Raw genomic sequence first — 47,343 nt, forward strand, 5'->3', positions numbered from 1 at the left:
TCGTTCTTTGAGGAGGGATGACTCCCGGCGAAAGGCACCCTATTGGGGCATCTTGGCTAAAATCTATCGCAATCTATGGGCGCTCAACCAAGCCGACAAATACTATCGGCTTTACCTAAAGCTCTCTATGCAGGAGAATAACGTTCTGCAAGTAGGTTACGGCCATATGGGTCTGGGTCTGAATTACTATCAGCAGGGCGATCAGGAAAAAGCCCTTGACTCTACTGAAAAAGCCCTGTCGATCTTTGAGTCCATGGGGAACGAATCGCTACGGTTCGCTGCCAAGCTCAACATTGCCTGTATCTATAACGCGATGAGCCGTCACGATCTATCCCTGAAGGTCCTGCAGTCAGTCCTAGCTGGGAATCTTCCGGTTGACTCTGCGATCTTGTGTAAGACCTATCAGGAGCTGGCCAAAACTCATTTACGCTTGGGGGCCATCGATGGGTTTTTCCAGGCCCGCGAAAGGGCTGGTGACTATGCTGTCCAATCAAAGAGTCTCGTGGAAATGGGCAGGGTGACCATGCTTGATGCGGAGTGGTTTTGGTCGCAGGGGCAGAACAAGAAAGCCATCCAGAGTCTGCGGAAGGCAATCATGATCTTCCGCAACCATGGGGCGGCTGTCGAACTTCGGCCAGCAGAAAAGCTGCTAATGACTTGGGTGAAAGGAGGGGACAGCGAATGAAGAGCATCCTCAAGAGGCTGGGAGCCGTCTTGGTCCTGGTCGTCTTGGTGTTGACCCTGGTCGCGACCCCTGTTCTCGCCGATCCTGCGAGTGAACCGTGGCCCCCGCGCTGCAACGTTGTCCTCCCGGGCAAGTAGACCAAGGCTAGCTAGCGGTTGAAGCATCAAGCAAGATGGAACGGGACAGCAAAGGAGCGCCACAGAGCGCTCCTTGTTGTTTCCATTACCAGGGCGGCCGGCCCGGGGCGTTCCCCGATGGCCCTCCCCCTACCCCTGCCTGACTTCCTCCATCATCCGCTGGCGCCGGCCGTCCCTCTCGGCCCGGCCATTCCCGCCGCCATTGCCCAGGGCTTCCCGGCCTTCCCCGTTCCCCTGCCCAGCCTTCCACCCTTGCTTCCTGGCCAGGGCGGCCCGGATGAAGTCCCGGAACAGCGGGTGCGGACGATTGGGCCGGGACTTGAACTCCATGTGGAACTGGGTCCCGATGAACCACGGGTGGTCCTTGAGTTCGATAATCTCGACCAGCCGGTCGTCGGGCGAGACTCCGGAGAGGATGAGGCCGGCGTCGCTGAGCGGCCCGCGGTAGTCGTTGTTGAACTCGAAGCGGTGGCGGTGCCGCTCGTTGATCATCAGCTCGCCGTAAGCTTCGTAGGTCTTCGTGCCCGGCTTGATCAGGCACGGGTATTGTCCAAGCCGCATCGTCCCGCCCTTATCGGAGATGTCCTTCTGCTCGGGCATGATATCGATCACCGGGTGCGGGGTGGCCAGGTCGAACTCGGTGCTGTTGGCTCCGTCGAGGCCGGCCACGTGGCGGGCCAACTCGATGACCGCGCACTGCATCCCGAGGCAGATTCCGAGGAAAGGCACCTTGTTCTCGCGGGCGTAGCGAGCCGCGGTGATCTTGCCCTCGATCCCCCGGCCGCCAAAGCCGCCGGGGACCAGGATGCCATCGGCCTCGGCCAGCAACGTCAGGCCGTCGCGCTCGACGGGTCGGCCGCGCTCGCCGTTCCGGGCCCGATCCCCGTTCCGTCCGCGCTCCCCGTCTTGGCCTTGCTCCCCCTCTGGCTCTGGCTCGAGGCTCTCCGAGTCGACCCAGGTGATCTTGACCCGGCAGTCACTGGTAATGCCGGCATGATAGAGGGCTTCGGCCACACTGAGATAGGCGTCGTGGAGGGCGACGTACTTCCCGACGAGGGCGATGCTGACCTCGTGGGTCGGATTCTCGATCTTGGCGACAAGCTGTCGCCACTCGGTCATGTCAGAGTCTTTGGCGTTGAGGCCGAGGCGCCTCACGACCAGATCGTCCAGGCCTTCCTCTTCGAGGAGGAGGGGCACGGAGTAGATCGACGGGGCGTCGACGTTCTCGACGACGGCATCGGCGGCGGTGTCGCAGAAGAGGGCGATCTTTTCCTTGAGATCCTTGGAGAGGGGATGGGACGTCCGGGCGACGATGACGTCTGGCTGGATACCGATGCTCCGGAGCTCCTTCACCGAATGCTGGGTGGGTTTGGTCTTCTGCTCGCCGGAGGCATCAATGAAGGGGACCAAGGTCACGTGGATGTACATGACCCGGTCCCGGCCGATGTTGGTCCTCATCTGGCGGATGGCTTCGAGGTATGGCAGGCTTTCGATGTCGCCGACGGTCCCGCCGATCTCGACGATGACCACGTCGACCTCGGGTTCTCGCCCGACCCTTTGGATCCGGTCCTTGATCTCGTTGGTGATGTGGGGGATGACCTGAACCGTCCCACCAAGAAAATCGCCCCGTCGTTCTTTAGCGATGACGGAGCCGTAGATCTGTCCAGTCGTTATGTTGTTGGACTTGGCGAGGCTGACGTCGATGAACCGTTCATAGTGACCGAGGTCGAGGTCTGTCTCAGCGCCGTCGTCGGTGACGAAGACCTCCCCGTGCTGGAGGGGGCTCATCGTGCCGGGGTCGACGTTGATGTACGGGTCGACTTTCAGGACGCTGACTCTGAGGCCTCGGTTCTTCAGCAGCCTGCCCAGGCTCGCTGCGGTAATGCCCTTGCCGAGGCCGGAGACCACGCCTCCGGTCACAAAGATGAACTTAGTCATCGACAATCCCCCTTCGCCCATCTCATTGTACCGGGTGGCTTAAAAGCGTGTCAAGGGGACAGGCTGTACGTTTCCGGCTCTATTAGGCTGGATGGGTGGCTTCGGCCTCGGCGTTAGGGGGAGGCTCGTCGAGGCGCCGGTCACCGCTCTCCGCCTCAGGCGTAGGCGAGGACGGTGATCTCGGTCTTCAGCGGCAGGTTGCCCGGCAGGACCTCGGTGCTCGGGCCGAGCTTGCGATGAAGCAATCTGGCCGCCTTCAGGAAATCGTCGACGGGGGCCAGCGGGATAGCCAGGACGTCAGTCTTGAAGTGCATCGGGATTACCAGTTTCGGATTCAACTGGTGGACAACCTCGACGGCCTCGGCCCCATCGATGGTGTAGGTCCCGCCGACCGGGATGAGGAGGATGTCAACTCGCCCGATTTCCTCGACCTGTTTTTCCGTCAGGAGGTGGCCGAGATCCCCGAGGTGGACCAGGCGTAGGCCGTCGATCTCGAAGAGGAAGATGAGGTTGGGGCCACGCTTTGCGCCCATCGAAGAGTCGTGAAAGCTTTCGATGCCGGTCACCTTGTGCTTGCCGGTCTTGTGCTCACCGGCGGTCTTGACGATCTTGGGCTTGCCGTCGATGGAACGGACGGAATTGTGGTCGAAATGGTCGTGGCTGACCGTGATGTAATCGGCCGAGACGGTCGGAGGCAGGTAACCGACGGTCTCATTGAAGGGATCGGTGACGATCTTCGTCCCGTCGTCGGCCGTCAGAAGGAAACAGGAATGTCCTAACCAGCGGATCTTCATCTGGTCTCACCTCCACCTTGATTGGCCGAAGCGGCCAGGAGCTCAGACACGGTGACCAGTCGGTAGCCGGCGGCCCGGAGGCCGTCGACAATCGCCGGAAGGGCGGCGATGGTGGCGGCGGGGGCATTGTGGAGCAGGATGATACCCCCGGGCTTGGCCCCCTTGAGAACGCCGCGGATGATGGTCTCCGGCTTCTTGCCGGGTTCATAATCCCCGACGCTGACCGACCAGAGGATTAACTTCTGCCCCGACCCGGCGATTGCCTTCTTACCATCGCGGGTTAGGATCCCGCCGGGGGGCCGGAAGAGCTCGCTGCTCTGACCGGTGACGGCGAAGACCGCCCGGCGGGTCCCCAGGATCTGGGCCCTGACTTCATCGATGTCGCCGATCTGGTTCAGCAGGGTGTGGTCGTAGGTATGGTTCCCGAATTCGAAGCCGTCGGCCACCACCCGCCTGGCCATCGCCGACTGCCAGGCCAGGCTGCGGCCGGTGACGAAGAATGTGGCCGGGGCTTTCTTCTCCTCAAGTATATCCAGAAGCTGCTGGGTTTCCGGGACCAACTCGTCATCGAAGGTCAGGGCGACGAGCTTGTCTTTGATGGCAACGGACTTGAACTCCTCGGGCCGGTCTCCGCCCCTGACCACGAGCACGGGCGCGCCGCTGTTAATCAGGTAGCGGCCGAGGCCGATCGTTGTGAAGCTGACCCCTTTCCGCGAGCAGGCCTGCCCGACCGGGACATAGATGGCACCGCTGCTGTTGTAAGCCTGGATGGGCTGTCCGTCAAAGAGGACCTCCCCCTGCGGCCCCCGGCCGTGAGTGGCCCCGAGGGCCGGGGCGAGGACCCGGATGGACGACAGGACCCGAGGGGTCGGGGTCAGGGCCGACCCGCCGGCCTCGCCGGCCTGCCCGACTCCGGCCGGGAGCTCAACGGACTTCTCGGTCAGCAGGGCGCCGTCCATGTAAACCTGGGTCGGCCGGGCCTCTCTGGGAACGAGCGGCAGCAGAGGGTGCCCGCTGTAGGCGCGGACTTCGCGACGGTCGTGGGTCACTTTGTAGGTCAGCTTGAGCTGCCTGGCCAGGGTCACCAGGTCGGTCATGGCCTGGCCGCCGACGTAACGCACAGCCACCGCCCGGCCGCCGATGCTGACCCGGCCGGAAGCCACGTCCCATTGGGCATAGATCCCGGCCGCCTCGGACAGCGGCCGCAGGGGTACCCGGTAGCGACCAAGGGCCGAGTGGGACTGGCCGATGACGATGTCGTCCACGTACAGGGTGTACGGGCCGAACCCAGGTAGCCGGTGGGTGACCGCCGCCCAGACCCCCAGAGCCAGGGCAACAATGAGAACAAGGCCGTATACTGCCGGCCTCGTTCGTCTCAGGACGATTCTCTTTCTGGCCGGAGAGGTGCGGCGTCTAGGCCTCCCCCTCCGGCTCCTGATCCCACCCATTGTCCTCTTCGCCCTCAATTCTCAGGGCATCGATCTCATCGTGTGGTTCATCGCCGGCCTCGTCGCGGTGATAGGCGTCGTCGCGGCGGGGCCGCAGGCTGGTGATAAGGGGGGTGGCCTTGGTCGGGACTTGTTTCGGAGCCCAGCGGCGCAGTCCCCAAAGACCCTTGCCGAGGTGCTGAAAACGGTTGTCCATGTTGATCTCGGTGTGGATCTCCGCCATCAGCCGGGTCGGGTTCAGACCCCTGGCGGCAAAGGCCGGCGACAGGGTCTTGACCTTGACGACCTCGTCGATGAGGTCCTTGTAGTACATGGGCTGGCCGCTTTGGAGGAGGATGCGGTAAGCCAGTTCTACCGGGCTGGTCTCTGGGTCCAACTCCTTACCCTGTGCGATGGCCATTTAGTTCACCTCTGTGTCCAGGTAAACAAGCCTCCGGGGAAAAAACTCGCTTTCCTATTCGCTTCCCTCCCACTTTTTCCCTTCCTGCCGAACGGGAGTTGTCGAAAGAAATCGATACCCAGCGAGGGGTCGGTTCATTCATCCCCGGACCGGCCGCTTCATTCCACGTCCGACCGGCCTATTCCTTCCTGGCGAGGCCGCGTTTGACGATTTCCTGGGCCAGGTACGAGGCGACCATCGGGGGTAGGGTCCCGGGCCCGAAGCCGGCGTCGTAGCCGAGCTCGACGGCCAGTTCGTGGGTGATCCGGGGGCCTCCGCAGACCAGGATGACCCGGTCGCGCAGGTCCTCCGCCTCGAGGAGTTCGACCAGTTCGGTCAGGTTCTTGACGTGGATGTTCTTCTGGGTCACCGTCTGGGAGACGAGGATGGCGTCGGCCCCCAGCTCGATGGCCTTGGCCACCAGCGTCTCGTTGGGGACCTGGCTGCCCATGTTGACCGCGGCGATCTCCGGGTAACGCTCGAGCCCGTAACTCCCGGCGTAACCCTTCATGTTCATGATCGCGTCCAGGCCCAGCGTGTGGGCATCGGTTCCGGTCGAGGCTCCGACGACGATGACCTTGCGTCCTATCTTGTCCCGGATGAACGAGTTTATCTGGTCGAAATCCATCGTCTCGACCTGGACCTTGGGGACGTCGATCCGCTTCGCGTCGATTCCTAAGGGGAGCTTGCCATAGACTATGAAGAAGGTGAAGCCGTTGGTCAGGTTTTCGGAGTGGACGACCTGAGGTTCTTCGAGGCTCATCCGGCGGGCGATGGCCTTGGCCGCCTCGACGGCCACCTCGCCGGCTTCCAGGGGGAGGGTGAAGCTGACCTGCACGGCCCCGTCGTTCATGGCGTCGCCGTAGGGGCGGAGGTCGGTCAGGTCGACCTTGGCCACCTCGGTCCGGTCGGAGCGGGTCTTCGAGAGGATCGCGGTCATTCGGCCTCACCCCCTTGGAACTGGTCCTGGAGTTCGGCCGGCAGCATCAACCTGGGGAAGGGGTTGAAGTAGTCGGGGCTCTTAGGGACCACTCCGTCGGCCCCTTTCCCGCCGGTCTGCGGCCGCTTGACCCGAGCGAACAGGCCGCGCTCCAAGGCCGTCATCAGGCCGATCTGCTGGATCTCTTCGAGCATGGTCGTGGCCCGCCAGAGGATGTCGGCCGTGTACCGTTGGACCCGGCCGTCCTTCTTGTAATTGATCTCCTCGCCCAGGTGCCGGGCAAAGTTGAAGACGTACTTGGCGTTGTCGATGGCCAGGAATCGGTCGTGGAGGAAGGGGGTGTGGATGGCCTCGGTGAGCATCCCGAGGAGCTGGATGCCCTGGCCGGTGGCCACCGAGACCAGATTAAACATCACGTGCTCGGCGTAGCTCTTGAAGATGTTGCCGGTGATGTGCTTGGTCGGCGGCATGTACTTGAGGAGGCAGTCGGGGAAGATCTGCCGGGTCATCTGGGCCTGGGCCAGCGAATAGAGGAGACCGTCCTCGACCTCCGGGAAGATGGCGAAGACGTGGCCGAGCCCGATCTGCTTCGGCGGCAGCCCAGCCCTCAGGGCGAACTGCTCGTTGATGAACTGAGAGGCCAGGACGGTGTGGGCGGCCTCGACCGGGTCGTCGGTGGTCAGATAGTTGTCCTCGCCGGTGTTGATGACGATGCCGGCAAAGGCGTTGATCATCCGGGAGAAGGACTGATCGATGAAGGTCCGCTTCATGTTGATGTCGCGGAAGAGGATCCCGTACATCGAGTCGTTGAGCATCATGTCCAGCCGCTCGAGGGCCCCCATGGCGGCGATCTCCGGCATGCACAGGCCGGAGGCATAGTTGACCAGCCGCGGGTAACGGTGGACCTCCTCGGCCACCTCGTCGAGGGCCTTCCGCATGATCCGGAAGTTCTCTTGGGTGGCGTAGGTGCCGCCGAAACCGCCGCTGGTCGCATGGTAGGGGACATAGTCGAGGAGGCTCTGGGCGGTGTGCCGGATGACGGCGATGATGTCCGCCCCCTGGCGGACGGCCGCCGTGGCCTGAACGACATCCTCGTAGATGTTCCCGGAGGCGACGATGACGTAGAGGTAGGGCTCGCGGCCCATGCCCAGCCGGTCGACGCAGGCCTCGCGCTCGGCCCGCCGGGCGGCGATCCGGGCTGCGGCCTCTCTGGCCAAGTCCTCAGCCACCTTACGGGCCTCGTCCTCGGCCTTGACCGGCACCTTGCACAGATCGATGGACCCACGGGCCACGGCTTCGGACACTTGTTGGACGTCATAGCCGAAGTAGTGGACCGCGTTTCCAAGCCAGAAGGCGGCACCGCGCCCAAGGCCGCCGTCTTTCTGGATGTTCTCCACGACGACATTGGGGAGGGGGACATCGTCCTCGTCCACCCCGTCGATCCCGAACAGCCGGGCGACGGTCCGTTCGGTGGTCGTCGTCGTGTGGACGGCAATGAATTTTTGGATGTCCGCGGTGATCCGCCGGGCCGCCTTCCGGGCCCTCAGGATGAGGTCTTCATCCAGTTCAAGGAGTACCTCTCCCATCTTGCTCTTGTCCCCTTTCTCTCTAATCTGCCAGGCGCTAAGCAACGACCTCCCACTTCGGGCGTGATGGCCATTCTCCGTCGAGGCCGAGGGCAGGGAAGCCAGCTAGATGCTACCCGGCCGGACGTTGACAGCCTCGCCCAAGACCAAATCGTAGGTTGGCAAGGGAGCGACCGCGGCCCCGACTCGATCGAGGAACTCGCGGGGCTGGTACGAGGGGCCGACGGGGGAATACGGGTTGACCGTGACCGCCAGGAGGTTGATCGGGCTGAGCACCCGGACGCGGCCTCCGGCGGCGACGAACTTCTTCCACCCCCCGTGCTCGACGAAGACCTTGGTCCCGTCGGACACGATCAGCTCGACCTTCGTCAGGAGCTTGGGCCGGTCGGTCAGCTCCTTGACGAGGCTGCCGGGGAGGGCCCCTCCGAAGGCCACCGCCTTGGCCTCTTCGCCGATGGACGCGAGGATGGCCCCGGATTGGTCGAGGGCGGTTTTGATGTCGAGGAACTGTGGTTCGTAACGGTCGTTGATGACCGCGTACTTCCGGGCGTTGATGACTTCCTTGGCCACCTGCTCCAGGCGGGCGTCCCGGGTCCGCTTCAAGTTGAACAGTTCGACGGTGGTCCGGGTGCGGGCGACCGTCTGGGCCATCGACGGGCCGAGGGCGGCCCCGGTGGCCAGAATGGCCGCCTGGGTGATGGCCGGGGCGGCGGTGGCCACCCGGTCGAAGGCCCCGTCCACCAGGACCAACTGGGCCCCGTGACGGCGCATGGTCTGGCAGACCTCATGGAGCTGGTGGGCCGTGTCCGGGCCGACCAGGAGGACGTTGCCTGGTTTGAGGACCCGGAGGATGAGGACCCGGCCGAGCTGGGTCACGAACGGGGTGCCTTCGGCCAGCTCCAGGTCGGCCTGGCTCTGTTCTATCGCGCTGTCGACGGTGGCCACCAGGTTGCCCTGGCCGGCCTTGATGGCCGGCTTGGGCAGGCGGGTGATCTCGTCGACCCGCTCGCCGTCCCGTCCTGATGAGGTCATACCGAGGAAGACCCCGCGCGCGTTGGCCTCGTCGACGAGGCGGTTGAGGGTCACCGTCTTGCCGACGTTCTTGGCCATGCCGACGACGGAGACGGACTGGTAATTCCCCTTGCGGATCAGGTCGATAAGGGTCATTTTCGCTCAGTCCTGCCTTTGGGGCTCTGCTTCTTGGGCCTTCGCTTGAACCGTTCGAGACCCTTGGGCTCAATGCTGAGGGTCTTCATCTGGCCGGTCATCAGGGCGGCCACGCCGGTGGTCCTTTCGTGCTTGGTGTGGCAGAGCGGGCAGATCTCGGCGTGGTCGACCCGGGGTTCGGGCTCGGGGTAGACCGAGATGACCCCTTCGTAGTTGCGGAGGACTACGGCTCCCTCACCTTGGGAGATGAGGTACTGCGGGCCGACGGGGATCTTGCCGCCGCCGCCCGGCGCGTCGACGACGTAGGTCGGGACGGCCAGGCCGCTGGTGTGGCCGCGGAGGGCCTCGATGATCTCGATGCCCTTGGCCACCGGGGTGCGGAAGTGCTCGAGTCCCCAGGAGAGGTCGCACTGGTAGACGTAGTACGGGCGGACCCGCATCCTGACCAGTTCGTGGACGAGCCGCTTCATGACCTCCGGGCAGTCGTTCACCCCACGCAGTAGGACGCTCTGGTTGCCGACGGGGACGCCGGCGTCGACCAACCGCTCGCAGGCGGCGCGGGATTCCGGGGTGACCTCCCGGGGGGTGTTGAAGTGGGTGTTCAACCAGACTGGGTGGTACTTGCGGAGCATCTGGGCGAGGGGCTCGGTGATCCGCATCGGCAGGACCACGGGGGTCCGTGAACCGATCCGGATAATCTCCACGTGTGGGACGGAGCGCAGTTCCTTCAGAATGTATTCGAGCTTGTCTTCCTCATAGACCAGGGCATCCCCGCCGGAAAGGAGGACGTCGCGGACGACCGGGGTCCGGCGGATGTAGGCCAGGCCCGCATCGATCTCCCGCTTGGTCCGGGGTCGGTCGTTGACCCCGGCGAAGCGCCGCCGGGTGCAGTGGCGGCAGTACATCGAGCACTGGTCGGTGATGAGGAAGAGGACCCGATCGGGGTAACGGTGGGTGAGGCCGGGCACCGGGGCGTCGGCGTCCTCGCTCAGCGGGTCCGGGCTCTCCCAGGCGGTGTGCTTCAGCTCGAGAGAGGTTGGGACGGCCTGGCGGCGGATCGGGTCGTCCGGGTCGTTCGGGTCGATCAGGGAGGCGTAGTAGGGGGTGATCGCCATCCGCAGGCTGGCGAGGCAGCTGTGGGCCCCCTCTTCCTCCTCCGGGGTCAGCCTGACGACCTTCTTCAACTGGTCGACCGTGGTGAGGCGATTCCTGATCTGCCAGTGCCAGTCGTTCCAGTCGTCTTTCGAGACTCGGCTCCACAGGGGGATGTCGTGGTAGTCCCGCCTATGGTAAACCTGCGTCGGCCGGGCCGTCGGCAGGGTCCTGTCTTTCCTGGGTTCCTCGGCCATGGGTCCCACTCCTAGCTCCTAGTTGACGAACATCTTCTCGAACATCGCCCGCAGCTTGGGCGACTCCCGCATCAGCTCGAGGGCGATCTCGGCGTGGCCGGCGGTGTAGCCGTTGCCGATGATCATGTTGACGTCCTTGCCGACCCCTTCGGCCCCTAGGGCCGCGGCGGTGAAGCTGGTGGCCATGGAGAAGAAGTAGACCAGCCCGTTGTCGCGGGTGGGCAGGATGGACGACATCTCCGTGCCGGGGATATTGACGCAGTTGATGGTCAGGTCGGCCAGACGCCCGCCGGTGGCCTCGGCGACTTTCTGGAGGATTTCCACGGGCTTGGTGGCGTCCCCGATAAGGGGGACGTCGACGAAGCCGGACTCGACCATCCGATCGTAGCTTGCCTGGCTATGCCCAAGGCCGATGACCTTGCCGGTGACGCCGGCCCGCTTCTTGGCCTCATATAGACAGAGTAGGCCGGACTTGCCCCCCGCGCCGATGACGAAGACGACGTCGCCCGGACGGACCAGCTTGGCCGTTTGGGCCGGGGCCCCGGCCACGTCGAGAACGGCCAGGGACAGCCGGTCCGGGAGGTCCTTGGGGAGCTTGGCGTAGATGCCGCTCTCGAAGAGGATGGCCCTACCCTCAATATCGACCTGATCGGTGTCAAGATTGATCCGCTTGATCCGCTTGATCGTCAGCGGGGTCAGGGACAGAGAGACCAGGGTGGCCAGACGGTCGCCGGGGGCCAGGGCCGGGGCCTTGGTGCCGTCGGCGAACTTGGCCGCCAGGGCCGGCCCGACCTCGGCCACCGTTCCCAACAGCATCCCGCCGGACCCGGTGACCGGGTTCTGCATCTTGCCGCGGTCGGCGACGATCTCCACGATCATCTGGCCCATCTTCTTCTCGTCTCCGCCGCAGGCCTTCTTGATCTGGGTGAAGCTGGCGGCGTCGATGTTGAGGGTCTGGACGTCGATGAGGACCTCGTTGGCCCGGGGCTTTGGCGTGCCGTCGATCTTCTTGGCCGCCTGGGGAAGGGAGCCGGGGGGGTCGATCACTCGGTAGCAGCCAAAGGGGTCAAGGGTAGTGGGCATGTCGTTCCCTCCCTCTGGTCTCGTCGTCTGGTGTGACTTTAGGCCTACATCCGTTCGGGCGCGCTTACCCCCACGAGTCCCAGGGCGTTCCGGAGGACGATCCGGGTGGCGTCGACCAGGACCAGGCGGGCATCGCGGACCTCCGGCTCGGCCCCCAGGACCCGGCAGGAATCATAGAACTTGTGGAACAGGGCGGCCAGGTCCAGCACGTAGCGGGTGAGCCGGTGCGGCTCGCGGGCCAGGGCCGCCCCGGCGATTTCCTCGGGCAGGAAGGCCAGTTTCCGCAGGAGTTCGGACTCACTCGGATCCTGCAGCCTGGTCAGGTCGACCGAGGCGTCGGCCCGCGGGGCGAGCCCCTCCTGAGCGGCCTGCCGGAGCAGGCTGGAGATGCGGGCATGGGCGTATTGGACGTAGAAGACCGGGTTATCGGCCGTCTTCAGCTTGGCCAGGTCAAGGTCGAAGTCCAGGTGGCTGGAGGCCGCCCGCATCAGGAAGAAGAAGCGCGCGGCGTCCGTGCCGACCTCGTCGAGGAGCTCCTCCATGGTCACGAATTCGCCGGCCCGCTTGGACATCTTGACCAGTTGCCCGCCGGAGAGGAGCCGCACCCATTGGACGATCAGGATCTCCAGGGAGCCGGCCGGGTAGCCGAGGGCTTCGATCATGGCCATCATCCGGGCGACGTGGCTCATGTGGTCGGGGCCCCAGAGGTTGATGACCTTGTCGAAGCCCCGCTCGAACTTGTTCTGGTGGTAGGCGATGTCGAGGGCGAAGTAGGTCGGCTCGCCATTGGAACGGACCAGGACCCGATCCTTGTCGTCGCCGAAGGTGGTCGAGCGGAACCAGACCGCCCCATCCTGCTCGTAGGTGTGGCCCCGCCGCCGGAGGGTCTCAATGGCCTTGTCGGTGGCCCCCGTCTCGACCAGACTCTTCTGGGAGAACCAGACGTCGTAGCCCACGCCGTATCGGTCGAGCTGGTCCTTGTGGGTGACGACGATCCGCTCGACGGCGTAGGCGGCCAGTTCCCGCTGGCGAGCCAGTTCATCAGGGTTGGCGAGGAGGCGGTGAGCCTCGGCCTCGCCCCGCCGGCCGAGGAACTCCCTGGCGATGTCGATCACGTACGCGCCGGGATAGCAGCCCTCCGGGAACTCTATGGTCTCTCCGAGGAGTTCCCTCAGCCTGAGCTCAAAGGACTTGCCCAGGGTGTCGACCTGGGTGCCCATGTTGTCGACGTAGTACTCACGCTGGACCTCGTGGCCGGACCGGTCGAGGCAGGCGGCCAGGGCGTCGCCGAAGGCGGCGGCCCGGGCGTTGACCACCACCAGCGGCCCGGTGGGGTTGGCGCTGACGAATTCGACCTGCACCTTGTGGCCGGCCCCGGCCTGGCTGCGCCCGTAGTCCCGGTCCAGCCGGACGATCTCGCGCAGGGCCTCGAAGATCCAATCGGGCCGAAGGTGGAAATTGATGAAGCCGGGGCCGGCGATCTCGGCCCGGTCGATCAGACTGTCCTTGAGATCAATTGCTTCAAGCAAGAAGGTTGCCAACTGGCGCGGGTTCTGCTTGGCCGCCCTGGCCAAGAGCATGGCGGCGTTGGTGGCGTAGTCGCCGTGCTGACGGTCCTTCGGCACTTCGAGGTAGACCGGCGGGATTTCGGCGGCTCCCGCCAGTTTTTCGGCCACGACTCGCTTGGCGGCCGCCTCCAGGCGGGCGACGATGTCGCTCTTGATCCTTTCAGTGAGGGGTGCTCCGGCCGGGTTGGACATCTCTACGATAGCCTCCTCTGTTAGCGACGAAAAGGGCGGGCCGATGGCCCGCCCGCCCGCTTCATCCGGCGACCATGCCGGGCTAACGCCCCAGACAGATGATCGCTTCCCTGATCAGCTTGGCCGCCAGGATGGCCGTCCGCTCGCTCGGGTCGACGGCCGGCGCCACTTCCACGAGGTCCAGGCCGACCACACGGACCTCTCCCCGGCGATGGCTCTCGCGCAAGGCGTAGAAGCTGTCAAAGACCTCCCGCGGGGAGAAACCTCCCGGCTCAGGCGTACCTGTGCCGGGGGCGTAAGCCGGGTCGAAGGCGTCGATGTCGAAGGTCACGTAGAGAGGCCGACCCCGGAACTCACGCAGGGCCGCTTTGACCGACGGCAGGAGACTCTCCCGAAACAGGAGGGTATTCGCCTTGGCGTAGACCAACTCCTCTTTGATCCCGGACCGGATGCCGAACTGAGCGATGGACTTGGGCCGGAGGCGTTCGGCGACCCGTCTCATGACGGTGGCGTGGGACAGGCGCTCGCCGCAGTAGGCTTCGCGCAGGTCGGCGTGGGCGTCGAAATGCAGAACGGCCAGGTCCTGGTACTTGGTGACGACGGCTTCCACGGCCGGCAGGGTGACCAGGTGCTCCCCGCCCAGCATCAGGGGGATGTGGCCGTCCTCGACGAGCCTGACAGCGATCTGTCTGATGACGTCGAGGCAGGCGGTCAGGTTGCCAAGGGGCAGATGGGCGTCGCCGAGGTCGAAAAAGGGGACCTCCGAAAGGTCATGCTCTAGTTCCCAGCTGTAGTCCTCGATCCCCGTCGAGGCCTCGCGGATGCGCCTCGGGCCGAGGTACGCCCCCGGCCGGTAACTCGTGGTGATATCGAGGGGCGCACCGAAGATGACCACCGCCGACCGACGGTAGTCTTCACCGGCCCCCAGGAAACCGTGGGCCCGTTCAATCAGTCCGTTGTAGGCTTCGGTAGTGGTGCCATTGCGATTGGTCATCGATACCACCGCCCAAAGGTGGAGATATTCTGCGTCAAGGGGCCCCCGGTTATGCCTTTCGCGTCAATACCAGAGGGCCACCCCGGCGAAGGCGCAGCCGCAGCGTTCCACCTTGTGCTCGGCGGCTCGGATGATCACTCGGGCCAAGGGCATCTGTCGGACCTGGAAGGCCTCTTCAACCATGGCCTTGACGGCGGCCTCGGCGGCCTCTTTGTGGCAATGGCCGGAGAACTCCATGATCGCGCCGAAGGTGTCGGCCGACAGGCCGACGCCGATGGCGGCGGAGATCACTTCCCCGGGCTTCTCCGAGGCGATCGTCCCGAACGCCGTGGGGACCAGCGAACCGGGGGCGATCGTGAGGCTCTCGACCTCGCGAGCCCCGGGGGGCAGGATGCTGGACACCCTGAGCAGGTTGAGGTTACCGATACCAGCCTTCAGGATGGCGTTATCAAAGGCGTTCAACTCGGTGCCGCCCTCGGAGGAAGCGGCAACGACAGTGAATTTAACGGGGGTTGGCAGCAAGCTCTTCTCCGGCCTCCTTGTGGTCATGGGTCCGGGGTCTAGACCCATGGGTCTGGGCTGTGGCAATTATACCAGACCCATCCGGAATTGTGAACCATCTCGAGCCTGGGAAGGCCAGAACAAGGCCGGTGCGAGGGCCGCACCGGCCAGAGCGGACGACGAGTCCCGGCGGCCCTAGAGATTGGCGTAGTAGAGGGTGACCGACAGGATCATCGTCACGACCAGGATACCGACGACGATGGCGGCCAGGAGACGGCGATGCCGGAACATGCTTTCCCTCCGAGACTGGCCCGGCGCGGGCCGGAGTAACGACGGCTTCATCTTACCACGGCCGGCCCGGCAAGGAAAGCGCATATCAGCTCCCGGAGGCGCAGATGACTAGCTAGAGCCCCGGGCCAAGATATCTTCATCTCAACTGATAGATTTTCTGTCAGACAGCGGGAGGTGTTCTATTGACAATTTCCCAAGGCTTTTCTATAATTCAAGCTGGATACCACCCGATGGAGAGTGATCCCCGGTGAGACTGCACGGACCGAATGAGCCGGTCTACACCATCGGCGTCGCCGCCAAGCTGCTCAATGTGAATCCTCAGGTGTTGAGGATGATCGAGCGGGCGGGGCTGGTGGAGCCGGCCCGGACGGATAAGAAGACCCGACTCTACTCGGAGAACGACCTTCTGCTCCTGCAGAGGATTTGCTACCTCACCCGGGTGGAACGGGTCAACCTGGCCGGGGTACGAACCATCCTGCGGATGGAGACCCAGACCACGATCGTCCGGCGGATCATCCCGCTCGGTCCGGGCAGCGAGGATGAAGATGAGTAAGAGGCGCCGAAGTTCGAACAAAGACTAGGCACGAGGAGGTAGACAATGGGTAAGGTTGTGGGAATCGACCTGGGGACGACCAACTCGGTCATCGCCGTCATGGAAGGCGGCCAACCCAAGGTGATCATCAATTCCGAAGGCAGTCGGCTGACGCCGTCGGTCGTCGGCTTCACCAAGACCGGTGAGCGTCTCGTCGGGCAGTTGGCCCGTCGTCAGGCCGCGGTCAACCCGGAGAACACCGTGTTCTCGATCAAGCGCTTCATGGGCCGCCGTTTCGACGAGGTCACCGAGGAGCGTCGGCGCGTCCCCTATACGGTCAAGGCCGGTCACGCGAGCGAGGTCCGGGTGGCCGTCCCGGTGGCCGGGAAGGAACTCACCCCGGAAGAGATCTCGGCGATGATCCTGACCAAGATGAAGGAAGACGCCGAGAAGTACCTCGGTGAGAAGATCACCCAGGCGGTCATCACCGTCCCCGCCTACTTCAACGACTCGCAGCGCCAGGCGACCAAGGACGCCGGCCGCATCGCCGGCCTTGAGGTGCTCCGAATCATCAACGAGCCCACCGCCGCGGCTCTGGCCTACGGGATGGAGAAGAAGGCCAACGAGACCATCCTCGTCTGGGACCTCGGCGGCGGCACCTTCGACGTCTCGGTCCTCGAGGTCGGGGAGGGGGTCTTCGAGGTCAAGTCGACCTCCGGCGATACCCACCTGGGCGGCGACGACTATGACGAGCGGATCGTCAACTACGTGGCCGAGAACTTCCAGAAAGAGAACGGCATCGACCTGCGCAAGGACCGTCAGGCCCTGCAGCGGCTGATCGAGTCGGCCGAGAAGGCCAAGATCGAGCTGTCCCAGGTCTTTGAGACCACCATCAGCCTGCCCTTCATCACCGCCGACCAGAACGGCCCGAAGCACCTCGAGCAGAAGATCACCCGGGCCAAGTTCGAGGAGGTCACCGCCGACCTCACCGAGCGGACGATCAAACCCTTCCGTCAGGCCATTCAGGACGCCAAGCTGAGTGAGTCGGACCTCGACGAGATCATCCTCGTCGGCGGGGCCACCCGCATGCCGGTCATCCAAGAGTTGGTCCGCAAGCTGACCGGCAAGGAGCCGCACCGCGGGGTGAACCCGGACGAGGTCGTCGGCGTCGGCGCCGCCATCCAGGCCGGCGTGCTGGCCGGCGAGGTCAAGGACATCGTCCTCCTCGACGTCACCCCCCTGACCCTGGGCATCGAGACCCTCGGCGGGGTGATGACCAAGCTCATCGAGAGGAACACGACCATCCCCACCCGGAAGAGCGAGATCTTCACCACCGCGGCCGACGGCCAGACCAGCGTGGAGATCCACGTCCTGCAGGGCGAGCGGGAGTTCGCCCGGGACAACCGGACCCTTGGCCGCTTCCACCTGGCCGGCATCCCGCCGGCTCCGCGGGGGATCCCCCAGATCGAAGTGGCCTTCGACATCGACGCCAATGGTATCCTCAACGTCACCGCCAAGGACCTCGGCACTCAGAAGGAGCAGAAGATCACCATCACCGCCTCGACCCAGCTGTCCAAGGACGAGGTCAACAAGATGGTCGACGAGGCCAAGAAGTACGCCGGCGAGGATGCCAAGCGGAAGGAAGAGGTCGAACTCAAGAACCGCGCCGACAGCCTGATCTACGCCACCGAGAAGAATCTGAAGGACATCGGGGACCGCCTCTCACCCACCGACAAGCAGGCCATCGAATCGGCCCTCAATGAGCTCAAGGAAGCGGTCAAGGACGGCGGCACCGAGCGCATCAAGTCGGCCCAGGACCGGTTGCAGCAGGCGTCCCACAAGATGGCCGAGGAGCTTTACAAGAAGACCTCAACGACCGGCACAGGCGGGCCCGGTGGCCCGAGCGGCGCCGGCGCCCCGGGGGCCGAGCCGAACGACAAGGCCGCCGGACCGCAGGGCGACGTGATCGACGCCGAGTTCAAGACGAAGGAAGATAAGGGCTGAGGGTCGAGCAAAGACCCATCCGGGGTCTATCGAGACTCCACCGAGGGCGAGGGGCGCGTTCGTTCCTCGCCTTCCGTCTGGAGCGGAGGTGCTTATAGTTGGCTTCTCAAGAAGAGAAGGCGGACCGGCCGGAGGCCGGGCCGGACCTCGAAGCTGAGCTGAAGAAGGCCCAAGCAGAGGCGACCGAGAATTACGACCGCTTCCTGCGGGCCCGGGCCGAACTGGACAACTACCAGAAGCGGGTGCAGCGTGACCTGGCGGCGACCATCCGCCGCGGCAAGAAGGATCTGCTCCTGAACGTCCTGGACGTGATCGACAACCTCGACCGGGCCCTGGAGACCTGGCGTGAAGAGGGCACGGCGGCCGCTGACCCGCACTTGGCGGGGATCGAGATGATCCACCGCCAGCTCATGTCGGCCCTGTCGGCGGAAGGGGTCGCCCCCATCGAGGCCAAGGGGGTTCCCTTCGACCCGACCGTCCACGACGCCGTAGCCGCCTGGGAGAAGGACGGCATCAACACGGAGATCGTCACCGACGAGATTCGGCGAGGGTACACCTACGAAGGCGAGGTCCTCCGGCCGGCCAGGGTCCGGGTGGCCAAGCCGAGGGCCTGACGGGCGAATAATGGGCCGGGGATAGGCCGCGGCCGGAGGTCGGCTCATGGAATACAAGGATTACTACGCCATCTTGGGCGTCGACAGGAAGGCCGCGGACAAGGAGATCAAGTCGGCCTACCGCCGGCTGGCCCGCAAATTCCACCCGGACGTCAACCCGAACGACCGGGAAGCGACCGAGAAGTTCAAGGAGATCAACGAGGCCTATCAGGTCCTCTCGGACCCGGCCAAGCGGTCGCGCTACGACCAGCTCGGGCCGGACTGGGAGAAGACCTTTCGGGCCGGGGGTTTCGGTCAGGGGGCCGGACCTGGGAGGCCTGGCGGTCCGGGTGGCTTCGGCCCCGGCTTCCCCGGGGGCTTCCGCAACGTGCGGGTCGAGTGGGCCAACGCCGGCGAGTCCGGGGACTTCTCGGACTTCTTCCGAACCGTCTTCGGCGATATCGGCGGGGTCTCAGACCTGGGCGGCCTGGGGGACCTCCTGGGCGGAGGGGCGCGGGCGGCCGGGCGCAAGGCGCGGCGCCCGCGGGCGACCTGGCGCGGTCCGGGGCCTGCCGGCGAGCAGCCCGGCTTCGCCGCCAACGATGTCGAGCATCCCCTGGAGATATCCCTCGAGGAGGCCTTCTTCGGCGGTCAGCGGGCGCTCCAGATCGAGACCGGCGAGGGTGGGACCCCCCGCCGCCTGGAGGTGAAGATCCCGGCCGGCATCCGCGAAGGCCAGAGACTTCGCGTGGCCGGACAGGGGGTCGGCGGTGGCGACCTGTATCTGACCATCCGCTACCAACCGCATCCCATCTTCCAGGCCAAGGGCGACAACCTCGAGACCGAGGCCGCGGTCGACCTTTATCAGGCGCTTCTCGGCGCCGACGTGGAGGTCCTGACCATGCGGGGCAAGGCGAGCATGAAGATACCCCCGGAAACCCAACCCGGACAGGTTTTTCGCCTGCGCGGCCAGGGCCTGCCGGCCTCCGGCGCGCACCCGGTCGGGGACGAACTCGTCCGCGTGCGGGTTGTCCTGCCGACCGGGCTCGAGGACAAGGCCAAAGACCTCGTCAAAGAGATGGCCCAGGTTCATCCATATACACCGAGGTGATCAGGCGTGCGTCTGGATCGATTCACGGTCAAGTCCCAAGAGGCCCTACAGGCGGCCCAGCAGTTGGTCTCCGAGACCAACCAGCAGGAGATCACGCCTGAGCATATCCTCCTTGTCCTGCTCGGCCAGGAGGAGGGGGCCGTCCGTCCGATCCTGCAGAAGTTGGGGGTCAACCTGCCGGCCCTGGAGCGCCAGCTGAAAGCCGAGCTCGAGAAGACCCCCAAGATTTACGGGGCCGGCCAAGGGCAGGCCTACCTGTCGCCGAAGGCCATCCAGGTCCTCGATGCGGCCACCAAGGAAGCCGAGCGGCTGAAGGACGAGTATGTCAGCACCGAGCACATCCTCCTGGGCATCGCCGCCGAAGGGTCGGGCGACGCGTCGCGCGCCCTCAAGGCGGCGGGCGCCGACCGCGGCGCCATCTACCGGGCGATGGTCGACGTGCGGGGGACCCAGCGGGTCACCGACCAGGACCCCGAGCAGAAGTATCAGGCCCTGGCCAAATACAGCCGCGACCTGACCGACCTGGCCCGCAAGCAGAAGCTCGACCCGGTCATCGGCCGGGACGATGAGATTCGGCGGGTGATCCAGGTCCTCTCGAGACGGACCAAGAACAACCCGGTCCTAATCGGCGAGCCGGGGGTCGGCAAGACGGCCATCGTCGAAGGCCTGGCCCAGCGGATCATCGCCGGCGACGTGCCGGAGACGCTCAAGGGCAAGCGGGTCGTGGCCCTCGACCTCGGCGCCCTGGTCGCCGGGTCGAAGTATCGCGGCGAATTCGAGGACCGGCTGAAAGCCGTCCTCAAGGAGATCGAGGCCGCCCAGGGAGAGATCGTCCTGTTCATCGACGAACTCCATACCCTGGTCGGCGCCGGCGCGGCGGAAGGGGCCATCGACGCCTCGAACATGTTGAAGCCGGCCCTGGCCCGCGGCGAGCTGCGGGCGGTTGGGGCGACGACCCTTGACGAATACCGCAAGCACATCGAGAAGGACGCCGCCCTCGAGCGGCGCTTCCAGCCGATCTACGTCGGCGAGCCGTCAGTCGAGGACACCATCGCCATCCTCCGGGGGATCAAAGACCGCTATGAGGTCCACCACGGGGTGAAAATCAAGGACTCGGCCCTCGTAGCCGCGGCGGGGCTATCGAACCGCTATATCAGCGACCGCTTCCTTCCCGACAAGGCCGTCGACCTGATCGACGAGGCGGCTTCGCGCCTCCGCATCGAGATCGAGTCGATGCCCAGCGAGGTCGATGAAGTCCAGCGGCACCTGACTCAGCTCGAGATCGAGCGCCAGGCCTTGGCCAAGGAGCCCGAGTCGGACAGGTCGGCCCGCGACCGTCTGGCCAAGATCGAAAAGGAGATGGCCGACCTCCGCGAACGGCTCAGCGGCCTCCGGGCCCAATGGGAGAACGAGCGGGGGGCCATCGAGAAGCTGCGCGACCTGAAGAAGCGGATCGAAGAGGCCAAGGGTCAGGAGCAGGAGGCCGAGCGCCGAGGCGATCTGGGCAAGGCGGCCGAGCTTCGCTACGGGACGATTCTTCAGCTTCAGAAGGACCTTGACCAGGCCAGTGCCGAGCTTGGCCAGGGGGCGACCGGGGCGGCCGGCGGCAAGAAGCGGCGGATGCTCAAGGAAGAGGTCGATGAGGAAGACGTGGCCGAGGTCGTCGCTAAGTGGACCGGGATCCCGGTCGCCCGGATGATGGAGGGCGAGGTCCAGAAGCTGGTCAAGATGGAGGAGCGCTTGGGGCGCCGGGTGGTCGGACAGGATCAGGCCCTCAAGGCCGTGGCCAACGCCGTCCGCCGGGCCCGGGCCGGGCTTTCCGACCCGAACCGGCCGATTGGGTCATTCCTCTTCCTCGGCCCGACCGGTGTCGGCAAGACCGAGCTGGCCCGGGCCCTGGCCGAATTCCTCTTCGACGACGAGCGGGCGATGATTCGCATCGACATGAGCGAGTACCAGGAGCGGCACACGGTGGCCCGCCTGATCGGGGCTCCCCCCGGATACGTCGGCTACGACGAGGGTGGGCAGTTGACCGAGGCGGTCCGGCGACGGCCATACTCAGTGGTCCTCTTCGACGAGATCGAGAAGGCCCACTCGGAGGTATTCAACCTCCTCCTGCAATTGCTGGACGACGGGCGACTGACCGACGGCCACGGCCGGACCGTGGATTTCAAGAACGTCGTCGTCATCATGACCTCGAACCTGGGCGGGCAGTCCATCAGCGAGCTCGCCGGGACGAACGAGGACGAGATGCGTCGGCGGGTGATGGAAGTCCTGCGGCAGGCCTTCCGCCCCGAGTTCCTCAACCGCATCGACGAGGTCGTCGTCTTCAACACCCTCGGTCGGGAGCAGATCAAGAGAATCGTCGACATCCAGGTCGCCCACCTGCAGAGGCGCCTGGCCGACAAGGGTATCGGGATCGAGCTGACCGACAAGGCCCGCGAGCACCTGGCGTTGATCGGGTTCGATCCGGTCTACGGGGCCAGGCCGTTGAAACGGGCCATCCGGCGCGAGGTCCAGGATGCCCTGGCCCTGCAGATGCTGGAAGGAAAGTTCGGCGAGGGGGCCAAGGTCGTCGTCGATTTCGACGCGGCCGCAAGCGAGTTGACTTTCAAGAAAGCCTGAAGCCCATCGGCGCATCCGGGGCCGACTGCCCCATCCGGGGTTGACGTAGCCCCAAGACTGGGCTATAATCCGCGTTGTAGTGGTGAAGCCTGGCCCCTTCGGGGCCAAGGCTTCCGTCTTTTTGTGGGGGCAATTTTGAAAATAGTCCACCAAGCCCCAACTGAGGCAACTGCCGTCCAGGGGGCCTCGGCCCAAGCAACTTAAGCTGCGGTCCAGGGAATAATAGAGGCCACATCCTATCACTACTAGAACGGCCCTCTTGTCTCGGTCTTGGACGTTCACCGACGAAAGCGAGGCAACCCGGTTGAATTCCTCCCAAGTCATTTACCTTGTCGCCGTAGGCATTTACTTCGTCTTCTTCCTCCTCTTCGCGAGGTTCTTTTTTTGGAAGAGGTACGCCGACAACCACTACTGGCGCCGCCGCCCCTCCTTGAGTCAGGATAGCATCGCCGCCCTCGCCCACAAGCAGGGGACCCAGGTCCCCTTCATTTCCGTTTTCGTTCCCGCTCGGAGCGAGGCCGATGTCATCGCCAAGACCTTCGACCACATGGTCAGCCTGGACTACCCGAAGGACAAGTACGAAGTGGTCATCGTGACCGATGAGAAAGAGACGATGGCCCGTGAGAAGAAGCGCCCGGCCGTCGCCGAGCACGCGGCCGAAATCCTAAGCCGCCCGCGGACCTCGGGCAAGACCGTCGGTCCCGAGGCCACCCGGGTGATCATCTCCGTGCTCACCCACTTCGCCCTGGCCGACCAGCGGCGGTTGCCCGGCCCCTATGTCGAACTGCTCGACTCAGCCGGCCTCACGGAGCTCCCACGGGAGGGCCAGGAAGCCATCCTGCGCGAGGTCGCCGAGCTCCTCTATGGCGGGAAAGGCCGGACCGACCTGGGTCGCCTCTATCGGATCTTGCGTCGCAACGTGGCCGAGCTCAGCGACACCGACGTGCGCCGGGTCTACCCCTATTACTTGGCCCTGGCCATCCCGGTGGTGGCCGCCCTGTGCCGGATGCGCGGGGACGGCAACGGTCGGATCGTCCAGGTGATGATCGCCCGGACCGCTCATGCCCACCACAAGGTCACCCGGAAGATCCTGACCTCGATGACGGCCATGGTCAGCGCCCGAGTCCTGACCGGGCTGGAGACGGCCAAGCGCCGCGGCCAGTTGGCGTCCCTTCTCCTCCGGCACTACGACCTCTGCTATCCGACCACCCAGGACATCGTCGAAGCCAGGCAGCGCCGCTACCAACAGGCCGGCAACGTCCCGGCCATCAAGCACGTGGTCGTCCCCTACGACTTCGACGGGATCATGTTTGGCCAGTGCACCGGTCATCCGGTGCCCTCGACCAAGGGCCGGGCCCTCAACTACGCCCTGCCGCTGGTCGACAAGCGGGCGACGATGTGCGGCTTCTACGACGCTGAGAGCCGGCCCGACAGGCTGGTCCTGCTCTACGTGGCCTGGCGGCGCCTGCACTCTGGTGCCGAGCTCAAGATCCTCCAGGGTCCGGTGTTCCAGGTCCGCAACTTCTATGACATGAGCCCGTTCTGCAAGATCGCCGCGCTCTATCAAGCCATCGCGCACGACTGGTACATGCCGTCGCTCTTCCGACGGCTGCCATTCGTCGGCGGGACCAACCTCTTCGTCGACCGGCTGATGCTCGAGCGGATGGGCGGGTACGACAAGACGTCCCTCACCGAGGACCTGGAACTCGGAGCCCGGGCCTACCTGCAATCGGGGGCTTGGCCTGAGTACCTGCCCTACTCCTCAAGCGAGCAAACCCCGCCGACGGTGAGGGGTTTCTTCCGCCAGCGCCTGCGCTGGGGCACCGGGCACCTGCAGGTGATGGACAAGATCCGCGAGGACAAACGCTACCCGGCCGACCGGAAGCGGGTCATTCTCAAGGAGCTCTTCATCAAGGGACAGGTCGAGTGGACGATCTACCAAGCGGCCACCTTCGTCCCGCCGGTCGTCCTAATCCTCTGGTGGACCGGGCACGTCGACCCAAACATCCTGCCCGAGTTCGTCCGGTGGATCCTCAACGCCCTGAGCCTCATGTACATCACCTTCACCATCTACGCCTACTACCGCTACTCGCCATACCTCGACATGACCTCCCGGCCGATCTCGACCCTCGGCCGGTGGGGAGTCATCTCGCAGCTCTTCGTCCTTCCCTTGGCCGCCTTCCTCTTCCCCGTTCCCTACAGCAGCGCCCTCGTCCTCAAGGGTCTCAACATGCAACCGAAGAACTGGGTGAAGACGCCGCGAACGCGGGAATAGAAGCGCCGGTGCGCCCACGGCCCCAGCCGATTACAGTACAAGGGCCCCGGGAGGGCCACTCCCGGGGTCCATCCATGTTGGCGGAAGGTCAGGCGGGTCTCGCCACGCGGGTCGGGGCGGTCTCAATACCACAGAATGGCGGCGGCGAAGACTGAGGCGTGGTCCTGGACCTGGCAGTCGATGGCCCGAGAGCGGACCTCGGCCAGCTCGAGACCACGGGCGGCGAAGGCTTCGTCGACCATCCCCCGGACCATGCCTTCGGCTTTCTCCCGGCTGCAATAACCGGAGTACTCCATGATCATCCCGATGGATGAGCGGGTGAAGCCGACCCCGACGGCCGCGGCGATGAGCATGCCGGGCTGATCGCTGACGACCGACCCATAGGCCACCGGGGTCAGGCTCCCCGGCGGGAGGTCGAGGTCATCGACGACCTTGGCTCCAGGCGGCAGGATGCTGCTGACCCGGAGCAGGTTGAGGTTGCCGACGCCGGCGGCGATGAGGGCCTTATCGAAGGCGGTCAGGTCGGTCCGGCCGATGCCCGAGCCGGCGACCAGCGTTACTTTGGTCGGAGTGGGAAGCAACCGGTGGTCACCCCCAAAATGGGCGGCCGCCCGGCCGCCTCGTCATCGGGGCGCCGCACACCGTGCTGCTCCCACCGTGCTCCCCGCCGCCCGTTACTCAGTATCCGACGGCGAGAGCGTGGCTATGCGCGTCAGGGGGTCAGGCGCGTCCGGTCACGGGGAAAGAGGGCCGCCTCGCGGAGGTTGGAAAGCCCCAGGAGTCTGGCCGTCAGACGCTCGAGCCCGATGGCCAACCCACCGTGGGGCGGCATCCCGAGGCGGAAGGTTTCCAAGTAGGAGGCGAAGCCCTCGGGGTTGAGCCCGAAACGGGTGAGGCTCTCAACAAGTTGTGGGTAAAGGTGGATGCGCTGGCCGCCGGTGGTCACCTCGAGTCCCCGGAAGAGAAGGTCAAAGCTGCGGGTCAGGGTCGGATCGTCCGGATCGGGATAGGCGTAAGCGGGCCGCTTGTTGGCCGGCCAGGTGGTGACGAAGACCAGCTCCCCCCGCCCGTGGACGGCCATGTACTCGCAGATGAGCCGCTCGCCCTCGGGGTCGAGCCCCTCGGCCGGGCTCTCCTTGCCGTACTCCCGAGCCAGGATGCCCTGGACCTCGGCCAGGGGTAGGCGCGCCGGCTTGACCGCCGGCGGCAGCTTGGCTTCCAGCAACTCGAGCTCAGGCGCGCATCGCCAACCGACCCGCTCAAAGACGTGGGCCAGGAGTTCGTCCTCCAGGTCCATCAGGTCTTCGTCGCTGTCGATGAAGCCCATCTCCAGGTCGAGGCTGGTGAACTCATTGATGTGGCGCGAAGTGTTGTGCTCCTCGGCCCGATAGACATGACCGACTTCGAAGACCCGTTCGTAGCCCGCGCCGACCAGCATCTGCTTGTAGAACTGCGGGCTTTGGGCCAAATAGGCCGGGCGGTCGAAGTAGTTCAGGGCGAACAGTTCAGAGCCGCCTTCGGTCCCTGTGGCCACGATCTTCGGCGTGGAGATCTCGGTGAAGCCGCGGCCGCTCAGGAAATCGCGGAAGCCGGCCATGATCTCCGATTGGACGGAGAAGATGGCGTGGACCTTCGGGTGCCGTAGGCTCAGGACCCGGTGGTCGAGGACGAGGTCGAGCCCGGCCAGGAGGTCCTTCTTGTTCACCTCGAAGGGCAGGGACTGCTCGGCCAAAGCCACGATCTCCAGCTCGGACAGCCTGATCTCGGCCCCCGAAGGGGCCCGTTCGTCGAGGGCCACCTTCCCGGTGACCCGGACGACGCTTTCGATGGTCAGGGCGGAGACCTGGTCGTCGTGACCCTCGGCGACCACCTGGAACAGACCGTCGCGGTCGCGGATGACGATGAAGGTCAGGTTCCCGAGGGCCCTGATGACGTGGACCCAGCCGGCCGCCACCACCGTCCGGCCGGCGTGGGATTTCAGGTGCCTGGACGTGACGCGTTCCATTAGTTATCTTCCTCCGCTCTCCCGGGTTCCGGGAAGTCGTTTGTGATCGGCACGGGAATACAAAAAGCCCCTCGTCCGACAAGGGACGAGAGGCTGCTCGTGGTGCCACCCTAGTTGACGCCCGGCCCTTCGGCCTTGGGCGCGTCTTTCCGACCCGGTAACGGGGGTCGGCTACCGTTCGGTCTCCGGGTCGTCTTTCGCCTCGCGCGCCGGGCCGGGTTCTCAGCTTGACCCCGACTCTCTGTACCTCGCCTGTGAGCTACTCTTCCCGTCATCGACCGCTGGCCTGATTTAACTGCCATTATAGCCCTGCCCATCCGGCCGTGTCAAGACTTTGTCCCGTTTCGTTGTCCCGTTTCGTGTCCCGTTTCGGCCCCGTTTCGCGTTTCTGTCCGTCGGCTACGGAGGCCCGAGGCGCCGCCGGGTCATATAAAGCACAGGCCTCACCAATACTAGCTGTACCGCCCCGCTCCAGCACTTACTTCGGGAATCGGGCGGTGGTGAAGGCCTTGGAGAGAAGACACGAACGGAAGACGGTCGAGCCAGAGAAGGCCACGGCGACCCGCGGCGGACGCGGCCCTGATAAGCCGGGCGACCGGGTCCTGCGGGTGGCCGTCCCCGTGCTCATCGCTCTGGCGGCCGGCGTGGTCATCGTCTTCGCGGCCCTCATCTTCCTGGTCCGCCTGCCGACCCCCCAGACGTCCTTGGCCACCAGGATCCTCGACGTCAACGGCAACCTGGTCGGCCGGGTGGCCGTCGAGAACCGCACCGAGGTGCCCCAGTCCGACCTGCCGATGAACCTGCAGAACGCTACGGTGGCCGTCGAGGACGACCGCTTCTTCTCCCACCACGGGGTCGACCCTCGAGGGATCATCCGGGCCGCCTACCGCAACCTGCTGGCCGGTCGGGTGGTCGAGGGCGCCAGCACGATCACTCAGCAATTGGTGAGGAACCTGTACCTCACCCAGACAAGGACCTTCAGCCGCAAGATCCAGGAAGCCCTCCTGGCGATCAAGTTCGAGTCGGTTTACACCAAGCGAGAAATCCTGGCGATGTATCTGAACACGATCTTCTTCGGCCAGAGCTCGTACGGGGCCGAGGTGGCCTCGGAGACGTACTTCGGCAAGCCGGTCCACTCGCTGGACCTCGCCCAAAGTACCATGCTCGCCGGGATCATCAGAAGCCCGGAGAACTACAACCCCTTCACCAACCTCTCGGCCGCGACCGGCCGTCGTAGCCTGGTCCTGGACAAGATGGTCGTCCAGGGCTACATCACGGCCAAGCAGGCCACCGAGACCAAGAGTGAGCCGGTAGTCCTCAACCCGACTCGGGCCGCACCGCGGGCCGCACCGTACTTTATTGACTACGTCACCAAGCAGATCGCCGAGCGCCACCCGGACATCGCCAAAGACCTGGCCGTCGGCGGCTACACCGTGGAGACGACCCTTGACCTGAAGATGCAGGCGGCCGGCGAGACGGCCTTCAAGGCCGGGATGCCGGCGGGAAGCAAGGACAGTGCGGGGATCACTCAGCCCCAAGGGGCGCTGGTGGCCATCGACCCGACCAACGGCTACATCAAGGCGATGATCGGCGGCCGCAATTTCGGCGAGAGCCAGTTCAACCGGGCCTACCAAGCCAAGCGTCAGCCGGGCTCATCCTTCAAACCCTTCCTGTACACGGCCGTCCTCGACCATGGCTACACGGTGGTTGACCGGCAGGTCTGCGAGCCGGTGAGTTTCCCAGGGGTCGGCAGGGTCCCCTATGAGCCCCAGGACTATGGCAACGAACCATATCACTATCAGGCTATGACCCTCCGGCGGGCGGTGAAGATCTCCGACAACGTCATCGCCGTCCGCTGGGCCAACACGATCGGGCCGGCCCAGGTGGTCAAATACGCCCATCTGATGGGCATCCAGAGCTATCTGGAGCCGAACCTGTCCATCGCCCTCGGCAGCTATGAGGTGTCTCCCCTGGAGATGGCCGTCGGCTACTCGACCCTGGCCGGTGGAGGCAACCTCACCACCCCCCTGGCCATCCTCCGGCTGCGGGACCGCAACGGGAAGATCATTGAGGAGAACCGCCCGTCCGTCAGCCAGGTCGTCGACCCGCGAGTGGCCTACGTCATGACCAACGTCATGCAGAGTGTCTTCGAACCCGGCGGGACTGGCTCCAACCTGACCCCAATCATCAACCGGCCGGCCGCCGGGAAAACCGGGACGACCGAGGACTACCGCGACGCCTGGTTCGCCGGGTTCACCCCGGACCTCGTGGCCGCGGTCTACGTCGGCAACGACGACCCGAGGGCGCCGGTGACCGCCCCCGGCGGGCGTCTGGCCGGCCCGATCTGGGCCAACTTCATCCGCTTGTCCCTGGCGGATGTCCCGCCCCATGACTTCATTCGCCCCCCTGGGGTCATCGACGTCCAGGTCTGCGCCGACTCCGGACTGCTGCCGGGGTACGATTGCCCGGTGGTGACCGAGATCTTCGTCGCCGGGACCGAGCCGACCCAGGTCGATGTCGGTCAGGGTTACAGCCCCGGGGCGAGGGGGCTCACCGGCGGCGGCGCGCCGGCACCGGGGGGGACCACGACCCCCTCCACGCCGCCGGCCATCACGCCTCGGCAGAATCGACCCGGTCGCCGGTTCACCTGGCCGTGGTGACCTTAGGGGCAGGCCGGCTGGTTGCGCCGGTGGGCGGTCGGTAGGGGCGGGTGAATGATCAGGGCACAGATAAGCCCGGCCAGATGGCCGGGCCTTCTTTGTCTCGGGGACTGTCGGCCTACTCTGCTTACGACTTTACCAGCAGCTCGCCCGCATTGCAGATGCAGTTGGAGCCGCGGGACTTGGCGAGGTACATCGCCTGGTCGGCGACCCGCACCAGATCGCCGGGGGCCGGCGTGTCGGTGGGGTAAGTACACATGCCGATGCTGACCGCGACCGGGAGTTCGGCCCCATCGACCGTGACCCTCGACTCGACGACGACGTCTCTGATTCGCTCGGCGATCCGCTCGGCTAGCTCGGCATCGGTGCGGGGGAGCATCACGACGAACTCATCGCCGCCGTAGCGGACGATCTTGTCGGTGTTCCTGGTGTAGCCCTGCAGGACCCGGGCTACCGTCTGGAGGGCGAGGTCGCCGGCGTGGTGGCCGTAAGTATCGTTGAAGGCCTTGAGGTCGTTGATGTCGACGAAGAGGATGGTCACCGGCTCGCCCTTGTCGGTCAGGGCCGGAAAGCGGTTCTCCAGCCAGTCGGCAAAGTAGCGGTAGTTGTAGACGTGGGTCAGCCGGTCGGTGATCGCCTGGAGGCGGACCTCGTCCATCTCGTTCATGATTCGGAAGAACTGATTCAACCCGACCAGGCAAACCGAGACGATGAGGGCGCCGTAAGGACCTCGGTCAAGGTAGAGGATGGCCATCACCACGGCCAGCACATGGTAGAGAAGGGTGGCGCTCCTTCGCTCGAGGAGGGTGCGGTACAAGACGGGGACCCACCGCTGGTGCTCGACGAAGGCCATCCGCGCGCCGATCAGGCCCAGGTTAATCAGATCGTAGGTGACGGTCGCCAGGAACAACGGGATGAAGCCGAAAGGCAGGATGAGTTGCCCGTAGCCACCGGCCACCGCTCGGAAGACGGCGGCCGCCGCCCCGATGCTCAGGGCGAAGTGGCCGACGTTGAAGAACGTCCGGAGGGGATGGAACTTCTGGGTGAAGGTCCAGAGGAGGACCGCCGGCAGGGTGGACCACATGGCCACCGCCGGGCCGTGAGCGGCGATGGCGGCGACGACGATGGGAAAGGCGGCGGTTATCTTGAGCCCTGACGGCAGGGTGACCAGGCGTTGACTGAAGAGCACGTAGAGCAAGGTGAGAAAGAGAAGCGACAGGACCGAGCCGGGCGGGATGGATGGCGTGAGGTAGAGCATGAGCAGCCCGCCGACGGTCCCGATGGCGGCCTGGTAGAATCGGGCCGCGGCTGGTTCGCCCATATCATCTCACCCCACTTCCCCGTTTTTCTTCAGTGGTATTCGCCGGGTTCGGGGGGTTTCCTCCCGCCTGTCGAACAATGGACACTTGACCAGAAATAACCACGAAGGCCACCCCGGCAAGGGCCAATAGACCCCCGACCACCGCCGCGGCGCTGAGGGTCTCGCCGAAAAAAAAGTAGCCGAGGAGAATCCCGCCGGTGACCTCCTGGGTGGCGATGAGGTTGGCGGTGGCCGCCGTGGTCCGCCGTAGAGCGGCGTTATAGAGGGTGTGGCCGAGGCCGGTCGGCAGGAGGCCCAACAGAATGACGGCGACGAGGGTCGGTCCGTTGATGGCTGAAGCCCGCGACCACGGTCGCCCGACCGGCAGCAGGACCAGCGCGGCCAGCAGGTAGACCCAGAAGGTGTAGCGGAAGAGCGGGTGACGGCCGCGCACCGACCGGCCGGCCAGGGAATAGACGGCATAGGACAATCCGGACAGGAGGGCAAGCAGGTCTCCGGACAGAGAGGAGGCGGTGGTTCTCGGTTCGAAGCCGACCATTACCGCCAGGCCGAGGAGGGAAAGGCCGATGCCGGCGAAGCGGCCGCGGGAGAGGCTCTCTCCGAGCCACCGCGGGCTGAGGACGGCCACGAAGACCGGGGACAGGTTGACCAAGACCAGGGTGTGGGCGATGGAAGTGCGGCCAAGGGCCAGGATGTAGGCCATGAAGTGGATGGCGGCGATGACGCCGATGCCGGCCAGGGGTGCAATCTCCCGAGGGCGGATGCCCATCGGCGTTCGGGTGACAAGCCCCCCCAGGGCGACAAAGGCCGCTCCGATGAGGAGCCGATCGGCGGCCAGCGCCGCCGGAGGGACCTGGCCGGCGAACCGGACCAGAATGGCCGCCGAGGCAAAAAAGGCCGTCGCCGTAATGGCCAGGAGGCTACCGGCGGGTTCGCCAGAGCGGCCCGACACCGGAATCCCCCCTTTTATCTCTCGGCAGGAAGACGCAGAGTGCGCCGGCAACAAGCAGGATCACCGGTGTGGTATCCATGGCCAGGGTCAGCCCGGCGTGCTCACTCACCCAGCCCGTCAGGGACAGCCCGATGGCCCCGAATCCCCAGGCCAGACCCATGACGATTCCCGAGGCCATCCCGGCATTCTCGGGGAAGAGCTCCTGGGCGAAGACGATCGCCGCCGGAAGGGCGGCCTGAAATACCGCTCCAATGACGGCCAGGGCGGCCCAGGAAAGATAGCCGGCTCCGAGTCGCCGGAGGGCGAAGAAAAGGATTGCGCTCAGCAGCGAGGAGACGATGATGGTCGGCCGCCGGCCGAACCGGTCCGATAGGTACCCCCCGGCCATGCCGCCGACCGTCCCGACGAGCAGGAACATGGTCAGCGGGATGCTCGTCATGGCCCGGCTGTAGCCGTGCTCCAAGTAGTAGAGGGGGACCAGGAAGGTGATGGCGTACATGCCCCAGGCTCGCAGGGTGACGATGAGGTTCATCATCGCCAGAGACCGAAGGTTGGGCCGCATCGATCGCCACAGCCCCGCCGGGCCCGGGCGCGCCGAGTCGACCGGCTTGGCTCGAACCTTGGCGACCCCGATGCCATGCATGAGGAACGCCCCGGCGAAGCCCAGGGGCAGCATCCAGACGAAGGAAATCAGGCCGTACTTGGCCACCAGTGGAATGGCGATCATCGGGGCCACGGCGAAACCGACGCTTCCGCCGGCCGAGTACAGCGACATCAGCCAACCCCGCCGGCGGGTCGTCAACCCGCCCAGAGTCACCGAACCCAAGGGGTGGTAGAGGGCGTCGCCCAGTCCGGCCAGGGTGGCGAGGATGAGGATGGCCCAGTAGTTCCGGGTAAGGCCGATGGCCGCCGCAAAAACGGCGGTCCACAGGACCGATGGGATGAGGAGCCCGCCGCCGGCCACCCGGTCGATGTACAGCCCAAAGACCGGTTGGAGGAGGTAGGCGGCAAAAGAGGAAGCCGAGGCGATGGCTGCTCCCGCCGTCAGGGTGAAGCCGAGATCGGCGTAGATGAGGGGGAGCAGTGGGGTCAGGAGGTTGGTGAAGAAGTCGACCATAAAATGTCCGGTCGTCAAAGCGACGACCGTGCTGGGCCGGGGCTCGGTGGAGGCCGACGAGGGCGTCGCCGCGGCGCTCGGCGGATGGCCGATTTCATAGGTCTGAATGGGTTCGCGAGGATCGTGACGGTCAGTCATGAGCCATACCTTTCGCGGCCCGAAAGGGAAGTCCTCCCGCGCTCTCCAGGGGCCAGCTGGTGCCGACAGGGGCCAACTGGTGCCGATTGACAGAGATCGGAGTTTGGCATAGAATTATGGCGGTTCATTCAGGAGGAATGCTTTGTGTCGGCGAGGGTTCTCAAGGTAGGGTAAGTTAATACGCGCGAGGGCTGTGGTCGGCCACCGACCGGTCCAACGGACCGGCCGATGACGGCTTTGCCTGAGCGCAAACCTCGAGGACACGCTGCATCGCATACCGTGGTAGGTAGGCCGTGGAGGGTTCCACGGCTTTTCCTTACCTTGACCACCGGCCGCGGGCGAAACATGTCCCGCGGCTTTTTTGTAGGCATTCCCAAGGAGGTCATCCCGATGGATCCCAAGGTCCTAAGCCTTCTCGAATACGACAAGATCAAGCAGCTTCTGGCCGACTACACCCAGAGCGGGTTGGGCCGCGAAGTGGTCGCGAGACTGGAACCGATGGTCAGCCGCCAGGCCATTGAGGCGGCCCTGCTGGAGACGGGTGAAGCACGGGCCATCCTCGACCGAGGGGGGCAAGTCCCCATGTCGGGTCTGGCCGATATCCGCGAAGACCTGGGGCGCGCCGAGAAGGGCAGCGTCTTGAGTCCCCATGACCTCGTCCGGGTGGCCGACTCCCTGCGCGGATGCCGCGAGCTCAAGCAGTACATGGCGGCCAAGCGGACGGTGGCCCCGAATCTCAGCCGATATGCCGAGGCCATCACCATCTACCGCGACCTCGAAGACGAAATCTATCGAAGCATCGAAGGAGTTCGGGTGGCCAACGCGGCCAGCCCGCAATTGGCCCGCGTCCGCAAGGAGATCCAGGTGGTCGAAGACCGGATTCAGGCCAAGCTGCAGTCGTTCTTGGGTTCCCCGGCCTACCGCGAGGCCCTTCAAGATAGCTTCGTCAGCCTCAAGGGCGGGCGCTACACCCTGCCGGTCAAGGCCAGCCATCGGCGCAAGATTGACGGTCTGGTCCTCGAGACCTCGGGCAGCGGCATGACCGTCTATGTCGAGCCGGCCGCCGTCCGCCGGCTGGTCAATGACCTCAGTGAGCTGAGATCGGCCGAAGAGGCCGAGGAGTACCAGGTCCTCGTGACCCTGTCCGGACTGGCCGCGGCGGAGGCCCATCCGATCACGGTGAACCTGGAGGTCATGGCGGCTTATGACTTCGCCCTGGCCAAGGGGCGGCTGAGCCGGTCGATGAACGGCCGCCCGGCGACCCTCAACGAGGCCGGGTTCATGCAGGTCATCGAGGCTCGCCATCCGTTGATCGCCGATGAGGCCGTGCCGCTCGACCTGGTCCTCGGCCGGCGGTACCGAAGCCTGGTCATCACCGGGCCGAACACGGGCGGGAAGACAGTGACCCTGAAGACCATCGGCCTCCTCACCCTGATGCTCCAATCAGGGCTCCACATCCCGGTCGCCGAGGGAACGCAGATGGCCGTCTTTTCTAAAGTCTTGGCCGACATCGGCGATGGGCAAAGCATCGAGCAATCCCTGAGCACCTTCTCCTCGCATATGGGGCGGATCGCCTCAATCATCCACGAGGCCGGCCCGTCCTCCCTCGTCCTCCTGGACGAAATCGGCACCGGGACCGACCCGGCTGAAGGATCGGCACTGGCCACGGCCATCCTCGAGGAACTCTACGAGGCACAAGCGGTCACCGTGGCGACGACGCACTTCAGCGAGGTAAAGCGCCTGGCCGACGAGAAGCCCGGCTTCATCAACGGCCGGATGGACTTCGACCCGGAGACCTTGCGGCCACGTTACCGGCTGATCATCGGCGAGGCCGGGAACAGCCATGCCTTCTGGATCGCCGAGCGGCTGGGCCTGCGCGGGTCGGTCATCGACCGAGCCCGGGAGTACGTCCGGGCCCGGGGCGACGGACCGGCTGTTGGCCTGGCGAAAGCGCCCAGGGAGCCGGACAAAGCGGTGGCGGCCGAATCGGCGGCGGTCGTGGGCGAGGTGATGGCGCCCTCGCCGCCGGCTCAGCGTCCGGAGCGCCCTTGGCAACTCGGCGATTCGGTGATCATCAACCCCCTGGGGCAACAGGGCGTGGTGGCCGAGCTGCCCAACGCCAAGGGAGAGATGGTCATCTTCACCCGCGGCAAGCGGGTCACTGTCAGCCATAAGCGGGTCACCCTGCTGGTTGGGGCGGAACACCTCTACCCCGAAGGCTATGACCTCAATGTGGCCCTGTACACCTGGCATGACCGCAAGCTGATGAAGGATATGGGGCGTAAGCCCGTCGAAGGGTACAGGGTCATTCGCGAAGGCCCGGAATGAGGGCCCCCTGGGCCATGCCACCCTGGCAATGATCACACCGGCCGTTGTCACCGTGACCGGGATGGCCCGGTGGCCTAGCCTCCATGACCGGCAGGAAAGGCGGGTTCCCGAGACGAATTAGAATCTTGGCCCAACATCGAAAACGGCCCCTCTTCACCGACTCCTCTACTCGCCACCCTTCATCCCCTTCATCCCACTCGTGGTCACACCAAGGAGAGATGTTGGATGCGTTCGAAGCCTTTAGTTCCGTATCATCCGTCGATGCGCGCCGAAGTCTTGCCGGTCGTAGCCAGCCACCTGAGAGAGCCGACTCCGCAGGGAGCCCTGGCTCTGCTGGATAGCTATCTGGGCAATCTGCGCCGGCGTCTGTTTGTGCTGTTTGACGACCAGTCTGGAGCAGTGGCCGGGATCGTCGGGCTTACGGTGGCCTGTCCCCTGGCGGTCACCGACCCGGCCAGGGTCGAGATCTCAGACCTGACGGTAGCCCCGGGCCGGGGTTCGGAGATCGGCCAATTGCTCGTGTCCTCCCTCCCGACCGTCTTCCCGTGCCGTGAGATCTTGGCCGAGGCCGACGAGGGCTCGGTCGACTTCTTTCGCCGTTTGGGCTTCGTCTGCGACGGCCCGGGTGAAGGTGAAGCCCATCGTTACCGATGCTATATCCGCCTGCCGGAGGCCGTGGCGGCATCCGCCACGCAGCCCGAGATCGAAGCCGCCAGGGGTGTCTGGAGAAGCTGAAGACTTCCAGATGGCGGATGGGCTGTCAAGCCCGCCCGGCAGGCGTGCGCCTGCCAGAATCAGATAATGATCGAACGACCCCTACGGGTTTCCCCGCAGGGGTTAGTTGTCGCCCCGGCATTGGGCGATGACTGGCAGGCGGGACCATTCGGGTCGCAGAAATACTAACGGATCAAGGCAGCGCGACGCCCCTGGGATGCCTGCTGGTGCCGGCAGTGGAGCGCCGGCTTTCGGTCTTGAAGGCCAGTGGGACCCTGGGGCCGCTGGACCTGGCCAAGCTGGCCGCCGTCGACATGACCCGCCCTGAGCCCATCAAGAAGGCGGTCACCTACGTTGGTTCGTTGGTTGATGAGGTGGTTGGGAGCTTCTAAACGACCCCCAACCCTTTGGCTGAAACCCCGCCGGTCGGACTCCTCCGCTTGGGGCCGCCATCGGTCGGCGACTCATGGCCCTTTCCCATCTAGCCACGAAAAGGCCGGAAAGGAAGTTGGCCCGAAGGAGAAGGAGATGACCGGCCGAAGGCCGCCGGTCCGGCCGGCGAGGCCGGGAAGACCCGGGCGGAACCGGTCATCGAATAGGTGTAGACGGACACGGCGATGGTCGGGAAGTGGTTGCCGAAGTTGAGCCGTGTGCCTGGCCGGTACGCACGGTTCCGTGAGAGGGGCGGGAATCCGCCCCTATCCTATTGCTTGTTTGAGGTTCCGCTTGACCCACCTCGCCCTCCCGCGTGCCTGTGGAGGAGATGCCACGGGCTTGATTAAACCTGCGGCACTCGTGTTGCATACACCTGCCATCAATCGTTGCAGCCCTTCGGCCGCAACGATTGACTGCAACCCCGACTACTGGCTGGTGAGCGGGCGGGCCGACCTCGTGGAACACGAGCCTTCTCCTGGGCTTCTCAGACAAGTCCGGGCGCCAATCCAACGACTTAGGGTTATCCGATGCCAAGCCAATAGACCTGACCCCTCCGGGCCGGCGTCATGGATCCATCGGCCGTGGAATCGAGCCATACCTCCCAAGTCTATCCAAAAAAGTAGTGAAACGGACCAGGTATCCGGCCGAAAGAACAGATGAAGGGGCAGAAGGATGGAGGTGGGAGCGACAAGGCCCAATTCCGCGGACTCGATGTTGCAGCATTCCTGGGAGTATAGCTCAGGCGACCGCAGGCGGCCAAGTATCCGCTGGGTGCTTGGCTCGCTTGGTTCCTTCACCTACGGATCCGACCGTTGAGCTAAAGAGGCCGACCCCGCGAGCGGCAGCCCCTCTCCTCTTTCCCTGGGCGCAACAGCATTCACGCCAAAAAACCGCTAATGGAGGTGGCACTCCAATGGGTGAAGAGCTGACTGCCGCAGTGGCGGTGCTCATGCTGTTGGCCCAAATCGGGGAGCTGTTCGTCCCGATCGCGCACTATCTTGGTCTGCTGATCGCCGCCAGCGCGACCCTGTTGGCCACGATCAGCCTGGTGCGACGACCCAACTTCATCCCGAAGGTCCCGGAAGGAACGGTGGAGCGGAGACGGGACCATTCGGAAACCGGGTACCTGCTGAGTCAAAGCTGCAACGCGTTTCCGATCGGCTTGCTTGTTCTCAACCCGAGAAAGCAGATAATCTGGTCCAATAACATGGCTCGGAAATGGTTCGATGACCCGAACCTCCACAGCCTGACCTGCAAAGACCTGCTTTGCACGGATAGGAATTGCCCTGCTTGCATCGTGGAACTGGCCCTCAATGGCCAACCCACCCACCCGATCGTGAGACAGTACAAGATGCTTGATGGTCCCCTCCTCCTCCAGATCAGCGCCGTTCACGTAAGGTCCTCGGAGGATCATGAGGCGCGGGTGTTGCTCATCGCCCAAGACGTCACCGCCGAACACCTGCTGTCACGGAGGTCGAGTACGGGCGCTGTCATGATGAGCGACGTGCTCTCCCAGCTAACGGGACTGCGCGGTCACGAGATGCGGGTTCACGCAACGAACGTTGCCCGATGGAGCATCGCCATCGCCCGGCGGTTGGGTGTGACATACGAAGAGATTGACCGAATTGAGGCCGCTGCCCTCATCCACGACATCGGGAAGCTCGCCATTCCTGAGACCATCCTCGAAAAGCCTGGGAGCCTGACTCCGGAGGAGAGGGCCATTGTCGAAACCCACCCCGATCTGGGTGCGAAGATTGCGGCCGACGTCCCCCCACTGTCAGACCTAGCCTCGATGATCAAACACCATCATGAACGATGGGACGGCACGGGGTACCCCGACCGGCTGGAGGGTGCCGGCATTCCCCTGGGGGCTCGGATCATCGCCGTTGCGGACGTCTACGAGGCGATGACCTCTCATCGTCCATATCGTGAGGCGTTGCCGACCGAAGACGTGATCGCATACCTGGTTGAGGCTCGAGGAACGGCATTTGACGCCGCGGTGGTCGACGCCCTGTTGCGGGAGCTGAAAACGAAGGGCAACGGCCCCTCCGGCGGTTCCTGGGGGGGGCGGAAATGGGACTGAAGTCCTTAAGTGACTGACCGTGGGGCCCGCCACGGACGACGGCTTGGGAAGAGTTCTGACCATCGTGGCAAACAAGCCATCTCATGGGACCACGAGCTCGGTAGCCCACAAGGCTGGATCCTCGGCCTCGTGAGGGGCGCGTAGCCCGTCTTCCCGGGCATGGCGGCACAAGCCCGGCATGACTGCCGGGCCTGCCGTCTTGTCGAGGTGGGGAGTGCTGCCGTCCGTGTCCCGGCGCGTCCCAAAGTCCGCCTGGGCCTGCTCACCGGGAGCGGTCTCGTAGCGCATTGTCGCCTTCGGCGGGACAGCGGGACGGAAGGGTTTCAGGAAGCCCTTCAGAATTATCATCTTACCGGCCAACCGTGGGACCGCGATTTCCCGCTGGAGACGGGCTGAGTTGGAGGTCCCTTCGCCCAACGGACCGTTACTCGACTCCATCCGGCACGACCACCTGTGGACGGTTTTCGGGGAGCAGTCGGCGACCCTCGCCGCCTCCCGGACGCTCACCCTTTGCTTCTTCAAATCCAACAGGTTCAAGATGTCCCACCTCCGTAGCAATCTCCGAAACGCCTCCGACTTGGCGAAGTCCGGAAAGTGCTTCGACGGGGGTGGATGACGGGCTTCGATGGGGCGGGTCTTTTCTCGCCGCCGTTTGAGACGCCCGCCAAGCTGGTAAACTAATGACTGAATCGTACCGGAGGTGAGCAGTTCATGATTGAAGAGCTACAGGGGTTTTCGGCCCTGGGCATCCATCCCGCAATCCTCAAGGCCCTGGACGAAATGGGCTTTGAGGAGCCGTCCCCGATCCAAGCGGCGGCCATTCCAGTTCTTCTCGAGGGAAAAGATCTGGTCGGGCAGGCTCAGACCGGCACTGGCAAGACGGCGGCCTTTGCCATCCCCCTCCTGCAGCGATTGGACCCGGCGGTCCGGGGTCCTCAGGCTCTCGTCCTCGCCCCCACCCGGGAGTTGGCCTTGCAGGTCACCGAGGAGTTCGCCAAGATAGGCAAGCACCTCGATGTCCGAGGATTGGCCGTCTATGGCGGTCAACCGATCGAGCGACAGATCAAGGCCCTCCGCGCCGGGGTCTCGGTGGTCATCGGTACCCCGGGCCGGATCTTGGATCATCTCGAGCGACGGACCCTCAGGCTGGAGCAGGTCCATGCCTTCGTCCTCGACGAGGCGGACGAGATGCTGAGCATGGGCTTTATCGAAGACGTCGAGACGATACTGACCCATCTTCCGACTGAGCGGCAGACGGTCTGTTTCTCGGCGACCATGCCCGCCCCCATCGTCCGGATCACTGAGCGGTACACGAATGCCCCGGCCAAGATCAGCATCGGCCAGCGGGGGATCGCCGCCCCGCCGGCGATCGAGCAGGCCTACTATGAAATCCGGGAAAGGGACAAGGTCGAAGCGCTGGCTCGGATCATCGACCACGAGGCTATTTCCCGCGGAATCATCTTCTGCCGGACCAAGCGGAGCTGCGACGAACTGGCCTCGGCCCTGCAGGCTCGGGGCTACCTGGCGGAAGCGATCCACGGCGACCTGAACCAGATGCAGCGCAACCGGGTCCTGGCCCGGTTCAAGGAGGGCCAGGTCGAACTGCTGATTGCGACCGACGTGGCCGCCCGCGGTCTGGACGTGGAGAACGTCACCCACGTCGTCAATTATGATATTGCGCAGTCCCCGGAATCCCACGTCCATCGAGCCGGGCGGACCGGGCGCGTCGGCCGAGAGGGGACGGTCTTCACCCTGATCCACCCTCGCGAGTTCCGGCAACTGAAACTGATTGAACGGGCGACCCGGGCCCGGATCGACCGCCGGCCCGTCCCGACCGCGGCCGACGTGGCCGAACGGGCCCTAGACCTGATCGGGGAGAGGGTCGGCGCCCTGATTGCCGGCGGGGCCGGTCAGGACCCCAAGTACATCGACCTCGCCCTGCACCTTCTGGAAGAGCATGAACCGGAGCGCCTGGTGGCGGCCTTGGTGGCCGAGATGGTCGGCGGCCGGCCGACCGGCGGCCCGGAGGCCGAGCGGGTCAAGGGCCGGGACGTTGCCTCAGCTTCGGATGATTTTCCGGAGACCGGGGCGGAGTCCGGCTATGTCCGGCTGTTCATCAACATCGGCGGGCGGCATGGGGTCGGGCCGGCCGACTTCGTGCGGACCATCGCCCGCCGGGCCGACATCTCGGGCGGGTTGATCGGGATGATCGACATCCACGACGACTTCACCTTCGTGGAAGTACCCAGAGATTTGGGACCCGCGGTGCTGGAATCAATGAGACACGCGTCGATTCAGGGCCGTACCGTGCACGCCGAGCCGGCCAAGCCGACTCACTAGGGGGGCGGGGTCGGCCGCGTGGACCCGCGGTTCCCGGGCGCACGGGGGCCGCAATCGGGTAGGAGGCGGGATGCCAGAGGGCATCCCGTTTTTTCGGCGGCGTCGTTCTTAGCGGGTTCGTTCTTAGCGGCCGGAATTCGCCCGGAACTCAGCCAAGAGCAGGTCGACCATGCGGCCATAACTGCCGATGCCCTCGGTCTGCCCGTTAGCCTTGAGGTAGCGGTCGTTGACCCGGTCGGAGTAGTCGGAGACGAGCCCCTCATGGGTCTTCCTGAACTCGGCCTCACGGACCAGGTCACGCTTCACGCCGGCCCCGTACCGCCCGGCGAGTTCCTTGAACGTGCCCGGGTCTCGCCCGCGCAAGGCGCTCATCGCCTCGGTCAGGGCCAGCATCGTTCCGGAGTACTGGAAGTCGGCGTCCGGGTGGAAGCGGCAGGTCAGGTAGGCGAGGTAGTTGGCCTCGTCCTCCCGGGCGAAGCCGCGCTGGTGGGCCATCTCGTGGGCGGCCGTGGCCGGGATGGTGAAGGCGGGCGCGGCCGTGTTGACGTTGGCCTCGCCGGTAAAGGGCCAGTACATGCCGGAGGTTCCCGTATATGACCAGAGGGCCGAGGTGAGGACGCCCTTCGGGCGACTGTACCGGCCTCCCAGGGCCGGGTAGTTGGCGGCGGCCCGGTCGAAGCCCTGCTGGGCTCGGCGGAGGGCCCCGTCCACCCCTCCGTTCGGCACCGCCACTCCGGTCGAGTCCTCGCCGACCAAGGGGCGCAGGGCATTGGCTCGATCGATGAGCAGGCGACAGAGGGCCGCCAGTTCGTCGACCGAGGCCTGGCCCGTCTTCAGGCCAATGGTCTGGGCCAAGGGCTGCCGGTTGTAGTTGACTCCCCAGAGGAAGACGAACCCGGCGTAGGCGATGACGAAAACCACCAAGACGAGAGCGACGTGGCGCCAGACCGCCTCCAGCCTCTTGGCCCGCGGCCGTCGGCCAACAGCCCGCGCCGCCACGATGAGCCAGAGGATGATGAGGGGTACCGTCACCCAGACGGTCAGTTCCGCCACGGAAAACGGGAAGAGGCCGAAGATGAAGCTGAGGCCCCGGGCCACGGCCGGGAAGAGGTGGCGGGAATACAGCCCCTCCACCCAGTCGGGGGCGAGCCGGGATAGCCGCTGAATTCCGACGGCCAGCCCAAAGAGGGTCGGCCAGAGTAGCCTAGCTCGCATAGGACCTCATTTCTCAGGGGGATTGGGCCGGCGGTCAAAATCAGACCGGCAAGACGAGAGCGGCACCCTTCGGCAGCTTCGGCGTGGGCGCCGGCTGTTCCTGGCTGCCCACCGCGATTCCAGGCATTGGTTCCCCGAATCTTCCCGAAAAATGCTGGATGTCGGACTACACGTCAACCCTGGGAGGGGCATGCATGCGCCGGTATCTCGTAGCCGAACTGTCACGCTCATCCACCTCCGCCATGAGACACCGCAGGCCAGAAGGAATGCTAAGGCCGGGAAGCGAAGCGACACAGCCGAGCCGACTTTGGCCGCACCGACTGGCAACCTCGAAGGTGGTGACCTGGCCTGTCTTCCCCCATCGCCGATACCTCCACCTGGCTGGTAGCGACCAAGCTGTGCCCGCCGCTCGCCCGGAGTGACACGGTCCGGCGGCCACACCTGGAGGAGGCTCTACGGCACTTCGTCAGCACCCTTCCCTTGACCCTCCTTTCCGCGCCGGCCGGCTACGGCAAGACCACCATGCTGGCCGCCCTCCCCCATCTTCTCGACGACCATCCCCTGGCCTGGGTCACCCTGGAGGCGGAGGACAACGATCCGGTTCGGTTCCTGAGCATCATCGTGGCTGCCTTGCAACGGCTGAACCCCGACTGCGGTCGATCGGCCTGGCCCTGGCTGTCCGGAGCGGCCCTCGATGGGGTCGGTCTCAAGCGGGCCGTGGGCGCCCTGATCAACGATATCCTGCAAGCCCTGCCGACCCCGTTCATCGTGGTCCTGGATGATCTGCACTTGGTGACCGAGCCGGCGGTGTTCGTCGCCCTCGAATACTTGCTGGATCATCAGCCGCCCCAAATGCATGTGGCCGTGGGCACCCGTCATGACCCTCCCCTACGTCTGGCTCGGATGGCCGCCCGCCGCCAACTGGCTGAGTTGCGCCGGCCGGACTTGGGCTTCTGCCGGGACGAGGCCGACGAGCTGCTCAATGATACTCTGGGCCTGAGCCTTTCGGCGGCCGAGGTGGCTGACCTGCAGGACCGGACGGAAGGCTGGCCGGCCGGCCTCTGCCTGCTGGCCGGCCCGCTGGGCCGGATAGGTACCCCGGCCGACCGGGCTCAGTTCGTGGCCGCCGTGACCCAGTCGGAGCGGTACGCCCTAGACTTCCTGGCCGAAGAAGTCCTCCGCGACATGCCCGAAGACCTACGCCGGTTCCTGATGAGAACCTCGGTCCTGACCGAGATGACGCCGGGGAAGTCTTGGAGCAGCTCTACCGGCGGAACCTGACCATCGCCTCGATCACGGCGGAGGCTGAGGGCGAGCCGGTCTACCGGCACCACACCCTCTTCTCCCGGCTGCTGGCCCGCCAGCTCGAGCGCGAACTGCCCGGGGAGATTGTGGAGTTGCATCGCCGAGCGGCCCGGGCCCAGACGACGCCTGGTCGCGCCATCGCTCACTACCTGACGGCCGGCCTATGGGAAGAGGCGGCCGAGCTGATGGTCCAGTCCGGCGCGGACCTTCTCGCCCGCGGCATGTCCGAGACGATCCGAAGTCGGTACCACGCGTTGCCAGCGCAGGCGCGGGCCACCCATCCCCGCCTGTCCGTCCTGATGGGCCGCTGCGAGATTCATCGAGGGGACTACGCCGCCGCCGGCCCCCTCCTGAGTCAGGCGAGAGTGGCCTTCGTCGCGGCCGGAGATCTCGCCGGCGAAGCTGGGGCCTTGACCTCCTTGATCACCCTGGCCTACCAGAACGACGACCGGGCCGGGGCGGCCGGGTTGGTGGACCGCGCGCTGGGGCTGCCCCTCGGCCCCATGGGCCGGGTGGCGGCCATGTTGGCCCGAGCCTGGCTGCGCCTGTCCGGCGGTGATTGGGCCGCGTGTCGTGGGGACTTGGGCGAGGCCCTCGGTGTCCTCCGGGCTACGGGTGACCGGCCGGCCGCGTTGATGGCAATCACCTACATGAGCGCTGCCCCCATGGCCGCCGTCCCCGGCTGCCTGGAGCTGACCGAGAGTTGCTGTGCCGTGACCGGCGACCTCGCCCTCCCGGATACGGCCCTCCGGCTGGGGGCCGATGAGCTGAGCCTCTGGCCCCTGGTCCTACGCGGGCGGACCGATGCGGCGTTGGCCGTGGCCGGCGAGGTCGAGGCCCTGCGGCAGCGGGTGGGCGGCTACCCCGTGCTCGGGAACGACTCGGCCGTGCTCCTGGCGGTCCTCCAGACGGCGCGGGGTGACCTGGCGGCTGCGGGGCGGGCCGTCGACGCGCTGGTCCAACGGCTTGACCGGGCCCCCCGCTCCAAGAGGATGTTGCACCTTCACGCCGCTGGCCGGACCATGGCCTTGCTGGGGCGCCGCACCGAGGCCGAGGAGATGCACCGGCGCCTAGCGGCTCTGAACGACGACCTCCCGTTGACGGCTTTCCTCCGCGACCACTTGGCCGGGCTACTGGCCCTCCTGGCCGACCGCCCAGACCAGGCGGAGGACATCTTGATCCGGGCCACCGAATGGGAGGCTCGGCTCCCCATCGCCCGGGTCGGCGGCAGTGCCCGACTGCTGCTGGCCCGGTTGCTGCTGGATCAAGGGCAGACCGAGGCTGCCCTGGCCGCCGTCACCGCAGTCCTCGGGGCTTGGGACGAGGCGGGCACGCCCGGCTGCGCCATCTTCGACGGCCCGGCCGGTCTGCCGGCCCTCCGGCTGGCGGCTGAGCACGGCCACGGCGGGGCCGCCCGCCTGCTGCCTCTCTTCTCATCGCCGACCGGGGCCCGGCGGCCTTGGCCGGCGGCGCCCGGCGTTTCGGGACCGGCGGGAGATCAGGTCGCTCTATCGGAGCCGCTCACCCAGCGCGAAGGTGAGGTGTTGAGGCTGATCGTCGCCGGCCGCACCAATCGACAGATCGCCCAGGAGCTCTTCATCGCCACCGAGACGGTCAAGAGTCATGTGGTCCACATTTTTCGCAAACTCGACGTCACTTCGCGGACCCAGGCCGCCATTCGGGGCCGAGAACTCGGGTTCTGAGCCGCGTAGCTTCGGTATTGTTGAACGCGGATGTGAGCCGCCGCTGAACCGTCGAGGCGCCGGAAAGCCTTTCTCGCTTTCGGTGCCTTTTGTTTCTGCCTTGCCAGCCGGTCTGCCCAAAGCAAGGGAGTCTTCACGGCCGTGTTTCACCCGGGCGATTCACTCTTTCGAGGGACGAATTCGTCCCCCAGGGCCTGTAATATCGGGATGGACAGGGGGCGTTGACGTGGAAGGCGGTCTCGACGCAAGAATACTGGCGACAATGGGCGTTCGGTTGGTCGTCCTCAGCGTCGGCGGCTACTCGCTGCCGGTCCGTTTCCGGATTCGGGAGCAGGCCGTGGAATGCCGCGTTCCGACCCGGAGCGGCGTGGGCGATCGGCTCGAGGAAGCCGGCGAGGCGACGCTGGTAGCCGTCGCGGAGGTGGGGCCTGACTTGCGGTGGCTGTTCATGCGCGGACCGGCGGTGGTGGTGCCGGAGCCGGACTGGGAGGGCCTGAGGCCACCCCCCTCAAACCAGGTGGGCCCGGACGATTTGTACCAACTCGTGAGGATCGAGCTGAAGCGGATTGAACTCGTCGACGAGCGGCGGGGATGGGGTTTTCGCGAAACCGTTGACCGGTGACGGACCAAGAGATAGGAAGAGGTGAGGACGGTTGAAGATCCTTCGTCTGGCCGCGGGCGCCTTCGTGGCCGCCCATGGTCTCATCCACCTGATGGGCTTTGCGGCCTACTGGCCGCTGGCGACCCTGCCCGACCTACCTTACAAGACCACCCTGCTGTCTGGACGCTGGGACGTGGGTGGAGTTGGGATGAAGGTCATGGCGGTCTTCTGGTTGCTTGCCGCCCTGTGCTATGCCCTCAGCGTCGCCGGCTTTCTCTCCGGCAAGGGCTGGTGGCGGCCGTTCATGTTGGGCGCGACCGCGCTGTCGACGGTCCTCTGCGTCCTTGACTGGGCCGCCGCCTACCGGGGCGGGATCATCGACCTGGCGATCTTCGCCTGGCTCGGGCTGGAGTACCTGATTCTGGGCGGCAGGAACCGCGGGGTATCAGCCCCCGTTTCTCAGAAGGAGGAAGCGTGATGAAGCGGCGAACCCTTGGGCTCGAGGCCATCTTCGGCCTGTTGTTGGTGGTCAGCCTGGGAGGCATCCTGCTCCACCACCTCACCGGCTACCCCTACCCGGCCTCGCCCGCGTCCGACTTTGAGATGAACGTCCTCAATGACCTCTACGAAGCCTTCTTTCTCATCCCGGTAGGGGTCGTCAGTCTATGGGCCATGCGCAAGGGCGGCCCTTGGGGCCCTCTGCTGGTCGCCGGGGTTGCGATGAACTTCGTTTACAACTATGCGATGATGGCCGCCGGCCGGCAGAATCTGTGGGTCTTCCTATGGATTGTCAAGATCGCCCTCTCCGGGACGGTCGTCTGCATGGTCTGGGACCGCCTGCCGGGAGCGGCGGGACGACGGCGCGGAGCGCGGGTGGCGATGGCGGCCTACCTGACCCTGGTCGGTCTGGTCTTCGGCAAGATGATGTGGCAGCGGCTCTGGGCCAGCGCCAGCGGGCGGGCGGTGGATATGACCCTGCGGGGCACGGGCACCCTGGATTGGGGGGAGCCATTCCTAAGGGACCCCATCGTCTTCTTCGCCCTGGTCATGCCAATCATCATCGCCGCCACCATCGGGCTGTGGCGGGGGACTGACTGGGGCGGCAAGGCCGCCTCGCTCTCCAACCTGTTCAGCCTGGCGATCATCAGCGCCATTCTTTTTACCGGTCCCCTCAAGGAGTTCCTGCAGAACGGGTCGGTGTCGGCGGCCATGTGGGGGATGTCGGCGATCATGATCGTCGCCGGTCTGCCGGCCGCGTGGTCGGCGGTTTGGCTGGCCAAGAAGGAGGAAGTGTCGTGAAGACAGTCGTGGTCTATTCGACCAAGCACGGGGCCACCCGGAGGTATGCCGAAACCCTGGCCCGCGAGTTACCCGGGGAGGTTACCCTGGTCAACCTGCGGGAGAACCCGAACGTCGACCTCTCCCCGTATGAGCAGGTGGTCATCGGGGCCTGCATTTACGTGGGTCAGGTGCGCAAAGAAGTCAAGGATTTCTGCGCCCGGAACCTGGAGACCCGAGCGACTGGGGCTCTTCATCTGCTGCCTGTACGACGGCGTTGAGGCCCAGAAGGAGCTGGAGACGGCCTTCCCCGCGGAACTGTTGGACTCGGCGGTGGTCAAGGCGCACTTGGGAGGGAAAGTCGATCCTGGCGAGCTTAACTTCCTCGAGCGACTGGCCACCAGGGTGGTGGCCAAGGTCAAGGAGAAGTTCGATCAATACTCCGAGGCAGACGTGCGGGGCTTCGCCCGGGCCCTGCAAGCCGGCCAGGATCAGTAGGTTACGGCCAGATTGAGAGACCGCGTCGTCGCGAGCTGCGTTGGGGGGTGAACTGGTGAAGCAGTGGATCTACGTCCTCCGACCCGTCCGCGCCGGGCTGGCGACCACTCCTACGGCCGAGGAGGATATGGCCGTAGAACGGCACTTCGCCCACCTACAATCCCTGCTGGCTGCGGGCAGGCTGATCGTGGCCGGCCGGACGCTCGAGGATTCGCCGTTCGGCATCGTCATCTTCGAGGCCGAAACGGAAGCGGAGGCCCGCTCGATCATGGAGGCCGATCCCGCCGTTCAGGAAGGGGTCATGACCGCCGTCCTGCACCCATACCGGGTGGCCCTGGGGCGGGGCGGGTGAGCCAGAGCCCGCAGACACTGACGTCCCTATAGAGAGGCCGGCGCTG

At 65.3% G+C, this 47,343-nt stretch carries 41 protein-coding genes; 22 read left to right on the top strand and 19 right to left on the bottom strand.

All coding sequences use genetic code 11. From position 1 onward, the window contains the following. On the top strand, positions 1-685 hold a 685-nt coding region (locus VGL40_04380), incomplete at its 5' end, for a tetratricopeptide repeat protein (GenBank protein ID HEY3314502.1). Beyond that, a complete protein-coding gene (locus VGL40_04385) occupies positions 682-822 on the top strand; it encodes a hypothetical protein (GenBank protein ID HEY3314503.1) in 141 nt (46 codons plus the stop codon). The genes VGL40_04380 and VGL40_04385, both read left to right, overlap by 4 nt. Positions 823-951: 129 nt before the next feature. Here VGL40_04385 and VGL40_04390 read toward each other — a convergent pair whose 3' ends face one another. The 12 genes from VGL40_04390 to VGL40_04445 form a co-directional block, all read right to left on the bottom strand. Next, positions 952-2,760, bottom strand: a complete 1,809-nt coding sequence (locus VGL40_04390) for a CTP synthase (protein HEY3314504.1) — start codon at positions 2,758-2,760, stop codon at positions 952-954. 155 nt (positions 2,761-2,915) lie between these two features. Continuing rightward, positions 2,916-3,554, bottom strand: coding sequence for an MBL fold metallo-hydrolase (locus tag VGL40_04395; protein HEY3314505.1), 639 nt, complete (start codon positions 3,552-3,554; stop codon positions 2,916-2,918). After that, complete coding sequence (locus VGL40_04400; protein ID HEY3314506.1) at positions 3,551-5,002, bottom strand: polysaccharide deacetylase family protein; 1,452 nt, start codon at positions 5,000-5,002, stop codon at positions 3,551-3,553. Before VGL40_04400 ends, VGL40_04395 begins: the two co-directional genes overlap by 4 nt. Further along, positions 4,968-5,402, bottom strand: coding sequence for a DNA-directed RNA polymerase subunit delta (gene rpoE, locus VGL40_04405; protein HEY3314507.1), 435 nt, complete (start codon positions 5,400-5,402; stop codon positions 4,968-4,970). The genes VGL40_04400 and rpoE overlap by 35 nt, the downstream gene beginning before the upstream one ends. A 178-nt stretch (positions 5,403-5,580) precedes the next feature. Then, positions 5,581-6,381 (bottom strand): OAM dimerization domain-containing protein, encoded by an 801-nt coding sequence (locus VGL40_04410; protein ID HEY3314508.1) that lies wholly within the window; start codon positions 6,379-6,381, stop codon positions 5,581-5,583. Beyond that, positions 6,378-7,967, bottom strand: coding sequence for a lysine 5,6-aminomutase subunit alpha (locus VGL40_04415; protein HEY3314509.1), 1,590 nt, complete (start codon positions 7,965-7,967; stop codon positions 6,378-6,380). The genes VGL40_04410 and VGL40_04415 overlap by 4 nt, the downstream gene beginning before the upstream one ends. A gap of 105 nt (positions 7,968-8,072) precedes the next feature. Next, the gene (locus VGL40_04420; GenBank protein ID HEY3314510.1) at positions 8,073-9,134 is read right to left on the bottom strand and encodes a hypothetical protein; all 1,062 of its coding nucleotides are present in this window, start codon (positions 9,132-9,134) and stop codon (positions 8,073-8,075) included. Further along, a complete protein-coding gene (ablA, locus tag VGL40_04425; protein HEY3314511.1) occupies positions 9,131-10,483 on the bottom strand; it encodes a lysine 2,3-aminomutase in 1,353 nt (450 codons plus the stop codon). Before ablA ends, VGL40_04420 begins: the two co-directional genes overlap by 4 nt. Positions 10,484-10,501: 18 nt before the next feature. Beyond that, positions 10,502-11,566 (bottom strand): L-erythro-3,5-diaminohexanoate dehydrogenase, encoded by a 1,065-nt coding sequence (locus tag VGL40_04430; protein ID HEY3314512.1) that lies wholly within the window; start codon positions 11,564-11,566, stop codon positions 10,502-10,504. A gap of 44 nt (positions 11,567-11,610) precedes the next feature. Further along, a complete protein-coding gene (gene argS, locus VGL40_04435; protein HEY3314513.1) occupies positions 11,611-13,326 on the bottom strand; it encodes an arginine--tRNA ligase in 1,716 nt (571 codons plus the stop codon). Between the two features lie 82 nt (positions 13,327-13,408). Further along, on the bottom strand, positions 13,409-14,320 hold the full coding sequence (gene speB / locus VGL40_04440) for an agmatinase (GenBank protein ID HEY3314514.1): 912 nt from the start codon (positions 14,318-14,320) through the stop codon (positions 13,409-13,411). Between the two features lie 63 nt (positions 14,321-14,383). Continuing rightward, the gene (locus VGL40_04445; GenBank protein HEY3314515.1) at positions 14,384-14,842 is read right to left on the bottom strand and encodes an arginine decarboxylase, pyruvoyl-dependent; all 459 of its coding nucleotides are present in this window, start codon (positions 14,840-14,842) and stop codon (positions 14,384-14,386) included. Positions 14,843-15,359: 517 nt separating this feature from the next. Between VGL40_04445 and VGL40_04450 the strand changes: the two genes are divergently transcribed. The 6 genes from VGL40_04450 (at position 15,360) to VGL40_04475 (ending at position 24,252) form a co-directional block, all read left to right on the top strand. Further along, on the top strand, positions 15,360-15,665 hold the full coding sequence (locus VGL40_04450) for a MerR family transcriptional regulator (protein ID HEY3314516.1): 306 nt from the start codon (positions 15,360-15,362) through the stop codon (positions 15,663-15,665). 45 nt (positions 15,666-15,710) lie between these two features. Beyond that, positions 15,711-17,648 (top strand): molecular chaperone DnaK, encoded by a 1,938-nt coding sequence (gene dnaK, locus VGL40_04455; GenBank protein ID HEY3314517.1) that lies wholly within the window; start codon positions 15,711-15,713, stop codon positions 17,646-17,648. Positions 17,649-17,746: 98 nt separating this feature from the next. Continuing rightward, the gene (locus VGL40_04460) at positions 17,747-18,262 is read left to right on the top strand and encodes a nucleotide exchange factor GrpE (protein ID HEY3314518.1); all 516 of its coding nucleotides are present in this window, start codon (positions 17,747-17,749) and stop codon (positions 18,260-18,262) included. Positions 18,263-18,308: 46 nt separating this feature from the next. Then, on the top strand, positions 18,309-19,352 hold the full coding sequence (locus VGL40_04465) for a DnaJ C-terminal domain-containing protein (GenBank protein ID HEY3314519.1): 1,044 nt from the start codon (positions 18,309-18,311) through the stop codon (positions 19,350-19,352). A 6-nt stretch (positions 19,353-19,358) separates the two neighbouring features. Further along, entirely contained in the window at positions 19,359-21,977 is a 2,619-nt protein-coding gene (clpB, locus tag VGL40_04470) for an ATP-dependent chaperone ClpB (protein ID HEY3314520.1), read from the top strand. A 304-nt stretch (positions 21,978-22,281) separates the two neighbouring features. Beyond that, the gene (locus VGL40_04475; GenBank protein HEY3314521.1) at positions 22,282-24,252 is read left to right on the top strand and encodes a glycosyltransferase family 2 protein; all 1,971 of its coding nucleotides are present in this window, start codon (positions 22,282-22,284) and stop codon (positions 24,250-24,252) included. A gap of 122 nt (positions 24,253-24,374) precedes the next feature. Here the strand turns inward: VGL40_04475 and VGL40_04480 are convergent, their stop codons facing one another. Further along, a complete protein-coding gene (locus tag VGL40_04480) occupies positions 24,375-24,833 on the bottom strand; it encodes an arginine decarboxylase, pyruvoyl-dependent (protein ID HEY3314522.1) in 459 nt (152 codons plus the stop codon). A 131-nt stretch (positions 24,834-24,964) separates the two neighbouring features. Next, complete coding sequence (aspS, locus tag VGL40_04485; GenBank protein HEY3314523.1) at positions 24,965-26,257, bottom strand: aspartate--tRNA(Asn) ligase; 1,293 nt, start codon at positions 26,255-26,257, stop codon at positions 24,965-24,967. A gap of 509 nt (positions 26,258-26,766) precedes the next feature. Between aspS and VGL40_04490 the strand changes: the two genes are divergently transcribed. Continuing rightward, positions 26,767-28,917, top strand: a complete 2,151-nt coding sequence (locus tag VGL40_04490) for a PBP1A family penicillin-binding protein (protein HEY3314524.1) — start codon at positions 26,767-26,769, stop codon at positions 28,915-28,917. 127 nt (positions 28,918-29,044) lie between these two features. Here VGL40_04490 and VGL40_04495 read toward each other — a convergent pair whose 3' ends face one another. Genes VGL40_04495 through VGL40_04505 form a run of 3 tightly spaced genes read right to left on the bottom strand, consistent with a single transcriptional unit; the run spans position 29,045 to position 32,445 of the window. Next, positions 29,045-30,238, bottom strand: a complete 1,194-nt coding sequence (locus VGL40_04495) for a GGDEF domain-containing protein (protein ID HEY3314525.1) — start codon at positions 30,236-30,238, stop codon at positions 29,045-29,047. Position 30,239: 1 nt separating this feature from the next. Then, positions 30,240-31,190, bottom strand: coding sequence for a DMT family transporter (locus tag VGL40_04500; protein ID HEY3314526.1), 951 nt, complete (start codon positions 31,188-31,190; stop codon positions 30,240-30,242). Next, entirely contained in the window at positions 31,159-32,445 is a 1,287-nt protein-coding gene (locus VGL40_04505; GenBank protein HEY3314527.1) for an MFS transporter, read from the bottom strand. The genes VGL40_04500 and VGL40_04505 overlap by 32 nt, the downstream gene beginning before the upstream one ends. A gap of 390 nt (positions 32,446-32,835) precedes the next feature. Here VGL40_04505 and VGL40_04510 point away from each other — a divergent pair, with 390 nt between their 5' ends. From VGL40_04510 to VGL40_04525, 4 genes are all read left to right on the top strand, one after another. After that, positions 32,836-34,773 (top strand): hypothetical protein, encoded by a 1,938-nt coding sequence (locus VGL40_04510; protein HEY3314528.1) that lies wholly within the window; start codon positions 32,836-32,838, stop codon positions 34,771-34,773. Between the two features lie 225 nt (positions 34,774-34,998). Further along, a complete protein-coding gene (locus tag VGL40_04515; protein ID HEY3314529.1) occupies positions 34,999-35,508 on the top strand; it encodes a hypothetical protein in 510 nt (169 codons plus the stop codon). Between the two features lie 206 nt (positions 35,509-35,714). Beyond that, on the top strand, positions 35,715-35,879 hold the full coding sequence (locus tag VGL40_04520) for a hypothetical protein (GenBank protein HEY3314530.1): 165 nt from the start codon (positions 35,715-35,717) through the stop codon (positions 35,877-35,879). Between the two features lie 956 nt (positions 35,880-36,835). After that, positions 36,836-38,005, top strand: a complete 1,170-nt coding sequence (locus VGL40_04525; GenBank protein ID HEY3314531.1) for an HD-GYP domain-containing protein — start codon at positions 36,836-36,838, stop codon at positions 38,003-38,005. Positions 38,006-38,086: 81 nt separating this feature from the next. Here the strand turns inward: VGL40_04525 and VGL40_04530 are convergent, their stop codons facing one another. Continuing rightward, positions 38,087-38,563 carry a helix-turn-helix domain-containing protein gene (locus VGL40_04530; protein HEY3314532.1) on the bottom strand — a complete coding sequence of 159 codons (477 nt, stop codon included), beginning with the start codon at positions 38,561-38,563 and terminating at the stop codon, positions 38,087-38,089. Positions 38,564-38,716: 153 nt separating this feature from the next. Between VGL40_04530 and VGL40_04535 the strand changes: the two genes are divergently transcribed. Further along, entirely contained in the window at positions 38,717-40,345 is a 1,629-nt protein-coding gene (locus tag VGL40_04535; GenBank protein HEY3314533.1) for a DEAD/DEAH box helicase, read from the top strand. A gap of 123 nt (positions 40,346-40,468) precedes the next feature. Here VGL40_04535 and VGL40_04540 read toward each other — a convergent pair whose 3' ends face one another. Continuing rightward, entirely contained in the window at positions 40,469-41,560 is a 1,092-nt protein-coding gene (locus VGL40_04540; GenBank protein HEY3314534.1) for a DUF3810 domain-containing protein, read from the bottom strand. 441 nt (positions 41,561-42,001) lie between these two features. Here VGL40_04540 and VGL40_04545 point away from each other — a divergent pair, with 441 nt between their 5' ends. The 8 genes from VGL40_04545 to VGL40_04580 all read left to right on the top strand — a co-directional run bounded on the left by VGL40_04545 (position 42,002) and on the right by VGL40_04580 (position 47,297). Continuing rightward, on the top strand, positions 42,002-42,841 hold the full coding sequence (locus tag VGL40_04545) for an AAA family ATPase (protein ID HEY3314535.1): 840 nt from the start codon (positions 42,002-42,004) through the stop codon (positions 42,839-42,841). Next, positions 42,814-44,568, top strand: a complete 1,755-nt coding sequence (locus tag VGL40_04550) for a LuxR C-terminal-related transcriptional regulator (protein HEY3314536.1) — start codon at positions 42,814-42,816, stop codon at positions 44,566-44,568. The genes VGL40_04545 and VGL40_04550 overlap by 28 nt, the downstream gene beginning before the upstream one ends. A 226-nt stretch (positions 44,569-44,794) precedes the next feature. After that, a complete protein-coding gene (locus tag VGL40_04555; GenBank protein HEY3314537.1) occupies positions 44,795-45,190 on the top strand; it encodes a hypothetical protein in 396 nt (131 codons plus the stop codon). A gap of 31 nt (positions 45,191-45,221) precedes the next feature. Then, positions 45,222-45,647: an ABC transporter permease gene (locus VGL40_04560; protein ID HEY3314538.1), complete on the top strand. Its 426-nt coding sequence runs from the start codon at positions 45,222-45,224 to the stop codon at positions 45,645-45,647. Continuing rightward, positions 45,647-46,468, top strand: a complete 822-nt coding sequence (locus tag VGL40_04565; protein HEY3314539.1) for a hypothetical protein — start codon at positions 45,647-45,649, stop codon at positions 46,466-46,468. The genes VGL40_04560 and VGL40_04565 overlap by 1 nt, the downstream gene beginning before the upstream one ends. Continuing rightward, positions 46,465-46,728, top strand: a complete 264-nt coding sequence (locus VGL40_04570) for a flavodoxin domain-containing protein (GenBank protein HEY3314540.1) — start codon at positions 46,465-46,467, stop codon at positions 46,726-46,728. Before VGL40_04565 ends, VGL40_04570 begins: the two co-directional genes overlap by 4 nt. Before the next feature lie 67 nt (positions 46,729-46,795). Further along, positions 46,796-46,945 (top strand): hypothetical protein, encoded by a 150-nt coding sequence (locus tag VGL40_04575; GenBank protein HEY3314541.1) that lies wholly within the window; start codon positions 46,796-46,798, stop codon positions 46,943-46,945. A gap of 55 nt (positions 46,946-47,000) precedes the next feature. Next, positions 47,001-47,297 (top strand): YciI family protein, encoded by a 297-nt coding sequence (locus VGL40_04580; protein HEY3314542.1) that lies wholly within the window; start codon positions 47,001-47,003, stop codon positions 47,295-47,297. Positions 47,298-47,343 lie beyond the last annotated feature (46 nt).

Source organism: Bacillota bacterium, assembly GCA_036504675.1.
Taxonomy (GTDB): domain Bacteria; phylum Bacillota; class Sulfobacillia; order JAJYWN01; family JAJZPE01; genus DASXUT01.

Excerpts from the sequence above, each read along its gene's own strand:
- VGL40_04510 (HEY3314528.1), top strand. The coding sequence starts at position 32,836 with ATGGATCCCAAGGTCCTAAGCCTTCTCGAATACGACAAGATCAAGCAG.
- speB (HEY3314514.1), bottom strand. The coding sequence starts at position 14,320 with ATGACCAATCGCAATGGCACCACTACCGAAGCCTACAACGGACTGATT.
- VGL40_04395 (HEY3314505.1), bottom strand. The coding sequence starts at position 3,554 with ATGAAGATCCGCTGGTTAGGACATTCCTGTTTCCTTCTGACGGCCGAC.
- VGL40_04400 (HEY3314506.1), bottom strand. The coding sequence starts at position 5,002 with ATGGGTGGGATCAGGAGCCGGAGGGGGAGGCCTAGACGCCGCACCTCT.
- aspS (HEY3314523.1), bottom strand. The coding sequence starts at position 26,257 with ATGGAACGCGTCACGTCCAGGCACCTGAAATCCCACGCCGGCCGGACG.
- VGL40_04390 (HEY3314504.1), bottom strand. The coding sequence starts at position 2,760 with ATGACTAAGTTCATCTTTGTGACCGGAGGCGTGGTCTCCGGCCTCGGC.
- ablA (HEY3314511.1), bottom strand. The coding sequence starts at position 10,483 with ATGGCCGAGGAACCCAGGAAAGACAGGACCCTGCCGACGGCCCGGCCG.
- VGL40_04565 (HEY3314539.1), top strand. The coding sequence starts at position 45,647 with ATGAAGCGGCGAACCCTTGGGCTCGAGGCCATCTTCGGCCTGTTGTTG.
- VGL40_04540 (HEY3314534.1), bottom strand. The coding sequence starts at position 41,560 with ATGCGAGCTAGGCTACTCTGGCCGACCCTCTTTGGGCTGGCCGTCGGA.
- VGL40_04495 (HEY3314525.1), bottom strand. The coding sequence starts at position 30,238 with ATGGGCGAACCAGCCGCGGCCCGATTCTACCAGGCCGCCATCGGGACC.
- VGL40_04465 (HEY3314519.1), top strand. The coding sequence starts at position 18,309 with ATGGAATACAAGGATTACTACGCCATCTTGGGCGTCGACAGGAAGGCC.
- VGL40_04430 (HEY3314512.1), bottom strand. The coding sequence starts at position 11,566 with ATGCCCACTACCCTTGACCCCTTTGGCTGCTACCGAGTGATCGACCCC.
- argS (HEY3314513.1), bottom strand. The coding sequence starts at position 13,326 with ATGTCCAACCCGGCCGGAGCACCCCTCACTGAAAGGATCAAGAGCGAC.
- dnaK (HEY3314517.1), top strand. The coding sequence starts at position 15,711 with ATGGGTAAGGTTGTGGGAATCGACCTGGGGACGACCAACTCGGTCATC.
- VGL40_04515 (HEY3314529.1), top strand. The coding sequence starts at position 34,999 with ATGCGTTCGAAGCCTTTAGTTCCGTATCATCCGTCGATGCGCGCCGAA.
- VGL40_04420 (HEY3314510.1), bottom strand. The coding sequence starts at position 9,134 with ATGACCCTTATCGACCTGATCCGCAAGGGGAATTACCAGTCCGTCTCC.
- VGL40_04505 (HEY3314527.1), bottom strand. The coding sequence starts at position 32,445 with ATGACTGACCGTCACGATCCTCGCGAACCCATTCAGACCTATGAAATC.
- VGL40_04415 (HEY3314509.1), bottom strand. The coding sequence starts at position 7,967 with ATGGGAGAGGTACTCCTTGAACTGGATGAAGACCTCATCCTGAGGGCC.
- VGL40_04525 (HEY3314531.1), top strand. The coding sequence starts at position 36,836 with ATGGGTGAAGAGCTGACTGCCGCAGTGGCGGTGCTCATGCTGTTGGCC.
- VGL40_04410 (HEY3314508.1), bottom strand. The coding sequence starts at position 6,381 with ATGACCGCGATCCTCTCGAAGACCCGCTCCGACCGGACCGAGGTGGCC.
- rpoE (HEY3314507.1), bottom strand. The coding sequence starts at position 5,402 with ATGGCCATCGCACAGGGTAAGGAGTTGGACCCAGAGACCAGCCCGGTA.
- VGL40_04535 (HEY3314533.1), top strand. The coding sequence starts at position 38,717 with ATGATTGAAGAGCTACAGGGGTTTTCGGCCCTGGGCATCCATCCCGCA.
- VGL40_04385 (HEY3314503.1), top strand. The coding sequence starts at position 682 with ATGAAGAGCATCCTCAAGAGGCTGGGAGCCGTCTTGGTCCTGGTCGTC.